Source organism: Micromonospora sp. NPDC047756 (assembly GCF_055587245.1).
Window position 1 is genome coordinate 282,827 of record NZ_JBVJGQ010000009.1, and the last position, 55,292, is coordinate 338,118.

The window sequence follows — 55,292 nt, forward strand, 5'->3', positions numbered from 1 at the left end:
CGCCAGCCGAAACCGGAGACGACCCAGAGCACGAAGAGCGAGAGCAACGCGGCAGCGTCCCAGACCAGGTAGAAACAGCCGATCCAGAGCAGTCGCAGTGGACGCAACCGGCCCGGGACCAGCGGCGACGCGGCTGCGGCCAGGAATGCCCAGATCGGCAGGGTGGTGACCACGAGGAAGGCGAGCAGCACGACGGCGGGCGCGAACAGCAGCCGACGCAGCCACCGGGGAGGTAACGGCATCAACGCTCCTGGTGGGTGGCGAGGTAGCGCCGGGAGGCGGTGTACGCGCGGCTGATCCGCCGTCCCACCGCCGCCATGTCCCGGTACGCCCACGGTGTGTCGTCGCGGGGGTTGAGCCCGCCGGTCGGCAGGACGTGCACCTCCACCCCCTCCGGCAGAGCCGCCAACTCCCGGAAGAAGCGGTGCCGGCGGGATATCTCGAACGCGACCTGCGCGATCTCCCACGGCCGGCGGGGCGGAGTCAGCTCCCGTTCGATCCGACCGACCTGGAGGACGTAGATCCGGCGAGCGCCGACGGCCACCGCCTCGCCGATGGGGATGGAGTTGACGATCCCGCCGTCCACGTAGTGCGCGCCGTCGATCTCCATCGGCGGAAGCAGGCCCGGCACCGAGGCCGACGCCATGACCGCCGGCACCACCGGACCACTGTCGAACCAGTGCTCCGCGGCCCGCTCGATGTGGGCGGCGCAGCACCGGAACGGCACCCGCAGGTCGGCGAAGGTGGTGTCCACCCCCAGCTCGGTCTCCAACAGGCGGCGCAGCGGCCGGGGCGAGTGCAGGTGGGTGCGGGCGGCGAAACGGCGCAGCTGCCGGGCGACCGAGTCGCCGTACACCTCACTCGCCTCCGGTGAGGCCCAGAGCCGGACCAGCCGGTCGGTCACCGCCTCGGACGGGTCGGCGGCGACCAACGCGCCGTTGACCGCGCCGATCGAGGTGCCCAGGACCAGGTCGGGTTGGATGCCGGCCCGGAACAGGGCACGCAACATGCCGACCTCGACCGCGCCGAGCACTCCCCCGCCGCCGAGCACGAACGCCACCGGTCCCGCCGCCATGCCTCTCATCCTGGCACGGGCCCGCCGCCGGCCGTCGGGCCGGCGGTCGGCGCACGGTAGGCACCGTCCACCGACGGTCGGCGGCGGCAGCGTTGACAGGCTGATCGCATTCGCGCAACCTGATACCGCTCCCACCCCTGAGGCAGGTGCGATCCGTGAAGGCAGCGCTGCATCCGGGCCGATTGCTGGCTCGCAGATACCGACTTCTGGACCAGATCGGCGCTGGTGGCATGTCGGTCATCTGGCGTGCCCGGGACGAGGTGCTCGACCGGGTGGTCGCACTCAAGGTGCTCGCCCCGTCACTCGCCGCGGACGCGCGGTTCCGGGGAATGGTGCGCGAGGAGGCACGGGCCGCCGCCCAGTTGGTGCACCCGCACCTGACCTCCGTGCACGACTACGGCGAGACGGTCGACCCGGACGGCTCGATCACCTCGTTCGTGGTGATGGAGCTGCTCAACGGCGAGGAGTTGAAGCTTCGGCTCACCGAGGGGCCGCTGCCGTGGACCGAGGCGGTCCAGGTGGGCGCGCAGGTGGCGGACGCGCTGGCGGCCGCGCACCGGCTCGGCATCGTGCACCGGGACATCACCCCGGCCAATGTGATGATGACCGCCACCGGCGTCAAGGTGCTCGACTTCGGCATCGCCACCCGCATCGGCGCGCCCGACGAGGACGAGGACGGCGAGACCTTCGGGACCCCGGCGTACGTCGCCCCGGAACGTCTCGACGGCGCGCCGGCCCAGCCGTCCACCGACGTGTACTCGCTCGGCGTGCTGCTGCACGAGGCGCTCACCGGCCGGGTCCCGTATCCGGCGGACACCTGGGAGCAGCTCAGCGCCGCGCTGGCCAGTGGCCCGCCGCCGACGCTGGCCGACCTACCGGACCTGCCCGCGCCGGTGGCCGAGATCTGCCTGCGCAGCCTCGCCCGGAACCCGGCCGACCGGCCGACCGCCCGGCAGGTCGCCACCGCGCTCCGCGACCACTCGCTGCCCGCCGAGCCCCCGACGGCGACCATCCGGGTGCCCACCCAGCCCCTGCCACCACAGTCGCCCGCCGTCGCGACGCCCAGCGTCGCGGCGGCGGCGCGACTGGGCGGAGCCGTCCCGGACGGTGAAGCCCCCTCCGGCGCGGGCGAGCCGCCGACCGGGTCGGGCTGGTCGCGGCGGCGACTGGTGCTGCTGCTGGTGCTGGCCGTCGGGCTGACAGCGGCCGGGGTGGCGCTGTTGCCCGAACAGCAGCCGACCCGCCGGGCGCAGCAGTCCGCCGGGCCGGTGACGACCCCGTCGACCGACCCGCCGGGCCCCGAGCCGTCCACGCCGATCACGTCCGCCCCGCCGACCCCGACGCCCTCGACGAAGCCGACCACCGGGGCGCCCACCTCGAACCCGGGCACCCTCACCGAGGTCGCGAACCGGGTCGACGGGTTGATCGGCACCGGGCTGAGCGCCGGTGAGATCCGCGACGACGTGGCCCTCGACCTGCGCAACGAGCTGCGCAACCTGACCGTCGCGGTCAGCTCCGGCCGCGAGGAGCTGGCACCGCCGGTGGCCCGGCTGCGCGCCAAGGTCGCCGTCCGTCTCGGTGAGGGCGGCATCAGCCCGGCGTACGCCTCCCGGCTGGACGCCGCCATCGCCGAGCTGGGCGCGACCGGGGCCTGACCCGGCGACACCGATGGGTCAGCGCACCGGCACCCGGGCCGGTTCACTGACGTCGTGCCGGCCGAGGGCGAAGCGCCGATAGACCTCGGCGTAGCCGCTCGCCATCCGTTCGACCGAGAAGTTCCCGGCCACGTGCGCCACGCAGTCCTCCGGGTCGAGTCGCTGCGCCGCCAGCAACGCCGCGGGTAGCTCCTCCGACCGCTCGACGACGAGCCCGGTCAGCCCCGGCCGCACCAGCTCCGGCACCGCACCCCGGTTGAGCGCCACCACCGGCGTGCCGGTGGCCATCGCCTCCAGCATCACCATGCCGAACGGCTCGTCCCACTGGATCGGCATGATCAGGCAGCGCGCGTCGACGAGCATCCGCAGCGTCGTCGCGCGGTCCGCGTTGAGCACCACTGTCACGTCCTCGTCGACCATCGGCTCGACGACCTGCTCGTAGTAGCGCCGCTCGGCCGGCTCGTTGCACTTGCCGGCCAACAGCAGGGGCAGTCCGGCCGCCCGGCACGCCCGGATGGCGGTGTCCGGGCCCTTGTCCGGGCTGAACCGGGCCAGCCACAGCACCGGCCCCGCGCCGGGCGTGTGCGTGCGCGGGAAACCGCTGATGTCGAGCGCGTTGTGCACGGTGCCGGCCCAGGGCAGGTTCGGGTTCAGCCGGCGCTGGGCGTGCGAGATGGCCACCAGCGACACGCCCGCGTCGATGTCGCTGAGCACGTCGCCGTACTCCCCCACGGGGTTGCCGTGCACCGTCGCGACCGTCGGCACGGCCCGCCGGCCGGCGACCAGCGGACCGATCGTGGTGTGGTCGTGGATCACGTCGAAGTCGGCCGGGCTGATCAGGCGATTCACCCGGGCCAGGTGTGCCAGCTCGGGCAGTGACTCGCCGAGCCGCTCGTACTGGATCTCGGCCACCGTGGAGACGAAACCGTCGGCCGCAGTGCCGTGGTCACCTCCGGCGCCGAACAGGGTGACCGAGTGCCCCTGCCCGCACAGCGCGTCCACCAGGGCGGCGACGACCTGCTCAAGGCCGCCGTAGCCGGGCGGCGGCACTGACAACCATGGCGGAACCACCATCGCGATCCGCAACGATCGCTCCTCGGGGCGGCCCGCAGGCGAGTGGTTCACGGCCACGAGTCCTCCCCGTTGCTCCCCGGTACGGCGGCACCGCCGGTCGGCGGCGGTTTCCCGGTGGCGTCCCCGCTAAACCGGACATGGCGGACGACGATCACCCGCCCACCAGGAGCTGGTCGTGGACCACCCGCACCCCGGGCGCGGACCACGCCACCCGCTCTACCTGGTCGCGTTCCCACCAGGAACGGACCACCCCGGCGAGGACCAGCGTGTCGCCGTCCACCTCGACGGTCACCCGCTCGCCGCCGAGCGTGCGCAGCAGCGCCCGCTGGACGTCCCGCCGCAGCCGCTCGGCGTCCGGTGGCGCCGCGGGGCGTACCTCGATCAGGTTGGTGATTCCCCGTACGCCGTCGAGCCGGCGCACCTCGCCCTCGGCGGCCCGCCGCTGCCACCCGAACTCGACCTCGCCGCGCAGCATCAGCCAGCCGTTGGCCACCGTCACGTCGAGCCGTTCGGCGGGCACGAAGCTGTCCCACTCCAGGGCGCGGGTGGCGGCGTCGGCGACCTCGGCGTCGGTACGCCCCGGGGTGCCCGGCAGCCGCACCTCCATCTCGTCGGCCACCGCCCGTACGCCCCGGACCCGCTGTGCGCACCGGGTCGCGGCCCAACCGCGCGCCGCACCGTCCACGAACCCGGTCAGGGTGACCACGCCCCGGTCGACGGTCACCCCGATCTCGTTCGGTTGCAGTTGGGGGTCCCAGGCCAGCTCGGCCAGGACGTCGCGTTGGATCCGCTGGTCCTCGCGGACATCCACCACCTCGGTCATGGCACGTCACCCCCGGTTCCGGTCGTCGCCCTGCGAACCTGCCGGGCGAACGGGTGACGGCGGTTCACCCGATCCGGGTGAACCGCCGTCCAGGCATGAAGAAGCGGCGGGTGACGGAGCCGACCCCCTCGGCCCCGCCACCCGCCGCTGGCGGGAGGAAGCAGGTTCAGTAACTGGTCAGGACGTCTCGGCGAGCGTCACGGTCGCCGACTTCTCGACACCGTTGCGCTTGAACTGCACCTCGACCCGGTCGCCGACCTTGCCGGCCTGCACCGCGCCGACCAGGTCGTCCGAGTCGTTGACGGGCTTGTCGCCGAACCGGGTGACGACGTCGCCGCGCTGGAGGCCGGCCTTCTCCGCCGGGCTGCCCGGGGTGACCGACGCGACGAGGGCGCCGCCGCCCTCGGCCGGGTTGACGCCGACCCCGAGCGACGGGTGGCTGACCTTCTCGCCACGCTGGAGCTTGCCCGCGACGTCCTTGGCCTTGTTGCTGGGGATGGCGAACCCGACACCGATGTTGCCGGTGCTCTGCCCGGAGGTCGCGATGGCGGTGTTGACGCCGATTACCTCGCCCCGGGTGTTGACCAGCGCGCCGCCGGAGTTGCCCGGGTTGATCGGGGCGTCCGTCTGGAGCAGGCCGGAGATCGAGCTGACCGGCTGGCCCTGCTGCTGGGTCGGGTCCTGCGGCTGACCCTCGCCGGCCCGGATGGTGCGGTCCCGGGCGCTGAGGATGCCCGAGGTCACCGAGCCCTGCAGACCGAGCGGGCTGCCCAGGGCGAGCACCTGGTCGCCGACCTGCATGGCGTCGCTGTCGCCGAACTTGGCCGGCTTGAGGTCGCTCACCCCGTTGGCCTTCACCACGGCCAGGTCGGTCTTCGGGTCGGTGCCGATGATCTTCGCGTCGGCGGTCTTGCCGTCGGCGAAGACCACCCGCACGGCGTCGCCGGCGGCGGACGCGACCACGTGGTTGTTGGTCAGCACGTACCCGTCGGCGCTGAGCACCACCCCGGAGCCCTCACCGCTGCCGGTGGAGATCGAGACGACGCTGTCCTGCACCGACGCGGCGATCTTCGGCAGGTCCGCGCCATTGATCACGGGGGCCGCGGAGTAGGTGCGGGTGATGCCGCCGCCGTCGCCGTCGAGGGCGAGCGCGAGCGCGCCACCGGCGACACCGGAACCGAGCATCAGGGCGAACACCGCGACGCCGGCACCGGCGAACTTGGCGATGCGACCCGGCCGGGGGCCGCTGCCGGGCGGCGCGACCTGCGGGCCCCACGGCGGGACCGGCTGGCCCGGGTGGTGCGGGTGCTGCTGGTGCTGGGCGTGCTGCCCGGGGTGCTGCTGGTGCTGGGCGTACGGCATACCCGGCTGGCCCCCGCCGGCCCAGCCGGACTGCTGGCCCTGGTACCAGGGGGCACCGGGGTAGTGACCGGCCGGCTGCGGGTAGCCGGGCTGGCCGGGCGCCGGGTGACCGGAGACCGGGTACGGCGGCGCGGACGGCGTGGCGGCCGGACGCTCGTAGCCGGTCGACGGCTCGTAGCCGGTCGACGGCTCGTAGCCGGTCGACTGGGCGGCGGCCGGCGGGCCGGCGGGCGCGGCGGAGCCGGGGTAACCGGCCGGGATGGCGGTGGTGGTCTCCGCGTCACCGGTGGTGGAGGCGACCGTCGGGTCGCCGCCGGTCGAGACGACCGGTACCGGAGTGGTCGGGGAGTCGGACTGCACGCGCTCGTCGCGCGGCAGCTCGGCGGTGGGGTGCGACGGCTCGGCGTCGGTGGGGGCCGGCCGGCGCTGCGGGTCGGACTCGAACTCGGTCATGGCACTACCTTCTCCCTCCGCACTGCAATCAACCTGGAACCGTCCTGGAAGTTGGCTGAAAGTCACTCCCCCGCGCCGTCGACCTGCGGCAGCAGCGGCAGCCGCACCCGGAAGGTGGCTCCGCCTCCGGGCGTCTGGGCCACCTCGACCGAGCCGTGGTGGGCGGCGACCAGCGCCGCCACGATGGCCAGGCCGAGACCGGTCCCGGTGTTGCCGTCGGCTCGTCGGGTACGGGCCGCGTCGGCCCGGTAGAACCGTTCGAAGACGCGTTCCGCCTGCTCGGTCGAGAGGCCCGGGCCGGTGTCGACGACCTCCACGACGGCGAAGCCCCCCGGTTCGGCGCGCAGCCGTACCCTGACCTCAGCCTCCGGTGGGGTGTGCGTGAGCGCGTTGGTGACCAGGTTGCCGATCACCTGCCGCAGCCGCGCGTCGTCGGCGGAGACGACGAGCGGGCCCGATTCGGGAGCGATCTCCAGCTCGATCCGCCGCTCCGGTGCCATCGCCCGCGCGGCCTGCACCGCGTCGGAGGCGAGCACCGGCAACTCCACCGGGGTCAGCGAGAGCGGTCGTTCCATGTCCAACCGGGCGAGCAGCAGCAGGTCCTCCACCAGCAGCCCCATCCGGGACGCCTCGTCCTCGATCCGGCGCAACAGGCCAGCGGTCTGTTCCGGTTCACGCGCAGCACCCTGCCGGTACAGCTCGGCGAAGCCGCGGATCGTGGTGAGCGGAGTTCGCAACTCGTGCGAGGCGTCGGCGACGAACTGCCGCATCCGCTCTTCGGAGCGGATGGCCCGCGCCTCGGACGCCTGAGCCGCGACGGCGGCATCCCGGGCGGCGCTCTCCGCCCACCGTGCGGAGGTCTCCGAGGCGGCTCGGGCGGTGAACGCCGCCTCGATCTGGGTGAGCATCGCGTTCAGCGCGCGCGACAGTCGGCCCAGTTCCGAGGTCGGCTCGGCCTGGCCCTCCTCCGGGTCGGGCACCCGGCGGGTCAGGTCACCGCCGGCGATCGCGGCGGCGGTCTGTTCGATCTCGACGAGGGGCTTGAGGCTGGTCCGGACGATCGCCGCGCCGACCGAGGCCAGCATGATCAGCACTGCGCCGCCGACCAGGAGGTCTATCCAGACGAGCTGCTTCACCGCCCGGTCCACCTCGGTCAGCGGCTGGCCCACGGCCAGCACCGAGCCGTCCGGCTGAGCGGCGTAGTAGACGCGCCACCGGGTGAGGCGATCGTGTGAGATGACGGTGCGCGGCTCGCCCTCCGCCGCCTCGAAGTCCCTGCGGGTGGCGGGGAACGTGGGCAGCTGTGCGGGATAGAAGTTGCGCTTGTCGTACTGGGGGTCGTACACCTGCCGCTCGTCGGCCACGATCACGACGTAGTCGCTGGGCAGCATCGCGCCGACCTCACCGCTGCGCAACTGCTGAAGCACCTTGCCGAGGCCCTGGGCGGTCGACCGGACCTGCCCGTCGACCTGACCCTCCAGGTAGTTGCGGAGGAAGTACGCGGTCAACGAGCTGATCACCAGTAGCGCGACGGCGACCAGCGCGAGCACCGAGGCGACCAGCTTCACCCGCAGCGGAACGCTTCGCACCCGCCCCTTCGCCTGCTGGACTGCGTTCACGCCGCCGGCTTGCGCAGGACGTACCCCACGCCGCGAAGAGTGTGGATCAGCCGGGGCTGGGTGGTGTCGACCTTGCGCCGCAGGTACGAGATGTAGGACTCGACGATGTTGTCGTCGCCACGGAAGTCGTAGTTCCAGACGTGGTCGAGGATCTGCGCCTTGGACAGCACCCGGTTGGCGTTGAGCATCAGGTAGCGCAGCAGCTTGAACTCGGTCGGCGAGAGCTGCACCCGCTGGCCGGCGCGGTGCACCTCGTGGGTCTCCTCGTCCAACTCCAGGTCGGCGAAGGTGAGCCGGGACGGGGCCTGCTCGCCGGTGGTGGTGCGGCGCAGCACGGCGCGGATCCGGGCGGTCAGCTCCTCCAGGCTGAACGGCTTCGTGACGTAGTCGTCGCCGCCCAAAGTCAGCCCACGGATCTTGTCGTCGGTGGCGTCCCGGGCGGTCAGGAACACCACCGGGGTACGCGTGCCGCCCTCGCGGAGCATCCGGATGACCTCGAAACCGTCGAGGTCGGGGAGCATCACGTCGAGTACCACCAGGTCGGGTCGGTGGTCCTTGGCGGCGTTGAGCGCCGCGCTTCCACTTGTCGCGGTGGCCACGTCGAAGCCCGCGAACCGCAGGCTCGCGGAGAGCAGTTCGAGGATGTTGGGGTCGTCCTCGACGACAAGCAGTCGCGCCTCGGTCTGGGTAGCGGGCATGCGCCCATCATCGGTGACGTCACTGCGCCAGCGCTGGACGCTTCCTGCAAAAAGGCTGTGAGTCGCCGGACCGTCCGGTGACGCCGGTCAGCGCAACAGGCGACGCAACCCGTCCAGGGCGCCGTCGAGCAGCCGGATCGCGGTGCGCAGCTGGGTGTCGCCGAACTGTCGGGCGCGAATCAGCCGGCCCACCTCGGCGGTGAACGCGGCCAGCCGCTGGTCGAGTTCGTCGAGCAGCTCGGCCTGCGGCCCGCCGGTCGACGCCGGCCTGGGGGGCGGTGCGGGCGCTTCCCACCGGGCCCGCCTGGTCTGCCGGGTGGCGTCGCTCAACTCCCGCTTGAGGTCGCGGGCCGATCCGCGTACCTCGCTGCGAATCTCGCCGGCCAGGCTGGAGAGGTCCGCCACGGAGGCCGCGATGTCCGTTTCCAACGCTGTCAGCTCACCGGCCCGCTGGCGCAGCTCCGCCCGGCCGGCGTCGGTGATGTCGTACGTCTTGCGGCCGCCGGCCGCCGTGTGGCTGACCAGACCCTCGACCTCCAGCCGTTGCAGGCGGGGGTAGATGGTGCCGGCGCTGGGGGCGTACAGCCCGAGGAAGCGGTCCTCCAGCAGGCGGATCAGCTCGTAGCCGTGCTTGGGGCCGTCGTCGAGGAGCTTGAGCAGGTAGAGCCGGAGCCGCCCGTGGCTGAACACGGCGGTCACGGCAGCTCCTCTCCATCGTCGTCGACGGCTCGGGCGAGCAGGGCGATGCTCCCCGAGGTCGCGGAAGCCCAGAGCTTACCGTCGCCGGCGCCGAGCACCCCCTCGCTGCTGGGCAGCGGGAACGTCGAGCTGCGCAGCTGCGGAAAGCCGCTGGTGATCCGGCCGGAGGCGGTGTTCAACTGGACGGCGAGGTCGCTGTCCGCGCGGACCCGGACGGTGATGCTGCCCGAGATGGTGGTCAACCGGATCTCGCTGCGCCGGGGGTTGTCCAGATCGCAGGTGATGGCACCGGAGACGGTCTGGGCCCGCACCCGGTCGGCGGCGCTGTCGGCGAGGATCACCTCCCCGGAGACCGTCTCCACCGTGAGGTCACCGCTGACACCGAGCGCCTCCACCGGGCCTGAGGTGAGCTTCGCCGAGGTGCTGCCGCGCAACCCCATCAGGGTGATCTGGCCGGCGACGACGTGGGCGGTGGTCTGCCGACGCAGGCCGGAGGCGACCAGCGACCCCGCGACCAGGCCCAGGTCGGCGAGGACGTCGGCGGGCACGGCGACGGAGACGTCCACCCGGGGGTAGCGGTGGATCATCCGGAAGAAGCGCAGGACGTCCGACCAGCCCCGACCACGCTCCTGGCGGATGCTGAGCCGACCGTCGGTGTGGTCGATCAGGACCGGCCGTCGGCCGACCTGGGTCACGTCGATCCGCGTCGGCCCGTCGGTGGCGACCACGTTGAGCCGCCCACTGACCAGTCGAACGTCCAGCCGGACGACCGGAGCGTCCACGGTGAGCCGTTGCGGGCTCTCGACCGTCCAACCGGCCATGGCGTCCCCCTCTCGACGACGCGCGGAAGGCACGCCGAACAGGAGGAGACTGTAACGCGATACATCGCGACATCACAAGACTGTCGCGACCCTCGCTCCGCCGCGCACCGGGCGCTCAGGCCGCCAGGTCCAGCTCCTGGTCGGTGTCCGGCCTCGGCACCGGGACGGTCGGGGTCACCGTCGGGACCGGCCGCAGCCGGGCCCGCGCCACGGCGCCCGCCGGGGGCACCAGGTGTACGGCCGACTCGGCGGCCCGGGCCAGCAACCGCCGGTCGGCGTTCCGGGCCGGGTGCAGCGCGGCGGCGATCGTCACCGAGACCACCAGGTTCCGCGTCGCGACGACCCGTGCCACCGAGCGCAGCAGGGTGTCCGCGCCGAGGAAGGCGGCTGCCGTGGTGGTCGACCCGGTGTCCGCACAGCGGTAGGTGAGCCGCAACGGGACCACCGGGCTGCCCGTGTCGATGGCCGCCTGGAACGTCGCGGGCCGGAACCCACCGCCGGGGCGGCAGTCGGTGGCGTCGTTCCCGGCGCACCACGTCGTACCCTCCGGGAAGACCGCCACCGACCGCCCGGCGCGCAGCGCGTCGGCGACCCGGGCCACGGTCCTGGGCAGCGCCAGCGGCCGGGCGCGGTCCACGAAGACCGTGCCCGCCGCCGCGGCCAGCAGACCAACCACCGGCCAGGAGCGGATCTCCCGTTTCGCCACCATCCGGGTGGGCGCGACCGCCAGCACTGCCAGGATGTCCAGCCAGGAGGCATGGTTCGCGACCAGCAGCGCGCGCCGCCGGGGCAACCGACCCCGGACCACGAGGCGGACGCCGAAGGCGCGCACCGTGCTCCGCGCCCAGCCACGGACCAGCGCCTGCCGTTCCGGGGTGGGGAGGACCGGCAGCAGCGCCACCACCGCGATCCCGGCCAGCAGCATGCCGAGCACGGCGACCAGCCGGAGCACCCGGCGGGCCAGCGGCACCGTGGGCACCTCGCCGGCCGCTGGCAGGCACTCGTCGTCGCAGCCCGAGGAGGGCCGCCACAGGTCGCGCGGCACGGCGCTCACCGCTGCTCACCGCCGAGGAAGTGCCGCAGGTAGCGCGGGTTCATCCGGTCCATGGAGAAGAGGACGTAGAAGTCCGCGCACCCGAAGTCGCTGTCGTAGGACGGCTCGCCGCAGATCCACGCGCCGAGCCGGAGGTAGCCCCGCAGCAGCGGCGGAACCGTCACCCGCCCGGCCGGGGCAGCGGCGACCGGGCCGGCGGCAGCCGCCCCGGTGAACCAGGGCCGCAACGGGCGGACCCGCAGCGGCGGTGGCGACAGGTGCCGGGTCTGGGCCTGGGTCCACACCTCGGCCACCATCCGCCCGCCGTCAGCCACCGGCACCGAGGCGCAGCCGCCGAGCCAGCGGGAGCCGCGCAGGTGCAGGTACCGGACGATGCCGGCCCACATCAGGTTGATCACCGCTCCGGAGCGGTGGTCCGGGTGCACGCAGGACCGGCCCGCCTCGACCAGGTCGTCGCGGAGCGGGTCGAGCGGGCTCAGGTCGAACTCGCCCTCGGCGTAGCGCCGGCTGGTGCGCCCCGGCGGCAGCAGCCGGTACGTGCCGACCACCTCGCCGGTGCTGTCCTCGCGGACGATCAGGTGGTCGCAGTACGCGTCGAAGGGGTCCACGTCCAACCCGGCCTCGCCGGGGAGGAGGGTGGCGCCGAGCTCGGTGGCGAACACCTCGTGGCGCAGGCGTTGCGCGGCCGCGACCTGGGTGGGGTCGTCGGCGATCAGCAGGGTGTATCCGCTGGTCTTCAGGGGTGCGCCAGCGGCATGCAGAACGGCCATGGGATCTGTGTAAGGGCCCGGGTTGCCATTCACGGGGACCACTGGTGTCGGCAGGATGAACGCCGGCCGGCAGATGGTTCTCACCGCGATCGTGCGAGGCTGCGGTACGGCCCGGCGACGACGCCGGCACGCCCCACCGGAGGCCGACAATGCGCATCGAAACCCGCTACAACGGGCCCGCCGGTTCCGGCAACGGCGGCTGGAGCGCGGGGATCTTCGCCGCCGAGGCGGGCGGCGGCGGGCCGGTCGAGGTGACGCTGCGTCGGCCACCACCGCTGGAGACCGAGCTGACGCTTGTCGACGGCGAGGTGCGCGACCCGGCCGGCGAGCTGGTGGCCGAGGTAAGCCCGGCCGGGATGATCGACGCCGTCGTACCCCCGGTCGACCTGGAGACGGCGGTCGCCGCGGCGGCCCGCTACCCCGGCCTGGTCGAGCATCCGTTCCCCACCTGTTACGTCTGCGGGCCGCAGCGCGCCGACGGACTGCGGATCTTCCCCGGCCGGCTGCCGGACGGGCGGACCGCGGCACCGTTCCGCGCGCCCGCGCGGGTCGGCGCGGCAACGGTCTGGGCCGCGCTGGACTGTCCCGGTGGTTGGGCGGTGCTCGCGCCGGGCCGCCCGTACCTGCTGGGCCGGATCGCCGCGGTGGTCGCGGCGCTGCCCGCGCCGGGCGACGAGTGTGTGGTGACCGGTGAGTTGCTGCGCGTCGATGGGCGCAAGGCGCTCGTGCACACCAGCCTGTACGGCCCGGACGGGTCGTTGCTCGGCGCGGCGCGGGCAACCTGGATCGCCCGCTGAACCCGGCCCATAGTCCGCAGGGATGAGTCGCCTCCGCCCCGCGACGGAGGCGAACGTACCGACCGCGCCTGATTGACCTTGTTGCCACGGGCCGTCACGCTGTGCCACGGCGTACCTCGACGCCACACACGGGAGGAGAACGATGACTGACGGGCAGCGAAGCCCCACCAACGACGGTCAGATCGTGGTGTCCGGTCTGACGAAGCAGTACAAGAACGTCCGGGCGGTGAACAACCTGTCCTTCACGGTGGCGCCGGGACGGGTGACCGGCTTCCTCGGCCCGAACGGCGCAGGCAAGACCACCACGCTGCGCATGCTGCTGAACCTGGTCACGCCGACCGCCGGCACGGCCACCATCAGCGGCCAGCGGTACACCGACCTCGCCACCCCGCTGCGGCAGGTCGGGGCGGTGCTGGAGGCGTCCAGCGCGCACAAGGGGCGCACCGGCATCAACCACCTGCGGGTGATCTGCGCGGCGGCCGGGCTGCCCAAGCAGCGGGCCGACGAGGCGTTGGCCCTGGTCGGGCTGACCCCGGCGGCGAAGCGAAAGTTCAAGGGTTACTCGCTGGGCATGAAGCAGCGGCTCGGCATCGCCGCCGCGATGCTCGGTGACCCCCGCGTGCTGATCCTCGACGAGCCGGCCAACGGGCTGGACCCGGAGGGCATCCGGTGGATGCGTGGGTTCCTCAAGAACCTCGCCCACGAGGGTCGTACGGTGCTGGTCTCCAGCCACCTGCTGTCGGAGATGCAGTTGCTGGCCGACGACGTGGTGATCATCGCGGCCGGGCAGTTGGTTCGGCAGGGTCCGGTCGACCAGGTGCTCGGGTCGATGGCCCAGGGCGCCCGGGTCCGGGTGCGCACTCCGCAGGCCGAGGTGTTGACCGCCGCCCTGAAGGCGCAGTCGGCGACCGTCGAGACCGACGAGCAGGGTGTGCTGCTGGTCGGCGGGGTGGACGCCCCGACGATCGGCCGGTCCGCTCTCGCGGCCGGGGTCGAGCTGCACGAACTGACCACCGAACGGCCCGATCTGGAACGGGTCTTCCTGGAGCTGACGGCCGGAAAGGCGGGCATCCGATGAACCTGGTCCGATCCGAGCTACTCAAGATCCGTACCACCAGCACCTGGTGGTGGTTGGCTATCGGCGCGCTTCTCTCGATCGCCCTGGCCTTCGCGGTCAACGCGTGGTTGGCCGTCACGGCGCTCGGCGGTGACGCCGAGAACATCGGCGTCAGCCCCGAGCAGGCGACCGCGCCGGCGCAGGCGGCGAACCTCTACACCTCGGGCCAGTACCTCGGGCTGATGTTCGTGATGCTCATCGGCATCCTGATGGTCACCAACGAGTTCTTCCACCAGACCGCGACCACGACGTTCCTGACGACCCCCCGGCGTACGTCGGTCATCGTCAGCAAGCTCGTCGCCGCCAGCCTGCTGGGCTTCATGTTCTGGCTGGCCACCACGCTGATCGACCTGGCCGCCGGCGCGATCTTCCTGTCCGCGAACGACTACGGCACTCAGCTCGGTGAGTGGCCGGTGCAGCGGGCGCTGCTGTTCAACCTGCTGGCCTACGCCATCTGGACGATCCTCGGGGTGGGCATCGGCACGCTGATCACCAACCAGCTCGGAGCGGTGATCACGGCGGCGGTGCTCTATCTGATCGGCACCCAGGTGGTGGGTCTGCTCTTCCTGCTCCTGTCGAACCTCCTCGACAGCGAGGCGGTGCTCAAGTGGCAGGTGATCTGGCCCGCTGTGGCATCCCAGGTCATGATCACGGAGGGCACCTCGGAGTTCACCCCGTCCTGGTGGGTCGGGGCCCTGGTGCTGATCGGCTACGCGCTGGTCAGTGGAGTCGTCGGAATCCTGCTCACCCGACGGCGCGACATCGCCTGACGGCGTCCGCGACCCCGGGGCGGCAACGAGCTGCCGTTCCGGGGTCGGGCGTCCGCTCGACGTCCGGGCCCTGGTGCTACCAGTTCGACACGGTGTGCGCAGGCGTTGCTGAACTTCTGGCATCTTCTGTGAAACCGGCCACGGGACCGAGGCGGAAATGCCTGCGGGATCGGTACGGCGTAGCCTGGGAGCCGTCTAGTCCGTGCTCCTCATCGGGCGCGACGGACCCACCGCGTGCCACACAACCCGCGTGAAAGAGGCGATTACCGGCCGTGTCGACCCAGCAGACTTCGCAGGAGAACCCACTGGCGGGTTTCGGCCCGAATGAGTGGATCGTCGAGGAGATGTACCAGCGTTACCTCGCCGACCCATCGAGCGTTGATTCGGCCTGGCACGACTTCTTCGCCGACTACCGACCGGCACCGGGAGCGGGCACCCCGCGCGGCGCCGAGTCGTCGGACAAGCCGGCCGCCGCCCCGGAGCCGGACGGTCAGCCGGAGGCAGCCGCCACCGTCGCCCAGCCGAGCGCCCCGGCCAAGCCGGCCACCGCGAGCAAGTCGGCCGCCGCCCAGCCGGCGCCGGCCAAGCCCGCCGCTCCCGCCACGCCGAAGGCCGCGCCGGAGAAGACGTCGGAGAAGGCCGCTGCGGCCAAGCCGGCCGCCAAGGCCGCCGCGCCGACCGCCGAAGGCCCGCAGACCACGCCGTTGCGGGGCGTCGCCGCGAAGATCGTCCAGAACATGGACGCCTCGCTGAGCGTGCCCACCGCGACCAGCGTTCGCGCGGTCCCGGCGAAGCTGCTGGTGGACAACCGCATCGTGATCAACAACCACCTCGCCCGTGGGCGGGGCGGCAAGGTCAGCTTCACCCACCTGGTCGGCTACGCGCTGGTCCGGGCGCTCGTCGCGCACCCGGAGATGAACAACTCCTTCGCCGAGGCGAACGGCAAGCCGGCGGTGGTCCGCCCGCCGCACGTCAACCTCGGCATCGCGATCGACCTGGCCAAGCCGGACGGCAGCCGCAACCTGGTGGTCCCCTCCATCAAGGGCTGCGAGCAGATGGACTTCCGGCAGTTCTGGCAGGCGTACGAGGACGTGGTCCGACGGGCGCGGCGCAACGAGCTGACCATGGAGGACTACTCCGGCACCACCATCTCGCTGACCAACCCGGGCGGCATCGGCACCGTGCACTCGATGCCGCGGCTCATGCAGGGGCAGAGCGCGATCATCGGCGTCGGGGCGATGGAGTACCCGGCCCCCTACCAGGGGATGTCCGAGGCCACCCTCGCCGAGCTGGCGGTCAGCAAGATCATCACGCTGACCAGCACGTACGACCACCGGATCATCCAGGGCGCGCAGTCCGGCGAGTTCCTCAAGGTGATGCACGAGCTGATCCTGGGCGAGCACGGCTTCTACGACCAGATCTTCACCGCGCTGCGCATCCCGTACGAGCCGGTGCGCTGGATGCGCGACGTCGCCGTCAACTCCGAGGGTCAGATCAACAAGACCGCCCGGGTGCACGAGCTGATCCACGCCTACCGGGTGCGCGGTCACCTGATGGCCGACACCGACCCGCTGGAATTCAAGATCCGCAAGCACCCCGACCTGGACGTCCTCCAGCACGGGCTCACCCTGTGGGACCTGGACCGCGAGTTCCCGGTCAACGGCTTCGCCGGCCGGCAGCGGATGAAGCTGCGCGAGATCCTCGGCGTGCTGCGCGACTCGTACTGCCGCCGCGTCGGCATCGAGTACATGCACATCCAGGACCCGGAGGAGCGGCGCTGGGTCCAGGAACGGATCGAGCGCAAGTACGAGAAGCCGTCCGCCGACGAGCAGAAGCACGTGCTCAACCGGCTCAACGCCGCCGAGGCGTTCGAGACCTTCCTGCAGACGAAGTACGTCGGCCAGAAGCGCTTCTCGCTGGAGGGCGGCGAGTCGCTGATCCCGCTGCTCGGCGAGGTGCTGGAATCCTCCGCCGAGAACGGGTTGGACGAGGTCGTCATCGGCATGGCCCACCGGGGTCGGCTCAACGTGCTGGCCAACATCGTCGGCAAGCCGTACGAGAAGATCTTCTCGGAGTTCGAGGGTCACCTGGACCCGCGCTCGACGCAGGGCTCCGGCGACGTGAAGTACCACCTGGGTCAGAACGGCAAGTTCACCACCCCGGACGGCGAGCACGCGGTCAAGGTGTCGGTGGTGGCCAACCCGTCGCACCTGGAGGCCGTCGACCCGGTGCTGGAGGGCATCGTCCGGGCCAAGCAGGACCGGATCGACCTCAAGCTGGAGGGCTACACCGTGCTGCCGCTGGCGGTGCACGGTGACGCCGCCTTCGCCGGGCAGGGCGTGGTCGCCGAGACGCTCAACCTGTCCCAGCTGCGCGGCTACCGCACCGGCGGCACCGTGCACGTGGTGGTGAACAACCAGGTCGGCTTCACCACCGCACCGGAGTACAGCCGGTCCAGCCTCTACAGCACCGACGTGGCCCGGATGATCCAGGCGCCGATCTTCCACGTCAACGGCGACGACCCGGAGGCCGTGGTCCGGGTCGCCCGGTTGGCCTTCGAATACCGGCAGACGTTCAACAAGGACGTCGTGATCGACATGGTCTGCTACCGCCGGCGCGGGCACAACGAGGGCGACGACCCGTCGATGTCCAACCCCCAGATGTACAAGATCATTGATTCGAAGCGCTCGGTCCGCAAGCTCTACACCGAGGAGCTCATCGGTCGCGGTGACATCACCGTGGAGGACGCGGAGGAGCTGCTGCGCGACTACCAGGCGCAGCTGGAGAAGGTCTTCAAGGCCACCCGGGACGCCGCCTCGGCCCCGCGCCAGCTCAACCGGCCGCGCCGCGAGGAGGAGCCGGAGCCGCAGGTCGACACCGCCACCGACGCGTCGGTGGTCAAGGCCATCGGTGAGGCGCACATCAACCTGCCCGAGGGCTTCACCCCGCACAAGCGGATCCAGCAGCTGCTCGACCGGCGGGCCAAGATGTCCGTCGAGGGCAACATCGACTGGGGCTACGGCGAGATCATCGCCTTCGGGTCGCTGCTGCACGACGGGGTCACCGTCCGGCTCGCCGGTCAGGACTCGCGTCGCGGCACCTTCGTCCAGCGGCACGCCTCCGTCGTCGACTCCCGCACCGGCGACGACTACCTGCCGCTGAAGTCGCTCACCGGCGACGGCGAGCGCTCCCGGTTCTTCGTGCACGACTCACTGCTCAGTGAGTACGCGGCGATGGGCTTCGAGTACGGCTACTCGGTGGAGAACATCAACGCCCTGGTCGCCTGGGAGGCCCAGTTCGGCGACTTCGTCAACGGCGCCCAGTCGGTGATCGACGAGTTCATCTCGTCCGGCGAGGTGAAGTGGGGCCAGCGCTCCGCCGTCACCCTGCTGCTGCCGCACGGCCACGAGGGTCAGGGCCCGGACCACACCTCCGGCCGGCCGGAGCGGTTCCTGCAGATGTGCGCCGAGGACAACATGCGGGTGGCCATCCCGACCACCCCGGCGAACTACTTCCACCTGCTGCGCCGCCAGGCCCTGTCGCCCAAGCGCAAGCCGCTCGTGGTGTTCACGCCGAAGTCGCTGCTGCGGCACAAGCTCTGCGTCTCGTCGGTGGAGGACTTCACCACCGGCACCTTCCAGCCGGTGCTGCGCGACACGGCCGCCCCGGCGCCGGAGGCGGTGAAGCGGGTGCTGCTCTGCTCCGGCAAGGTCTACTACGACCTGTTCCAGGCCCGGCAGGAGCGCGGCGTCACCGACACCGCGATCCTCCGACTGGAGCAGCTGTACCCGCTGCCGGTGGAGGAGATCCGGGCCGCCCTGGCGCAGTTCCCGAACGCGGAGGACTTCGCCTGGGTGCAGGAGGAGCCGGCCAACCAGGGTGCCTGGTCGTTCGTCGCGCTCAACCTGCTGGAGCACCTCACCGACGTTCGGCTGCGGCGGATCTCCCGCCCGGCCGCGGCCGCCCCGGCGGTCGGCTCGGCCAAGACCCACGAGGTCGAGCAGAACGCGCTGATCGAGGCGGCTCTCCCCCGCCCGTGACCTGACCCGCACCGCGCGAGCCGGGGCAGGGCCGTTTCCCACGGTCCTGCCCCGGCTCGCGTCGGTCCATCCGATCACCGACCCGCCCGGTTCGCGCCGGGCCGAGCACGAGGACGTACGCCGTGTACTTCACCGACCGTGGCATCGAGGAGCTGGTCGAGCGCCGGGGCGACGAGCAGGTGACCCTGGAGTGGCTCGGCGAGCGCCTGCGCGACTTCGTCGACCTCAACCCCGACTTCGAAACCCCCATCGAACGCCTAGCCACCTACCTCGCCCGCCTAGAAGACCCCGACGACGAAGACGCCTAACCCGCTCCCACCCCCACCCCACCCCACCCCACCCCCACCCCCCGCGCGTTGATCATGAAGTTAGCCGCGCGTGTCGTCGGCGTGTCGGGCCACAACTTCATGATCAACGGGGCGGTGGGGCCGGGCCCCGGGGTCGGAGGGGTTGGAGGGGCCGGGTGGGGGCCGTGGCGATCTTCTAGGGTGGGGTTGTGGCTCGGAGTGTTTACCTGACCAGCGTGGGGTCCGGCGGGGGCAAGTCGACGATCGCCCTCGGGTTGGCGGAGTTGCTGTCCCGCCAGGTCGGGCGGATCGGCGTGTTCCGGCCGTTGGTGGCCGACACCGGCCAGGACCCGATCCTCGCCCTGCTGAGCGAGCGTTACCGCGTCGAGGTGCCGCTGCCCGAACTGGCCGGGGCGAGCTACGCCGAGGCTTCGGCACTGGTCGCCGACGGCCGACGGGAGCAGCTCATCTCGGCCATCGTCGAGCGCTACCGGGCGGTGGAGCGGCAGTGCCCGGCGGTGGTCGTGGTGGGCAGCGACTTCGACGAGCCGGGCGACCCGGCCCATCCCCGGGAGCTGGCCTTCAACGCCCGGCTGGCCACCGAGTTCGGCAGCGTGGTGGTGCCGGTGGTGGACGGCTTCGGGCAGGAGCCGGCGGCTGTCGCGTCGGCGATGCGGGGGGCGTACCACGATCTGGCCGACCTCGGCGCGACGGTGCTCGCGGTGATCGCCAACCGGGTCACCGAGCCGATGACGCTGCCCGAGCTGCCGGTCCCCGCGTACGCCATCCCGGAGGTGCCGAGCGTGTCCGCGCCGACGGTGGCCGAGGTGGCGGCGGCGCTCGGCGCCACCCTGCTGGCCGGGGACGACGCCGCGCTCGGTCGCGACGTGCTGGACTTCGTGGTCGGCGCGGCACACGTGCCGACCCTGCTGGGCCACCTCACCGAGGGCGCGCTGGTGATCACCCCCGGGGACCGGGCCGACCTGCTCGTCGCCGCGAGCGCCGCGCACGTGGCCGGACAGGTCTCGGTGGCCGGACTGGTGCTCACCCTCGGCGAGCAGCCCGACCCGAGGGTCATGCGGCTGGTGGAGGGGCTCAACACCGGGTTGGCGGTGCTCTCCGTTCGCACCGACAGCTTTGACACGGTGGCCGCGTCCAGTCGCATCGAGGGCCGGCCCAGCGCGACCAATCCCCGAAAGGTGGAGGCGGCGCTCGGCGCGTTCGAGCGCTGTGTGGACACCGACGACCTGGCCCGTCGGCTGCGGGTCAGCCGGTCGGCGCGGGTCACCCCACTGATGTTCGAGAACGAGCTGATCGACCGTGCCCGCTCGAAGCCCCGGCACCTGGTGTTGCCGGAGGGCACCGACGAGCGGATCCTGCGGGCCGCGGAGATCCTGCTACGGCGTGGAGTGGCCGAGCTGACGGTGCTCGGCCGGCCGGACGACATCGCCCGACGCACCCGGGAGTTGGGCATCGACCTCGGCGACGTGCGGGTGGTCGACCCGGGGGCCAGCGAGTGGCGCGACGACTTCGCCGCCGAGTACGCCCGGTTGCGCGCCCACCGCGGCGTCACCGCCGAGTTGGCGCACGACATCGTCGCGCAGCCGAACTACTTCGGCACGCTGATGGTGGCCACCGGCCGAGCCGACGGCATGGTCTCCGGCGCCACCCACACCACCGCCGCGACCATCCGGCCGGCGTTCGAGATCATCCGTACGCTGCCGGACGTCTCGGTGGCCTCCAGCGTCTTCTTCATGCTGCTCGCCGACCGGGTGCTGGTCTACGGGGACTGCGCGGTCAACCGCGACCCGGACGCGGCCCAGCTCGCCGACATCGCGATCTCGTCGGCCGACACCGCCGCCCGGTTCGGCATCGAGCCCCGGGTGGCCATGCTGTCGTACTCGACCGGCAGCTCCGGCGCGGGCGCCGACGTGGAGAAGGTCGCCGCGGCCACCGCGCTGGTCCGGCAGCGCCGGCCCGACCTGCTGGTCGAGGGGCCCATCCAGTACGACGCCGCGATCGACCCGGCGGTGGCGGCCACGAAGCTGCCCGACAGCCCCGTCGCGGGGCACGCCACGGTCTTCATCTTTCCGGACCTGAACACCGGCAACAACACGTACAAGGCGGTGCAGCGCTCGGCCGGGGCGGTCGCCGTCGGCCCGGTCATGCAGGGCCTGCGGCGGCCGGTGAACGACCTGTCGCGGGGTGCCACGGTGCCGGACATCGTCAACACCGTGGCGATCACCGCCATCCAGGCCGCCACCGAGGAGGCGTCGTGAGTCGGGTGCTGGTGCTCAACTGCGGGTCGTCGTCGGTGAAGTGGCGCCGCTACGACGGAGACCGGGCCCTCGACCACGGCACCGTCGAGCGGATCGGTGAGCCCGGTGGCGGCCCGGCGGACCACGCCGAGGCGGTCCGGCAGATCCTCGACGGGCTGGACCTGACCGGGCTGACGGCGGTCGGACACCGGGTGGTGCACGGGGGCCGGACGTTCAGCGCGCCGGTGCTCGTCGACGACGCGGTGCTGGCCGCGATCAAGGATCTGGTGCCGCTCGCCCCGCTGCACAACCCGGCCAACCTGGCCGGCATCGAGGTGGCCCGCGCGGCGCTGCCGGACGTACCGCAGATCGCCGTCTTCGACACCGCGTTCCACCACACCCTGCCGGAGGCCGCCGCGACGTACGCGATCGACCGGGACACCGCCGAGCGGTACGACATCCGCCGGTACGGCTTCCACGGCACCTCACACGCGTACGTGTCCCGGCGCGCTGCCGACATGCTGGGCCGCCCGTACGAGCAGGTCAACATGATCACCCTGCACCTGGGCAACGGGGCCAGCGCCTGCGCGGTGGCGAACGGCCGGAGTGTCGCCACCTCGATGGGCATGTCCCCGTTGCAGGGGCTGGTGATGGGCACCCGCAGCGGCGACGTGGACCCGACCGTGATCTTCCATCTGCGCCGGGAGGGCGGGCTGTCGGTGGACGACATCGACGACCTGCTCAACCACCGCAGCGGCCTGCTCGGGCTGACCGGCGTCAACGACATGCGCGAGGTGCTCGAACGCCGGGCCGCCGGTGACCGGGCGGCGGCGCTGGCCTTCGACGTGTACTGCCGGCGCATCACCGAGTACGTCGGGGCGTACTACGCGCTGCTCGGCCGGGTCGACGCGATCGCCTTCACCGCCGGGGTCGGCGAGCACGCCGCGCCGGTGCGGGCCGCCGCGCTGGCCGGCCTGGGCCGGCTCGGCATCACAGTGGACGACGCCCGCAACGACGGCGAGGGCGACCGCTTCATCTCGCCGGACGGCGCCGAGGTGAGCGTCTGCGTCATCCGCACCGACGAGGAGCGGGAGATCGCCCGGCAGACCCGGGACGTGGTCGGGGCGGCCGGACACCACTGAGGCGCGCACCCCCGGGAGGCCCGAGGGTGCGCGCGAGTCGGTGAAGCCCATCCAGTGCCGGTCGCCAGCCAGGCGGCTCGGTCAGCCGGTCGCCAGCCAGGCGACGAGTGCCACCAGCACCACGACGACCACTGCCGCACCGACGATGAGCGGCAGGCGGGACGGCGCCTCCGTCGGCGTCGCCTCCGTCGTCTGGTTGAAGGCGCGGAACGCCTCGGTGTTGCCGCTGGGGTCCGTGTAGTTCTCAGGCATGTCGGTGACCCTAGCGAAGCTGGTCACGCGGCACCGTCCCCGGCCCGCCGCGTCCCAGGGGTGGACCCGGCCGGCGGAGGAGACCCGACCGGGTGGCGGGTGCAGCCGAGCCGGACGGCGGGGACGCTACGCCCGCCCCGGCACCTACCGTGGAACGATGGGGGCGGGCCGGCTGATGGCCGTACTGGTGACAGCGCTGCTGGCCGGTTGCGCGCCGGCCACCGCCGTGGCTGGCGGGGCCACCGGGCCGGCGTCGGCGCGCCGGGCGCCCGAGGGGTCGTACGCCGTCGGCGTGCATACGCTCACCCTCGATCCGCGCTCGGCGCGCCCGCTGCCGGTGACGATCTGGTACCCGACGTCGACCGGTCAGGTGGCGGCCGGACGGTTCCCGGTGGTGATCTACAGCCACGGGCTGGGCAGCCGACCGGAGCTGCACGCCGGCCTGACCACCCGATGGGCGGCAGCCGGTTTCGTGGTGGCCGCACCCGCGTATCCGCACACCCGACAGGGTGCCCCCCACCTCACCCGGGCCGACGTACGTCACCAGCCGGCCGACGCCTGGCGACTGATCCGGCATCTGGGCGACCTCGACCGGAGCCCCGCCGATCCCCTCGCCGGGCACCTCGACCTGACCTCGGTCGCCGCCGCCGGGCACTCAGCGGGCGGCTTCACCACCTCCGGCATGTTCAGCGCGGGCCACCCGGCCCGGCTACGCGCCGGGATCGTGATCGCCGGTGGTGGGCTGCCGGGCAGCTTCGCCGGGCCGGCCGCGCCGGTGCTCTTCGTGCACGGCACCGCGGACCCGGTGGTGCCGGTGACCGTCGGCCGGGCCGCGTACGCGCGCACCCGCGGGCCGACCGCGTTCCTCAGCCTGCTCGGCCAGGACCATGGCGCGTACCTCGCGCCGGGCCACCCGGGCTTCGCCCCGGTCCTCGCCACCACCACCGACTTCCTCCGCTGGACCCTCTACGGCGACCGGGCCGCCGGTGCCCGCCTCCCCGCCGACGGCCACTCCCCCGCCCTGACGCGTTACGAGTCCCGCCCGCCCCACTGACCCGATCGACACCGGTACGGTCCTGTGGTGGACGAGCTCGCGCGCCGGCAGTTGGCGAGCATCGCCGAGGTCGTCGAGGTGACCAGGGCGGACGGCATTCCGGTCTGGCTGCGCGGCGGCTGGGCGATGGACTTCCAGCTCGGCGCGGTGACCCGCCGGCACGTCGACGTCGACTGGTACTGCTGGCGCGGCGACGCCGACCGGCTGGCCAGCCTGCTACTGGCCCGGGGTTGGCTCTCCGACCCGCGGATGCCGGTGGAGTCACAGCTCGACCTGTTCGCCGCCGACGTGGAGGTCAGCTTCGCGTACCTGGGTCGCGACGCCGCCGGCCGACCGATGGTGGGTGCCGGGTCCTGGGCGGGCACCCCGCTGCCAGCCGGGATGCTGGACGCCCCACCCGGCCGGATCGGCCCGCTCCGCGCGCCGACCATCTCGGTGGCGGCCCAGATCGAGTTCAAGCAGATGTACCCGGTCTGGATGCCGGAACGTCCCCGTCGCCCGAAGGACGCCGACGACCTGGCCCGGCTGCGTGGTCTCACCTCGGCTCCGTGACGTCCGCCCGGAGACGGCGGGTGAGTCGACGAGCACACCGCGTCGAACTCCGCCGGGCACGTCGGCGGGGCAGGGCACAATCGGATTCATGCCACGTCGCGTCACCCCCGCCCTGCTGGCCAGCGCCGTGCTCATGGCCGGCCTGGTCGGCTGCTCGGCGGACGCCAGGAAGACCGAGGGCCAGCAGGCCCCCGTCGAACCACCGCCCGCCGCCACACCGACACCACAGGTCCCCGCCGGCAAGGCTCCGCAGCGCGCCTTCGCGGTCGGCGTACGCCAGCTCAAGCTGAACCGGGACGGCCGTGCGCTGCCGACGACGCTCTGGTACCCGGCGGCCGGGCAGTCCGGCAGCGCGGCCAAGCGGTCGGCGACGGCGGCGGAGGGCCGGTTCCCGGTGGTGATGTTCAGTCACGGCCTGGGTGGGCGACCGGACGACTACACCACACTGCTGACCCGCTGGGCGGCGGCGGGTTTCGTGGTGGCCGCGCCGACCTTCCCGCACACCTCGCGGGGCGCGGACAACAACGTCCTCGACGTGCTCAACCAACCCGCCGACGTGTCGTACGCGTTGGACCAGGTGCTGGCGCTGGACGGCAAGGCCGGCGACGCCTTGCGCGGCCGGTTGGACGGCGAGCGGGTGGCCGCGGCCGGGCACTCGGCGGGCGGCGTGACCACCATCGGCCTGTTCACCGCGAGCCGGGACAAGCGGCTGGACGCGGGTGTGGTGTTCGCGGGCACGGCGCTCGGCGTGGGCACCGCGTTCGCCGGTGCGGCGGCACCGCAGCTGTTCGTGCACGGCGAGTTGGACGAGGTGGTCGAGTACGCGGCGGGCCGGGCCGCGTACGACAAGGTGCCCTGGCCGAAGGCGATGCTGAGCCTGCCCAAGGGCGACCACGGGCGGGCGCTGCTCAGCGACGGCGCGACGCTGCGGGTCGTCTCGGACACGTCGGTCGAGTTCCTGCGCTGGTCGCTCTACGGCGACCCGGAGGCCAAGAAGCGCATCTCCACCGATGCCACGCGCGGCGACATCGCCACCTTCGACGACCACCTCTGACCGCGCGCCTCGCGCCCATGATCTGCGCAACATCGGGGATGTTGCTGCCTCGGGACACCCGGGAGGCATCAGTTTTCCCGATGTTGCGCGGATCTTGATGGGAAGGCCGCAGGGCGGTGCGTCAGGCGGTGTGGTCGATGACGACCTTGCCGAAGGCATCACCGGAGTGCAGTCGGGCGAAGGCGTCCTCGACCCGGCTGAACGGGATGACGCTGTCCACCACCGGGCGCACCTCGTTGTCGGAGCAGAACGCCAGCAGCTCGTACAGCTCGCCGGGCGTACCCATCGAGGTACCCAGGATCTCCAGCTGCATGGCGAAGACCCGGCGCAGGTTGACCGACGGTTCGTGCCCGGCTGTCGCGCCGGAGACCACGATCCGGGCCATCGGCGCGGCCGACTTCAGCGAATGGTCGAAGGTGGCCGCGCCGACCGTCTCGATCACCACGTCGACCCGCTCCGGCAGCCGGGCACCCGGCTCGAAGGCGGTGGCGCCGAGGGCCGAGATCCGGTCCCGCTTGGCGGCGTCGCGGCTGGTCGCGTACACCCGCTTGCCCATCGCCACGGCGAGTGCGACGGCCGCGGTGGCCACGCCGCCGCCCGCGCCCTGGACCAGCACGCTGTCGGCGTCCGCGACGCGTCCCTTGGTGGTCAGCATCCGCCACGCGGTCAGCCAGGCCGTGGGCAGGCACGCCGCGTCGGTCGCCGCCATGCCGTCGGGCAACGGGATCAGATTCGACCGGGGTACGACCACCCGCTCGGCGAGCGTTCCGGCAAAGTGCTCGGAGAGGATGGAGACCCCGCGCGGGTCACCCGGCGTGACGACCACCGGGTACACGACCACCGGGCGTCCCTCCGGGTCCAGCCCGACCGCGTCGCAGCCCAGGATCATCGGCAGCTGGGCCTCGGTGAGACCGACCCCGCGCAGCGACCAGAGGTCGTGGTGGTTGAGCGAGGTGGCCCGCAACCGCACGGTCACCCAGTCGTCGGCCGGCGGGGTCGGCTCGGGCCGCTCGCCGACGGTGAGCGCGGCGAGCGGATCGGCGTCGTCGAAACGGGAGGCAAAGGCAGCACGCATGATCGGCACGGTAACAAGCTGAGCGCTCGTTAAGAAGCCGTGCGCGTAGGCCAGCGGCGCATGCTGCGCCGGAGCGCCCCGGGCCCACGCGTGCACGTAGACCGGCGGCGCATGCTGCGCCGGAGCGCCCCTGGCCCACGCGTGCACGTAGACCGGCGGCGCATGCTGCGCCGGAGCGCCCCTGGCCCACGCGTGCACGCGGACCGGTGCCCCCGACCCACGCGTGCGCGCAGACCGGCGGCACCAGGTGCCCTGGCTTACGCGTGCGGTTACCGGCGGGCGACGCCGTCGCGGCGGGCGGCTTCGGCGACCGCCGCGGCCACCGCCGGCGCGACGCGCGGGTCGAGCGGGGACGGAACGATCGCGTCGGCGGTCAGGGACTCCGCCACCACACCGGCGATGGCGTCCGCGGCGGCGACCTTCATGGCCTCGGTGATCCGGGTGGCACCGGCATCCAGCGCGCCGCGGAACACCCCGGGGAACGCCAGCACGTTGTTGATCTGGTTGGGGTAGTCGCTGCGCCCGGTGGCGACCACCGCGACGTGCCGGGCGGCCACCTCGGGGTGCACCTCGGGAGTCGGGTTCGCCAGCGCGAACACGATCCCACCGGGTGCCATCTGAGCCACCGCGGCCTCGGGGATCTGCCCGCCGGAGACCCCGACCAGCACGTCCGCGCCGCGCAGCGCCTCGGTGATGTCGCCGTGGCGGCCGTCGGCGTTCGTGCTCGCCGCCAGCTCGGCCTTGGTGCCGGTCAGCTCGGTGCGGTGCCGGCCGATGATCCCCTTGGAGTCGCAGACCACCACCTGGTCGGGGTCGACGCCCCCGGCGATCAGCATCTTCGTCACGGCCACGCCGGCCGCGCCCGCGCCGCTCACCGCCACCCGCAGGTCACCGAGCTTGCGGTCGAGCAGCATCGCGGCGTTGCGCAACGCGGCCAGCACCACGATGGCGGTGCCGTGCTGGTCGTCGTGGAAGACCGGGATGTCCAGCGCGTCGTCGAGCCGACGCTCGATCTCGAAGCAGCGCGGCGCGCTGATGTCCTCCAGATTGATCCCACCGAACGAGGGCGCCAGCGCCCGCACCACCGCGACGATCTCGTCCACGTCCTGGGTGTCCAGGCACACCGGCACCGCGTCCACCCCGGCGAACTGCTTGAACAGCACCGCCTTGCCCTCCATCACCGGCAGCGCGGCCCGGGGACCGATGTTGCCCAGCCCGAGCACCGCCGAGCCGTCGGTGACCACCGCGACCGTGTGCGACACCCAGGTGTAGTCGTCCACCAGGGCGGGGTCGGCGGCGATCGCCTCACACACCCGAGCCACCCCCGGGGTGTACGCCAGGGAGAGGTCCTCCCGGCTGGTGAGCGGCACGGTCGAGGTGACGGCCATCTTGCCGCCCCGGTGCAGTAGGAAGACGGGATCAGCGGGGTCCACGGTGGACGAAGACATGGTGGTGACTCCAGGATCTGTCGAGCAGATGTGAGGCGGCCTGCCTCGCCGCGAGGTGGGCGGCGAGCGGTGGCACGCGGTGCGGGGGGTCACCCGGGCACTTTCCGAGCATAGTGTCGGCACCACCCCCCGGATGTGAGCAGGGTCATAACTGGCGACGAGGCACCCGTCCGGGGCGCGGCCAGTAGCGGGCCACCACCCGTCCGCGTACGTCGGCCACCCCGTACGACCGGGAGTCGTCGGTGATCAGGTCGTTGTCGCCGCGTAGCCACCAGCCGCCGTCCTGCGGCCGGACCGCGCGCTTCACCACCAGCAGGTCGGGCCGGGTCCGGAAGACCGCGACCACCACGTCGCCGGCTCGGATCGGGCGGCCACCGGGACGAACCAGCACCGCGTCACCGTGGCGCAGGGTCGGGGCCATGGACGGGCCGGTCACCAGAACGGCGGTCAGCGGCCTGCGCAACCGGGGCACCTCAGCCGGGTGATCGGCGACCACTGGTTTCACCTCCACCCGGTTCGGGGAGCATCCCCAGGAGTAATGTCGCCTTTGATCATCGCAAACTTCCCATGGAGGATCCTGATGCGACTTTCGCGCATCCTTGCGCCTCGCGTCACCGCGAGCGCTCACTGCGACCTGCCGTGCGGTGTCTACGACCCGGCACAGGCCCGGATCGAGGCCGAGTCGGTCAAAATGATCTGCGAGAAGTACCAGTCGAACACCGACCCGGAGTTCCGCACCCGCGCCGTCATCATCAAGGAGCAGCGCGCCGAGCTGGTCAAGCACCACCTCTGGGTGCTGTGGACCGACTACTTCAAGCCGCCGCACTTCGAGAAGTACCCGAACCTGCACAACCTGTTCAACGAGGCCACCAAGCTCGCCGGCGCCAGCGGCGTCAAGGGCAGCCTCGACCCGGCCACCGCCGACAAGCTGCTCGCGAAGATCGACGAGATCTCGAAGATCTTCTGGGAGACCAAGAAGGCGTGACCTCCCCGGTCATTCCGACGATCCGGCCGGTACGTCCCGAGGACGTGCCGGCCGTCGTCGCCATGGTGCACGAGCTGGCCGAGTACGAGCGCGCCCCGGAGCAGTGCCACCTCACCGACGAGCAGCTGACCTCGGCGCTCTTCACGGGTGCCGCAGACAGCGGCGTGGCGTCGGACGCGCCGAGCCGGGGCGGTGGTCCGTCCGCCGCGGCGCTCTTCGGTCACGTCGCGGTCGACGAGCACGACGAGCCGATCGGCTTCGCGCTGTGGTTTCTCAACTTCTCCACCTGGGCCGGTGTGCACGGCATCCACCTGGAGGATCTTTACGTCCGGCCGTCCGCCCGGGGCACCGGAGCGGGTCGACTGCTGCTCGCCGCGCTGGCCGACATCTGCGTACGACGCGGCTACCAGCGGCTGGAGTGGCAGATGATCGACTGGAATCCGGCTGCCGGCTTCTACGCCTCGATCGGCGCCGAACAGATGAGCGAGTGGGTTGCGTACCGGCTCAGCGGCGCCGCGCTCCGCGAGCTGGCCGAGCAAGCACCACCGCCGGCAGGCGTAATGGGCGACTGACCGGGTAGAGTCCCCGACCGGGGGGATGAGGCGTGACTCAACTGACTGGCCAGCCAGCGACCGACGACGACGTGGTGCACCTCACGGTGCCTGCCGACGGCGGTTACCTCGGCGTGCTCCGCACCGCCACCGCAGGTCTCGCGGCCCGGTTGCAGTTCGCGCTCGACGAGATCGAGGATCTGCGGATCGCTGTCGACGAGGCGTGCGCCATGCTGCTCGCCATCGCCACCCGTGACGCCGAGTTGGAGTGCCGCTTCGCGGTCACCGACGACGCGTTGACCGTCGAGGTGACGGTGCCGACGGTGCGCGGCGCCACCCTGCCCGCCGAGTCGTCCTTCGCCTGGAAGGTGCTCACCGCGCTGACCACCTCGGCGTCCGCCACCTCCGCCGACGATCGAGCCACGATCGCGCTGCTCACCCGCCGTTCCGGCGGCTACTGACCGGTCCGAGGCACCGGCGCGGTCACTCGACGCCGAGGGCGCGGGTCGTCGGTGGGCAGATCAGCAGCCAGGCTACGCCCAGGCCGAACACCATCAGCGGCACACCCAGCCAACCCAGGCCGGCCTGGATCATGAACCACCCGATCGGCAGCAGCATCAGCTGAAGCACGATCGCGGGGGCTCGTGCGCCCGCCTGACGTCGCAGCAGCGCGCGACCCAGGGCCCAGAGCGCGACGGCCGCCCCGACGGCGAACACGGTCACCAGCAATGCCGCCAGCAGATCGGTGCGGGTGGCGGTGAGGTCGGCCCAGACCAGCCAGACGGCGATCAGCCCGACGACGGCCGCCTCTACCCACAGCAGCCGGACCGCCCAGCGGAGCGTGACGGGGATCGGGTCCGAGTCGATGGTCACGCGCGCCACGATACTCGGGCTGCCGGAAGGTACAGTGCCGCCCATGCGGGCCGTCCTGGTGGTCAATCCGAAGGCCACCACCACCAGCGAACGCAGCCGGGACGTGCTCGTCCGGGCGCTGCGCAGCGAGGTCGATCTCAGCGTGCGCTACACCCGTCGGCGGGGGCACGCCGTGGCGCTGGCCCGGGAGGCAGCCGCTGAGGGCGTCGACCTGGTCGTCACCCTGGGTGGCGACGGCACTGTGAACGAGGTGGTGAACGGCCTGATGACGGCCGAACCGCCGATTCGCGCCGGCGACGCGCCGATGGCCGAGCGACTGCCCGCGCTGGCGACCGTCCCCGGTGGCTCGACGAACGTGTTCGCCCGCGCGGTGGGTCTGCCTCGGGAGTGGCCGGAGGCGACCAGCATGATCCTCGAAGGGCTGCGGCTGGGCCGGAGCCGGACGGTGGGGCTGGGTCTCGCCGACGACCGCTACTTCACCTTCTGCGCCGGCTTCGGCCTGGACGCCGCGGTGATCCACCGGGTGGAGCAGTCCCGGCGGAAGGGGCGGGTCTCCACGCCGTCGCTCTATCTGCGTTCGATCATGAGTCAGTACTTCTTCGCCTCGGACCGTCGGCACCCGGCGATCGTCCTGGAGCGTCCGGGCGAGCCGGCGGAGGCCGAGCTGGCCACCGTCATCATCCAGAACACGGCACCGTGGACGTACCTGGGCGACCGGGAGGTCAACCCGAACCCGGCGGCGTCGTTCGATCTCGGGCTGGATGTGCTGGCGTTGCGTCAGCTCCGGGTGGCTAGCACAACACGGACGGTGACGCAGTTCCTGTCCCGGCAACCGGATCCACGCGGTCGGCAGGTGTTACGACTCCATGACACAGCGGAGTTCACGCTGGTCTCCAGCCGTCCGCAGGCGTTCCAGCTGGACGGGGACTATCTCGGCGAGCGGGAGAAAGTCAGATTCACCTCCGTTCCCGCCGCACTGAGAGTAATCTGCTAGGTCTCGGGTACTGCCCTTGGTCGACACGGTGGCCACAGCCGATCGACTTGGTCGCCGCCACACCGAGGGGCAGGTGCCGGAAATGTCAGCAATGTCACGCGGACTGTACTATATTGATCCTCGACTGTGGCACGGCGGGTAACCAGGAAAGCACTGGAATCCGGACAAATGGGTTGTGGGCTTGCTCACCGCCCGGAGTTTTTCCGAGCGTCACCCTTGACATCGCGACCGTTCGTGAAAGTATTCACAAGCGAACTTGAAGTACCGGGACATTGCCTGGATATGCTCGTCAGGTTGAGCTGTTCCAGCAGGTCCCCGGCGCTGAACGCCTGCTCACGCACTGCCGAATGGACGGACGCTAACTGTCACCATCGGCACTGCGGATGCATATAGGAAAAGCACGACAAGCAATTGTTCGCCACCCACCCAGAATGAGGAGTGTTGCCGCCATGGACTGGCGTCACCATAGTGTCTGCCGCGACGAGGACCCAGAGCTGTTCTTCCCGATCGGGACGTCCGGACCGGCTCTCCTGCAGGTCGAGCAGGCCAAGGCCGTCTGCAGGCGCTGCTCCGTGACCGACCAGTGCCTTCAGTGGGCACTCGAGTCTGGTCAGGACGCCGGCGTCTGGGGCGGAATGAGCGAGGAAGAGCGGCGCGCCGTCAAGCGGCGCGGTGGTCTCCGGGTGCTGCGCGCTCACTCCGCCTGATCCCCAACGACACAGCCGCACGCCCCGGTGGGTTCGCCCGCCGGGGCGTTCTGCCGTCCGGCACCGGATCACCCAGCGCGGCACCGTGAATCACAGTGCCGACACGGGTCAGCCCGTGGACGCCAGCACGGGCCGGTCGTCGACCCGACGCAGCACCAACTCGACCAACTCCGGCGCGTCGGTCAACGGCGCGGCGACCGCCACCGCACCCGCCGCCTCCGCCGCCTCGGTCACCGCGTCGTGGAACAGCCCCGGTGCCAGGAAGTACGCGGACACCGCGACCCGACGCGCGCCGGACGCCCGCAACCGGGACACCGCCACACCGGCCGCCGGTGGAGCCGCCGAGGCGTACGCCACCCGGCAGGGCACCCCGAACTCGACGCCCAGCGCATCGGCGACCCGGCCCACCGACCGTCGCGCCCGCGCGTCCCGGGTGCCCGCCGCAGCCAGCACCAACGCATCGAAGCGGCCCTCACGCGTCTCGCCCAGCCGTCGACACAGGCCGGCCAGCAGCCCCGGATCGGGCGTGTCGTCCGCCGGCCCGAGCACATCGGTGACCCGTACCGACAGCGGTGGCCCGGACCGCGCCGCCGCGGCGACCGCCGCCGGAATGTCCACCCGATGGTGGTACGCGGCGGTCAACAGCAGCGGCACCAGCACCGCCCGGCGGTGACCGGCCACGGCCAGGTCGCGCAGCACCTCGGTCGGCCTTGGCTCGGTGTGGTCCAGCCAACTCGCCCACACCGGTGTGCCCGGCCGAGCCGCCGACACCGCCCGAGCCAGCGCCCGGGTGGCATCGGCCGCCCGTGGGTCACGACTGCCGTGCGCGACCAGCACGACCGGATCCGCCCCGCCGGCCACCGGTGGGCCGGTCGGGGTCGTCGCCGGGGAGGTCAGACGTGCAGCCCGCACTCGGTCTTCTCGAACATGGCCCACCGGCCGGCCCGCGCGTCCTCGCCGGCCTTCGTACGGCGGGTGCACGGCCAGCAGCCGATCGACCCGTAACCCTGCTTGAACAGCTCGTTGACCGGGACGTTGAAACGGGCGATGTAGGAGTCCACATCCTGCTGCGACCAGGCCGCGATCGGGTTGACCTTGACCTTGCCCCGACGCGCGTCGAAGGTCACCACCGGTGTGTTGGCCCGGCTCGGCGACTCGTCCCGGCGCAGCCCGGCGGCCCAGGCGTCGTACCCGGTCAGCGCCCGTTCCAGCGGCTCCACCTTGCGCAACTGGCAGCAGTCGTCCGGCGACTTGTTGAACAGCCGGGGGCCGTACTGGCCGTCCTGCTGGCCGACGGTGAGCCGGGGCCGGATCGACCGGACGTTCACCGGTAGCGTCCGGGCGACCTCGTCGCGGACCCGCAGCGTCTCGGGGAAGTGCAGGCCGGTGTCGAGGAAGACCACGTCCACCCCGGGGGCCACCCGGGAGACCAGGTGGGCCAGCACCGCGTCGGCCATCGAGCTGGTCACGCAGAACCGCTCACCGAAGGTCTGCGCCGCCCAGCGGGCGATCTCCAGTGCCGGGGCGCCCTCCAGGTCCCGAGCGGCCTGCTCGGCCAGGGCCCGCAGCTCGTCCGGGTCGCGCCCGGCCGGGTCGGCCAGCGTCGAGCCGCCCGGACCCACCAGGCGCAGGTTCGCGGCCGAGACGAGACTCATGAGGCCACCGCCCGGCTCAGCAGCCCGGTGAACTTCACCGAGAAGACCCGGGTGCAGGCGTGGCACTCCCAGGCGCCGTGACCCGCCTCGTGCGGCCGCAGGTCCTCCTCGCCGCAGTACGGGCAGTACAGGGGTGCCGCTCGGTTCTCGCTGCTCACCGCAGTTCCTCCTCGTCGACTCTGATCACCCAGTTGGCGAACGTCTCGCCCTCGCTCCGACCGGCCAGGTAGCGAAGGGCCAGCCGTTCCACGTACTCCGGAAGTTCGGCGGCGGTGGTCTTCAGGCCGCGGAGCTTGCGGCCGAAACCGGCGGTCTGCCCCTGGGCCATGCCCAGCCCGCCGCCCAGGTGCACCTGGAAGCCCTCCACCTGTCGGCCGTCCGGGCCGACCACCAGTTGACCCTTGAGCCCGATGTCGGCCACCTGGGTCCGTGCGCAGGCGTTCGGGCAGCCGTTGATGTGGATCGAGATGTCCGCGTCGAAGTCGCGCAGCCGCTGCTCCAGCCGGGCCACCAACTCCTCGCCCCGGGCCTTCGTCTCGACGATGGCGAGCTTGCAGTACTCGATGCCGGTGCACGCCATCGTGCCGCGCCGCCAGGCCGACGGCCGGGCCTCCAGGCCGATCGCGCGCAGCCCGTCGATCAGCGACTCCGTCCGCTCCGACGGCACGTCGAGCACCAGCAGTTTCTGGTACGGGGTGAGCCGCACCCGGTCGCTGCCGTGCGCCTCGACCACGTCGGCCAGTTGGCTGAGCTGCGCCCCGGAGACCCGCCCGACCACCGGAGCCGCGCCCACGTAGTGCCGCCCGTCGGCCTGCTCGTGCACGCCCACGTGGTCGACCGGCTTGGAGGGCAGGGTCGGTGCCGGGCCGTCGAGCAGCGTACGACCCAGGTAGTCCTTCTCCAGGACCTCGCGGAAGCGCTCCACGCCCCAGTCGGCCACCAGGAACTTCAACCGGGCCCGGTTGCGCAGCCGGCGGTAGCCGTAGTCGCGGAAGATTCCGACCACGCCGGCCCACACGTCCGGCACCTCGGCCAGCGGCACCCAGACGCCGAGGCGCTTGGCGAGCATCGGGTTGGTGGAGAGGCCCCCGCCGACCCAGACGTCGAACCCGGGCCCGTGCTCCGGGTGGTCGACGCCGAGGAAGGCGATGTCGTTCGACTCGTACGGGGTGTCCACCAGCCAGGAGATCGAGGTCTTGAACTTGCGGGGCAGGTTGGAGAACTGCTTGTCGCCGACGTACCGGGAGACGATCTCGTCGATCGCCGGGGTCGGGTCGAGCAGCTCGTCGCGGGCCACCCCGGCGACCGGGCTGCCCAGCACGATGCGCGGGCAGTCGCCGCACGCCTCGGTGGTCTGCAGACCGACCGATTCCAGCCGACGCCAGATCTCCGGCATGTCCTCGACCCGGATCCAGTGGTACTGGATGTTCTGCCGGTCGGTGATGTCGGCGGTGTCCCGCGCGAACTCCCGGGAGATGTCCGCGATCACCCGCAGCTGGGCCAGGCTGAGCTGCCCACCGTCGATGCGGACCCGGAGCATGAAGAACTCGTCCTCCAGCTCGTGCGGCTCCAGCACGGCGGTACGCCCACCGTCGATGCCCGCCTTGCGCTGGGTGTAGAGGCCCCACCAGCGGAACCGGCCCCGCAGGTCCTGCGGGTCGATGGAGGCGAAGCCCCGGTGCGCGTAGATGGTCTCGATGCGGGCCCGGACGTTGAGCGGGTCGTCGTCCTTCTTGATCCGCTCGTTGGGGTTGAGCGGCTCGCGGTGGCCGAGCGCCCACTGACCCTCACCCCGTGGCCGGCGCGGCGCTCGGGCCGGGCGAGCCGTCGGGTCCTCGGAACGGGCCGGGATGCTGCTGACCGCCATCGCGGCGTCCTCCGTTGTCTGCTGTGCCTCGGGATACGCGGGGCGCGGCGGCCGGCCCGGCGAAGCGGGCGGGACAACGGTGTCTTCAGACAGCCGGCGCGGAGCGCGCCCGAGACGGATTGGTCGGGCGTCGTCAGTAGGCCGGACAGATCGCGCTGCGCACGCGGCCGTAATCGACGTGGCGACGTGCCACGAAGCGGCGGACGACTGCGGCGGTCATGGGCCCATGCTGCCACACCCCATGGGGGCCGGCCAATGTCCGCGTGCTGGATCCCACATCACGGGCCGAGTTCTCGGGCCGGTCGTGGCAGGCTCGCACCGTGGGGCAATTGTCCGAGAGGTCGGCCGGGGCGGCGTGGGAGCACCTGCGCCGCCTGCCGGTCTGGCTCGCCCCGGCGCTGCTGACCCTGGCGGTGACGGTGACCGGGCTGGGCTCCGCCCAACTCTGGCGCGACGAGCTGGCGACGTGGAGCGCGGCCACCCGGTCGCCCGGCGACCTGGCCCGACTGGCCGGCACCATCGACGCCGCCACCGGGCCGTACTACCTGCTGATGCACCTGTGGACGGGAGTCTTCGGCGACTCCACCATCGCCCTGCGCGTACCGGCGGTGTTGGCGATGACGGTGGCCGCCGGGCTGCTCGCCGGGCTCGGCGCGCGCCTCGTCGACCGGCGCGGCGGCCTCTTCGCCGGGCTGCTGTTCGCGGTGCTCCCCGGCACGTCCCGCTACGGGCAGGAGGCCCGCCCGTACGCGCTGGCCACCATGCTCGCCGTGCTCGCCACGCTGCTGCTGGTGGTCGCGCTGCGCCGACCGGGCTGGGCCCGTTGGGCCGGTTACGCGGCCGCCGTCGTCGCTCTCGGGCTCATCCACCTGATCGCGCTCACCCTGCTGGCCGCCCATGCGCTGGTCGTCCTCGTCGCCTGGTGGCGCGGCCCGACCACGGCCGGCATCGCCACCCCGGCCGGCATCGCCACCCCGGCCCAGCCCGACGCCGGGCCGGACCGGCGGGTGTGGCGGTGGCTGGTCGCCGTGCTGCCGGTCGCCCTGCTCGCCGGCCCGCTGCTGGTCAAGGCCCGGACCCAGCAGTCCCGGCAGTTGAACTGGGTCCACCTGGCCCGGCTGGACGACCTGACCGCACTGCCCGGCGGCGTGGCCCAGAGCAGCGTCGTCGGTGGCCTGCTGCTCGGGGTCGCCGCGCTGGGCGCGGCACGGCTCGGGCGGCGCGCCCTGCTGCCGGTCGGCGCGGTGCTGCTGCCCGTACTGCTGCTCTTCGCCGCCGGCACCGTCGTACCGCTGTGGGTGCCCCGGTATCTGGTCTTCGTGGTGCCCTTCGCGTGCCTGCTGGCGGGCGCGGCGCTGGCCGCCGTGACCGCTCCGGCGGTGCTCGTCGTGGTGGTCCTGGCCGGGCTGCTCGGCCTGCCCGATCAGGCCGCGCTACGACGGACCCACGAGTGGCCGCGCAGCGCGCCGGTGGACTACGCGGGGGCGGCCCGGGTGATCGCCGACGGTCAACGCCCCGGTGACGCGGTGGTCTACTCGCCCCGGCACAGCTGGCTCTTTCTCGATCTCGGCATCGAGTACCACCTCAGCGACCCACCACGCGACGTGCTGGTCACCGAGGACGAGGTCCGCCGCGGCGATCTGTGGGCCGCCGAGTGCCCCCAGCCGGCACCGTGCCTGGCCGGTACGGCACGGGTGTGGCTCGTCGTCTCCGGCCGGCACGCCGAGCCGCTGACCGCCGTGCCCGACGCCAAGGGCGATGCGCTCCGGAGGGACTTCACCGTCGCCCAGGTCTGGCAGCGCCCCGGCCTCACCGTCGCCCTGCTGACCAGCCGCTCCGACCGCTGACCCCGGGTCGCCGGCCCGCCCACCTCGATGCGTCTGATGTCTCCCAGTCATCAGGATGACTGGGAGACATCACGCCCGTCCTGACATCCGACCCCGCCACGGAACCCGCCCCGCCGGAGGTGGCACGGAGGGTCAGGCCTGCGAGCGGCCGTCGTTGGTGGTGCGGGCCAGCGGGACGACCAGCACGGCCTCGGTGCCGCCGTTGGCGCCGGCGCGCAGTTCGATGGTCCCGCGCAGTTCCCCGGTGATCAGGGCTCGGACGATCTGGAGGCCGAGCCGGCTCCCGCGTTCGGCGTCGAAGTCCGGGGGCAGGCCGCGCCCGTTGTCGGTCACCGAGACGTGCAGCATCTTGCGGAACCGGTGCGCGGAGACCACCACCTCGGGCCGCAGCGACGGGTCCACCTCGGGAGCGGCGACCGGCACCATGCCGGAGGCGGAGGCCACCGGGCTCTCCTCCCCCTCGTCGGCCGGCGGGAAACCGTGCTCGACGGCGTTGAGCAGCAACTCGTTGAGGACCATCACCAGCGAGGTGGCGATCTCCGCCGGCAGCACCCCGAAGCTGCCCCGCCGACGCATGCCGACGCTCACCTCGGTCGCCGCGACCTCGGTCGCCGCGCTGGCCACCCGGTCGACGATGCCGTCGAACTCCACCGCCTCGTCGCTGGACATCGAGAGCGTCTCGTGCACCAGGGCGATCGAGGCGACCCGACGGACCGACTCCTCCAGCGCGACCCGCGCCTCCGGCATGGCCACCCGGCGGGCCTGCAACCGCAGCAACGCGGCCACCGTCTGGAGGTTGTTCTTCACCCGGTGGTGGATCTCCCGGATGGTGGCGTCCTTGGTGATGAGCGCGCGGTCCCGGCGGCGGACCTCGGTGATGTCCCGGACCAGCACCAACGCTCCGATCGGCACCCCGGCCGGCATCAGCGGCAGCGCCCGGGTGAGCATCGTGGCACCTCGTGCGTCGATCTCCCGACGGGGCGGCGCCTCACCACGCAGCGCGGCCAGGATGCCGTTCGACGCCTCGGTGCCGTCCAGCGGGTCGCCGGCCAGGCGGCGGTGCAACGCGGCCAGGTCCTCCCCCACCAGGTGCGAGGCGTAGCCCAGCCGGCGGTACGCGGACTGCGCGTTCGGGCTGGCGTAGGTGACCTTGCCGCCGGCGTCGAGCCGGACCAGGCCGTCGCCGACCCGGGGCGCCGAGGTGGTCTCGCCCGGATGCCGCGGCGGCGGGAAGGTGCCGTCCGCGATCATCTGCGCCAGGTCGTCGGCGGTGGTGAGGTAGTTGAGCTCCAGCTGGCTGGGCGTACGCGCGGTGGAGAGGTTGGTGTCCCGCCCCACCACGGCGATCACCTCGCCGGCCTCCCCCTCGGCGGTACGCAGCCGGACCGGGATCGCCTCGTGCCGGGCCGGCACGTCGCCGTACCAGACCGGGTCGCCCTCACGCCAGATCCGACCCTGGGAGTACGCCACCCCCAGGTGGGCCACCTCCGGCCCGCCGACGATCCGGCCCACCTGGTCGTCCTGGTAGGCGGTCGGCGCGGTGGTCGGGCGCACCTGGGCGACGCAGAGGAACGTGCCGTCGGCGTCGACCGGCACCCAGAGCAGCAGGTCAGCGAAGGACAGATCGGAGAGCAGCTGCCAGTCGCCGGCGATCCGGTGCAGGTGGTCGATGTCGGCCGGACGGAGATGGGTGTGCTCCTCGGCGAGGTCGCGCAGCGTGGACACGGTGACCAGGGTGCCACGCCGCGCCTCACATCGTCGCGGTGACCTTCTTCAACCCGCGCGGCGCGTCCGGGTCCTCGCCCCGGGTGAGCGCCAGGGCCAGCGCCAACCGCTGCATCGGCAGGATGTCCAGCAGCGGGGCGTAGCGCTCGTCGACCTCGGGGACGGCCAGCCGGGTGGCGCCCGGCACGTCGGCGGAGCCGACCACCACGACGTCGGCGCGGCGTTCGCCGAGGCGGGGCAGCACCTCGCCCATCGACCGGCCGCCGGGACCGGAGCCGACCACGGCGAGCACCGGAACCTCCGGGTCGGTCATGGCGAGCGGGCCGTGCAGCAGGTCGGCGCCGGAGAAGGCGAGCGCCGGCAGGTACGAGGTCTCCATCAGCTTCAGCGCGGCCTCCCGGGCGGTGGGGTACGCGTACCCCCGGCCGGTGGTGACCAGCTGACGGGCGAACCGGTAGCGCGGGGCGAGCTGGGCCGGGGTGCCGTCGGCGAGGGTGCGGGCGGCCAGCTCGGGCAGTGCGTCGAGCGCCTCCCGTTCGGCGTTGGGGAGCACGCCGTCGCCGGCCCGGATCCCCTCCACCAGCATCAGCAGGGCGAGCAGCTCCGCGGTGTACGTCTTGGTGGCGGCGACCGCCCGCTCGTGCCCGGCGGCGATGTCGACGCTCAGCTCGGCCACGTCGACCAGCGGCGAGTCGGGGGCGTTCGTCACCGCGAGGGTCAGCGCACCGGACGCTCTGGCGGCACGCAGCACCTCGGCCAGGTCGGGCGAGCCGCCGCTCTGGCTGACCCCGACGACCAGCGCGTCGGAGAGGTCGGGGCGGGCGCCGAAGAGGGTGACGACGCTGGGCGAGGCCAACCCGGCGGGCAGGCCGAGCCGGATCTCGGTCAGGTAGGCCCCGTAGAGCGCCGCGTGGTCGGAGGTGCCCCGCGCGGTGAAGACCACGTGGCGTGGCCGGCGTTCGGCGATGACCGCCGCCACCCGGGCGATCTCGGCGGCGTTGGCGGCGGAGAGCAGGCGCGCGTAGCCGGCCGGTTGCTCGTCGATGTCGGCGGCCATTCCAGCCCCTGCACGTGTCACGGAAACCCCACTCCCTGCGCGGTTGCCGCGCGATTCTTGCTCAGTCTTGCACTTTTGAGCGTATCTCGGCAATCGAACGAGCAGGACTGCGCAGCTGATCACCAGTTGATCTCAATATCAACTACGCTTTACCCGTTGCGCCCGGTCTAACTGCCACGAGAGGACGACGTGCCCGAGGGAACGGACGATCCCGCGCTCTCCGCGACGGAGGAGCTGGCGCTGGCCCGGCTGGCACTCGACGAGGGCGACCTGCACCACGCTGCCGGCCACGTCGCCGGCGCGTTGGCACGGGCCCCCACCCTGCCGGAGGTGCACGAAACCCTCGCCCGGCTGGCCGTGTCGAGCGGCGGCGGCCTCGACCTCTTTCCGATCAACCACCACACCTTCGTCGGTGCGGTGGTCGCCCGCGCCCACCTCCTCGCCACCGCCGGGCGTCCCGCCGAAGGGCTGGAGCTGCTGGCCGCGGCGACGTCGTACGCGCCCGGCACCGAGTGGGCCGGCGTGCCCTGGGTCACCGCGCCCGAGCTGGCCGAACGACTGGAACCGGAGCACATCGCCCGCGTCCTCATGCAGGTCTGCGCCGCACTGCCCGACCCGGTGCCGCGGATCGGCCGGGCCCCGCTGACCCCGTACCTCACGCTCGCCCGCAACGCGGCGACGGTGCACCCCGAACACGGCCTGCTGCTGGGCGCGGCGTCCGCGCTGGCCCGACGCCTCGGCGAGGTCGAGCTGGCGGTCCGCTGGGCCACCCGGGGAGTACGCGCACAGCCCTCGAAGATGGGCGAGGTGTGGCTCGGCTACGCGTACCGCAGCTCGGGCCGGACCCGCGACGGCCTCGCGGCCCTCGGTCGCGCCGTCGAGCTGGACCCCGACGACCTGGCGATCTACGCGGACATCGCCGGCACGCTGGCCGAGATCGGCCGGCTGGACGAGGCGTTGGAGTGGACCGAGCGGGCGCTGGCGCGCGATCCGTCGTTCGACTGTGCGGTGCACACCGCTCACCGCCTGCGGCACCTGCGCGACGGTGACCTCGCCCACCTGGTCGCGCTCGCCGACTTCGTCCGGGACCACCCGGACGACAGCCACGAGCACGGCGACCTGGCCCAGTGCTGCCGCGGCCGGCCCTGGCTCGGCCAACTCACCCCGGCCGGCGGGCCCCTGGTCGACGCGATGCGCCAGGCGGTGGCCGACGACGACAACGGTCTCGGCGGCTCCGTACGCCTCTCCGCCGCCGCCCCGCCGAGCGCGGTCGGGACGGCGATCTCCACGGCCCCCGGGCTGCGGATCGAGGTCGTCGGCGCGCCGGAACCCGACCCGCGCGAGCCCCGGCGGGAGTCCGCTCAGCGGTTGTGGCACTACGCGGACGCGGTTCCCACTCCCGCGTTGGCGGCGCCCTCGGCGACGGCTGTCGAACGGATCGGGCAGATCGCCCACCCGGCGTGGGCACACCCGCCGGCGGCGTACGACGCGGCGGTGGGTCTGGCCGGCCTCGACGTCGACGACCTGCTCGGCCTGTTGGTGCACCCGCCGGCGGCACCGGCGAACGCGGTGGGTCGGCTGCTGGCGGCCCACGACCCGTCGGTCTGGGTGCGTGGAGTCCAGGTGTGGGCCTGTCTGGGGCTGCTGCACCACCGCACCGACGAGCCGTGGGAGGGCTCGACCCGACGCCGGGTGCTGCTCGATCTGATCTGGGGCGTCGAGGACTGGGTCACCGAGGCGGCGCTGTTCGCCCTGGTGACCGCCGCCTGGGTGGATCCTTCGGTGCGGCCGGACGTGGCCCGGGTGGTGGCCGAGCGGCTGGCCGACGCGGCTGCCGTGGCGCGCAGCCGACCGGTACCGATCGCCGCCTCGCTGGCGCACCTGGCACTCGCCGCCCCGCAGTTGGATCCGGCAACGGCAGCACTGGCCACCGAGCTACTCAGAGCCAACGCCCCCCGACTTCCCCGCCCCCGCAACCCCCTGCGCCGCCTCTGGCAACGCCTGCTCCGCCGCTGACTTCCCCCCGCAACCCCGCGATCTTGCACTTACTGTCGCCGTCTTGTCGGAAACAGTGCTTATGTACCCACACAAAGTGCAAGATCGCGGGGGCTGGGGGTTACGCGACGGGGGCGGCCTTGCCGAGGGCGACCTCGGCGTCCTCCTCCGGGGTGGCCTGCGGCGGCGCCTCGTTCGCGGTGCGCAGCGGGATCTCCTTGATGAACCAGGCGAGCACCGGGATCACGATGGTGAACAGCACCGCCCAGAGGAAGACGTGCGAGATGGCGTCGGAGAGACCACCGAGCACCGCTTCGCGCGCCTGGGCGGGCAGTTCCTTGAGCTTCTCCAGGTCCATCCCCGCGCCGCCGGACTCACCGCCGAAGGCCCGACCGCCCTCGGAGCTGGCCAGCCGGTTGGCGAAGATCGCGCCGAACAGCGAGATGCCGAACGAACCGCCGATCGACCGGAAGAAGGTGGCCGCGCCGCTGGCCGCGCCGAGGTCCTTCTGCTCCACGCTGTTCTGCGCGATCAGCATCGACGTCTGCATGAGGAAGCCCATGCCGACGCCCAGCACGACCATGTAGAGCGACGACATCAGCTTGCTGGTGTCGGTGTCGAGCATGGACAGCAGCGCCATGCCCGCGGTCATCACCACGCCACCGATGATCGGGTACGCCCGGTACTTGCCGTTGCGGGTGATCGCCCGGCCGATGACCAGCGAGACGACCAGCATGCCGAACATCAGGGGCAGCAGCAGCAGACCACTGTTGGTGGCCGAGGCCCCCTGCACGGTCTGCTGGTAGAGCGGCAGGAAGTTCATCGCGCCGAACATCGCGAAGCCGAGCAGGAAGCCGATCACCGAGATCAGCGCGAAGTTGCGGTTGGCGAAGAGCGCCAGCGGCAGGATCGGCTCCTGGACCCGGCGTTCCACCACGGCGAACACCGCCAGCGCGACGAGGGCCAGCAGGGCCAGACCGATGATCGGCAGTGACACCCAGTCGTACTCGTTGCCACCCCAGGTGGTGATGAGCACGATCGCGGTGATGCCGACCGAGAGCAGCCCCGCGCCGAGCCAGTCGATCCGGTGCTCGGTGCGGTACTTCGGCAGGTGCATGGTGCTGATCAGCACGAGCAGCGCGATACCGCCCAGCGGCAGGTTCACGTAGAACGCCCAGCGCCAGGAGAGGTGGTCGGTGATGAATCCGCCGGCCAACGGGCCGGCGACCATGGCGATGGCCATGATGCCGGCGATCATGCCCTGGTAGCGCCCGCGCTCGCGGGGCGGGACCAGGTCACCGATGATCGCCATCACGCCGACCATGAGGCCGCCGGCGCCGAGACCCTGCACGGCCCGGAAGGCGATGAGCTGGACCATGCCGTCCTCTGGACCGCCCAACATCCCGGAGCCGGCCATGCCACAGAGGGCGGAGCCGACCAGGAAGACGACGACCGAGGTCAGGAAGACCGACTTGCGGCCGTAGAGGTCACCGAGCTTGCCCCAGATCGGGGTGGAGACGGTGGTGCCCAGGACGTAAGCGGTAACCACCCAGGTGAAGTGGTTGAGCCCGCCGAACTCGCCGACGATCCGCGGTAACGCGGTGCTGACGATCATGTTGTCGAGCATCGCGAGCATCATCGCGATCATCAGCCCGAACAGCACGACCCGGATGTTGTTGGGTCGCGTGCCGGCCTGGGTTGCCTGAGTCATAGGTAAGCTCCCCCCGAGGATTGCCGTACTTACTTGCCGCCCGGCTAGTCACCTTACTAGCCGCACGGTAAGTTGGGTATCAGCAACGGTCAAGCCATTTGGGGGGCGTGCGTGAGCGAGAGCACAGGCGGGACGCGGGAACGGATCAAGGCCGTCGCGCTCGAGCTCTTCACCGAGCAGGGGTACGAGAAGACCTCGCTCCGGGAGATCGCCGAGCGCCTCAACGTCACCAAGGCCGCGCTCTACTACCACTTCAAGAGCAAGGACGACATCGTCGCCAGCTTCGTCGAGGACCGACTGGAGCAGATCGACGCGCTGACCGCCTGGGCCGAGTCGCAGCCCGCGACCCTGGAAACCCGGCGCGAGCTCGTCGCCCGCTACGCCGAGACGATGTTCGGCGGCGAGATGCCGTCGGTGATGCGCTTCTTCGAGCAGAACCAGACGGTGCTGAAGAGTCTCACCGCCGGCCAGCAGATGCGCGGCCGGATGATGACCCTCGCCGACGCGCTCTGCCGGGGCGACGACTCCCCCCGAGCCCAACTGCGCGCCACCCTGTCCCTGTTCGCGGTGCACGGCAGCTGGTTCGCGTTGCGCGCACCGCACATCAGCGACGACGAACGCCGCAAGATCGCCCTGGAGGTGGCCGACGAGTTGCTGGCCGCCATCGGCACGGACGCCTGACCATCTCGTGATCGATGCGGCCGGTCCGGCCTGTCGGTGACCCGCCGGCCGGCCGGCCGAGCCGCGTCCGCCGATCGCCGGCTCAGCCGCGCGTCAGCTCCAGCCGGAGGCCGAGCAGGTCCACACCCGGCAATGGTGACCAGTCCTTCTCCGGCGAACGGACGAAACCACGCCGCGAGTAGAGCCGGTGCGCCGAATCGGCCATCCCCGCCCGTACGCAGATCGCCACCGCCGTGCAACCCAACCCGGTCGCCCGGTCGACACACGCCTCGACCAGTGCGGCACCCACACCCCGCCCCTGAGCGCCCGGATCGACGGCGAGCATCCGGAACTCGGCCTCGCCCGGCCCGGCCAGCTCGGCGAACGGGCTGCCCGGCAGCACGAACGTGACCGAGCCGAGCACCGCCCCGGTCACCTCGTCGACAGCGACCAGCACCTCGCCGCTGGCCGCCCGGGTCGACACGTCGGCCAGCACCTCGCCGTACCCGTGTTCGCCCTTGAGCTGGCCGTCCGCCTCGTACGCGGCCACTGTCAGCCGGGCCACCGCGGGGAAGTCGACCGACTCGGCCGAACGGACCCGCAGCCCGGTCAAGCGATCACGGCGATCAGGTCACCGTCCTGCACGACGTCGCCCTCGTTGACGGCGAGCTGCTGGAGCACTCCGTCGGACTCGGCGACGACCGGGATCTCCATCTTCATCGACTCGAGGATCACCAGGGTGTCGCCCTCGGTCACCGTGTCACCCGCCGTGGCGACGACCTTCCAGACGTTGGCCACCATCTCGGCGCGGATCTCCTCGGCCATGTCCAGGCCCTCCCTCTTCGCGACGTGCCTGCCGATGTATCCAATCATGCGCCGACCGGCGGTGGGCGGGCAGCGACGCAGCCGGGATGACAGGCCCGCCCTGGGGAAGGCGGCGGGTGTCGACCGCACTACCATCAGCGGGTCGGACCCGACGCCGGACCGCCGGTGGCCGCATCCGCGCCGAGGTCGTGCGCAGGACGGATCCGACCCATCACGAGGAGGTCAGCATGGCGAAGAAGTCCCGGAAGAAGAAGGCTCGTAAGAAGAGCGCCGCGAACCACGGCAAGCGTCCCAACTCCTGAACAGGTCGGCGGGCCAACTGCCCGTCGCCGCTCAGCCGGCCGAGGCCGGGTACACCGGTGGCCCGGGTCGACATCGACCCGGGCCACCGGTCTTGCCATTTGGTGCCGACGCACAGTCGGCCGGCGCAAACGATCAGTCGGCCAGCTCACGGGAGTCGCTGGTCTCGAAGACCACCAGCTCGGTGAGCTTGACCCGCAGCCGCTCACGCAGCTGATCCGGCGCGGTCTCGTTGCCACAGCAACGCGCCACCAGCGCCCGCACCTCCTGCTCCAGCCCGTACTCGCGCAGGCAGGGCCCGCACTCGTCCAGGTGGTGCCGGATCAGCGAGCGACGCTCGTCGGCGCACTCCAGATCCAGGTAGAGATACACCTCTGCGAGCACTTCGCGGCAGTCCGTCTCGTGCGGCTCCCCACAGCTCACGTCACACCTCCCGGCCGGCAGCGGCGGTCGAGCCCTTCGCCGAGCGGGCGGCGCTGAAGCCCCGCTCGCCCGCGTAACGCTCAAGCAGCTTGCGCAGATTACGACGGCCCCGGTGCAGACGCGACATCACGGTGCCGATCGGCGTGCCCATGATGTCCGCGACCTCCTTGTAGGAGAAGCCCTCGACGTCGGTGAGGTAGACGGCCAGGCGGAACTCCTCCGGCAACTGCTGGAGGGCCTCCTTCACGTCACTGTCCGGCAGCCGGTCCAGTGCCTCGGTCTCGGCCGAGCGCAACCCGCTGGAGGTGTGCGACTCAGCCTCGGCCAACTGCCAGTCGGTGATCTCCTCGGTGGGCGCCTGGATCGGCTGGCGCTGCCGCTTGCGGTAGGAGTTGATGTAGGTGTTGGTCAGGATCCGGTAGAGCCAGGCCTTGAGGTTCGTGCCCTGCTCGAACTGGTGGAAGGCCGCGTACGCCTTCAGGTACGTCTCCTGGACCAGGTCCTCGGCATCCGCCGGGTTGCGTGTCATCCGCAGCCCAGCAGCGTAGAGCTGATCGACGAATGGCATCGCGTCCCGCTCGAATCGGGCCCTGCGCTCGTCCGTCTTCTCGGTGGTCAACCGCACATCCCCTCGCGTCGGATGCTTTCCCGCCGAGGATACGCGCACGGACCTGCCCGCAGATTCACTTCCGGCCGGTGTGCCCGTGCTCACCGCACCCACCCCGCCCGGTCCCGCCGTCGCGGGCCACTCCGGGCCGTCCAGCAGCCGCTTCAGCTGCCGGGCGTCCCGCTCGTCCCGTTCCAGGCTTCGTGTCTCGGTTGGCACCGGTCACCCCCCTCGCAGAAAAGTCGTCCGGGGGTTGTAACGCGAGATGACCACTGGGGCATTCCGGCCGTCTCCTCCCCGTTCCTGGTCCCGGCCCCGACGGCGGCCGGCGCTGGGACCAGGAAGGGCCTGGGAGGACTGGTGTCACCGGCCCTGCTCGGGCCGGCGGCACCAACGGATGCAACGAACCGTGCCCGCGCCGGAAACGGTCCACCCGGCGAGCCGGGCGCGACGGGTCAGCTGTCCGCCCAGCCCTGGGCGGACAGCCAGTCGCGCACGGCGGCGGCGGTGCCGGCCGGATCGCGACGCAGGTCGTGCGTCTCACCGGGACGACTCACCACCTGCACGGCCGGCCCCGGCTCCGGCGTCCCGAACGGATCGCGGTCGCCGTTGACGACCAACGTCGGCAGGCCGGTGCCCAGTTCGGCGGCGCGGGAGCGTTCCGGTCGGCCGGGCGGGTGCAGTGGAAAGGCCAGTGCGACAACGCCCACCGCACCCACCGCACGGGCCGTCCGACAGGCCACCCGTGCGCCGCTGGAACGCCCACCGACCACCACCGTCGGCACGTCGGCGTGCCGGGCGCGCAGCTCGGCGAGCACCGCCGTCCAGGCCTCGTCGAGGTGACCCGCCGGTGCCGGCGCACGCCGACCGGCGACCCGGTAGGGCTGCGTCACCCGGACCACGGCCAGGCCGGCCGCCACCGACGCGTCCCGGACCGCGAGCAGGTCGGGTGCGTCGACGCTGCCGCCCGCGCCGTGCCCGAGGACGAGCAGGGCGCTGGCCGGGCGGCCCGGCAGGTCGGTGTCGATCCACGCCGGGCCGCGCGGGGTGTCGATCTCGTTGCTGGCTGGCACCGGCCTATTCTGCGCCGCCGGACGGGTGTCGGGTGCGAACCGGGCCGCCGATCAGCTCAGCGGGACCAGGGCGAGCAGTCGGTCTCGCACCGGTGGACCGGCGTCGTCGATGGCGTCCGGATCGGGTTCGACCTCGCCGCGCCAGGCGACCAGCATCGCCCGCCGTTCCCGTGGCGTGGTGCCGCCCCACACGCCGTGGCAGTCACCGACGTCGAGGGCCCACGCGAGGCAGGACCCCTGCACGTCACAACTGCGACACAACGCGACGGCGGCGTCCGCCGGCTCGTTCGGTGCCGGAAAGAATGTCTCCGGATCGACGCTCTGGCACGTTCCTCTGGTGCGCCACGCGTCGTCCTGTCGCCGTTCTCGCACGGCCCGCAGCAACCGCGGATCTCGCCGCGCCGCTGCCACCTCGTGCGGGCGCGGCATACGTGCCCGTGTCATCCACCCACCTCCCCCGTGGGACCGGCAAAAGCTGTGGACGTCGTCCGCCCCGTGCGGACCGACAGCCACTACCGGCGCTGTGTTCTATCGCACTTCGCAACCTCGGGACAAGGGTCTGCCGGGAACATGACTGAACAGTCAGGAGACGAATCGCGCGTAACCCTGGCAAATCGGTGACCGACTATGCGCCGCGCCGTCAGAACAGCGTCAGCTCCTGCGGTGACACCATCGGCGCCACCGGCACCCGCGCGGTCAGCTGTGGCCCGTCGTTACGAACGTCCCCCACCGCCGCACCCACCGGCCGGATCTCCAAGCCCGCCAACTGCTCCGCCGACGCCGCGGCGAGCAGCCGCCCCGGCTCGTCGGTCGGCGCGAGCCACGACGACCACCGCTGCGGTGGCAGCAGCACCGGCATCCGGTCGTGCACCTCGGCCAGGTCGCCGAGTGCGGTGGTGGTCAGCACGCTGAAGGTGAGCCGGGTCTCGGCGTCGGACTCCCAGACCGACCAGATGCCGGCCAGCGCGAGCACCGAACCGTCCCGGGGCGTCATGAAGTACGCCTGTCGCCCGCCGTCGGGCAGCCGGACCCACTCGTACCAGCCGTCGGCCGGGACCAGGCAACGGCGGCGGGAGAAGGAACCGGCGTACGCCCGGCTGGTGGCCACCGTCTCCGCCCGCGCGTTGATCATCCGGGCGGCTCCCGACGCGGACCGGGACCAGTGCGGCAGCAGGCCCCAGCGGCCGACGCAGAGGCTGCGATGCCCCTGCGGGCTGACCCGGACCAGCGGCACCGGGTCGGTCGGCGCGACGTTGTGGTCCGGCCGAACCAGGCCGTCGGAGTCGTCGGACGACTCGAACAGCGCGCTCAGCTCACCGGAGCTCCGGGTCGTCGCGTACCTGCCGCACATGGGGCACACGCTAACGCGTCGGAGGCCCTGTCGGCTGTCCCGCCAACCGGGAGTACGAAAGCCGGGTGCCGCCGCCCGCCCGCCGACACGGCAGAATGTAACGGTGGGCAACCTGACCGCGACCCGGCCGCCGCAGCCGTGGACCGCACCGACCGCATCCGACCCGGTGGCGGCGACGCTGCGCCTGCCCGGTTCCAAATCGATGACCGCCCGGGCCCTGGTGCTCAGCGCGCTGGCCGCCGGCCCGTCGACGCTGGCCCGGCCACTGCGCGCCCGCGACACCGAGTTGATGGCCGCCGGCCTGCGGGCGATGGGCGCGCACGTCTCGATCAGCGACGACGAGCGCTGGCTGGTCCGACCGCACCCGCTGGCCGGTCCCGCCCACGTCGACGTCGGGCTGGCCGGCACCGTGATGCGGTTCGTGCCACCGGTGGCGGGCCTGGCCGACGGGCAGGTCACCCTCGACGGTGACCCGTACGTGCGCACCCGCCCCCTCGGCCCGCTGGTCGACGCGCTGCGCTCGCTGGGCGTCCGGATCGACGTCACCGGCACCGGCAGCCTGCCGCTGACCGTGCTCGGCACCGGCCGGGTCACCGGCGGCGAGGTCGTGATCGACGCGTCCGCATCCAGCCAACTCGTCTCCGGGCTGTTGCTGGCCGCCCCGCGCTTCGACCGGGGCGTCGTGGTCCGCCACGTCGGGCCGCCGGTGCCCTCCGCGCCGCATCTCCGGATGACGGTGCAGATGCTGCGGGCCGCCGGTGCGGCGGTCGACGACAGCACCCCCGACGTCTGGGCCGTCGAGCCCGGCCCACTCACCGGGCGCGGCTGGGACATCGAACCGGACCTCTCCGGCGCCGTGCCGTTCTTCGCCGCCGCACTGGTCACCGGCGGCGAGGTCACCCTTCAGGGCTGGCCGCACAGCAGCGGGCAGCCGATCGAGAAACTCCGCTCGCTGCTGCAGCGGATGGGCGGCGAGGTCGCCCTCTCCACCAACGGGCTGACCGTCCGTGGCACCGGCGTCGTGCACGGCCTGACCGCCGACCTCTCCGACGTGGGCGAGCTGACCCTCGTGCTGACCGCGCTGGCCATGCTGGCCGACTCGCCGTCGGTCTTCACCGGCGTCGGGCACATCCGCGGCCACGAGACCGACCGGCTCGCCGCGCTCGCGCGCGAGTTCGGCGGGCTCGGAGCGGACATCACCGAAACGCCTGACGGGTTGGAGATCCGGCCCCGACCGCTGCGCGGCGGCGTCTTCCGCACCTACCACGACCACCGCATGGCGCACGCCGCCGCGGTGGCCGGGCTCGCCGTGCCGGGCATCGAGGTGGACGACGTGGGGTGTACCTCCAAGACCATGCCCGAGTTCCCGGCACTATGGTCAGCGATGGTGACCGGCAAGTGAGCGTCCGGACGCTCAGTAAGAGCTGACGCGAGAAGAGGACAGGTCCTGGCGACCAAACGGCGGGAGTACGACGAGGACGACGTGCGGGTGCGGCCCGGAAAGTCGTCGCGCCCACGTACGCGCACCCGCCCGCAGCACGCCGACGCGGTCGACGGGTTCGTCATCGCCGTCGACCGGGGGCGCTACACCTGCGTGCTCTCCGGGGCCGAACGCGGCGTGGTCGGCGCCGAGCTGCCCACTGTCACCGCCATGCGGGCCCGCGAGTTGGGCCGCAAGTCGGTGGTCGTCGGTGACCGGGTCAGTCTGGTCGGCGACACCTCCGGGGCGGAGGGCGCGCTCGCCCGCATCGTCCGGATCGCCGAACGCCGCTCGGTGCTGCGCCGCACCGCCGACGACGACGAGAGCACCGCCGAGGGTCGGCTGGAACGGGTCGTGGTGGCCAACGCGGACCAGTTGGTGATCGTGAGCGCCTTGGCCGACCCACCGCCGCGCACCGGGTTCATCGACCGCTGCCTGGTGGCCGCGTACGACGCGGACGTCGAGCCGTTGCTCTGCCTCACCAAGGCCGACCTGGCCGGGCCGGAGGAGGTGCTCGGCTACTACACCGAGCTGGAGCTGCCGTACGTGCTCAACCGCCCCGACTCCGACCTCGACGCGCTCCGCGCGCTGCTCAGCGGCAAGGTGTCGGTGCTGGTCGGGCACTCCGGCGTGGGCAAGTCGACGCTGGTCAACCGCCTCGTTCCGGACGCGCTGCGCGCGGTCGGCGTGGTCAGCGCGATCGGCCGGGGCCGGCACACCTCGACCAGCGCGGTGGCGCTGCGGCTGCCACCGGTGCCCGGGGTCGACACCGACCCGGGTTGGATCATCGACACCCCCGGGATCCGCAGCTTCGGGTTGGCGCACGTGTCGGCCGACAGCCTGCTGCACGGCTTTCCGGACCTGGTCGAGGGCACCGTCGACTGCCCACCGAACTGTCCCCACACGGCCGACGAGGCCGAGTGCGGGCTGGACGCCTGGGTGGCCGCCGGCAAGGCCGACCCGCGCCGGTTGGCCTCGTACCGTCGGTTGCTGGCCTCCCGGGCCGGCGAGGGTGACTCGCGCGGCGACAGCGACCAGCGCGGCCCCGGCGAGGGTGACCGGCGCGGCCCGGACGAGTGACCCGACGAGCGTGGGCTAGGTTGCCGGCATGACCGGGTACGCCGACGACCTCGCCCTCGCCCACCTGCTCGCCGACCGGGCCGACGCCATCGCCACGGCCCGGTTCCGCGCGCTCGACCTGCGCGTCGAGGCGAAGCCCGACCTGACCCCGGTCTCGGACGCGGACACCGCGGTGGAGCGGGAGATCCGCGCCCTGTTGGCCGAGCGACGACCGGCCGACGGGCTGCTCGGTGAGGAGTTCGGCGCGCAGCCGTCCGCCGACCCGAACGGCCGCCGGTGGATCATCGACCCGATCGACGGCACCAAGAACTTCGTCCGTGGCGTGCCGATCTGGGCCACCCTGATCGCGCTCTACGACGGCGACCGGCCGGCGGTCGGCGTGGTGTCCGCACCGGCGCTCGGACGACGCTGGTGGGCCAGCGCGGGCGCGGGCGCGTACGCCGGGCCGGGTCCCACGGCCGGTGAGCGGATCGGCGTGTCCGCGGTGCGCGGGGTGGCGGATGCCAGCTTCTGCTACTCGTCGCTGAACGGGTGGGAGGAGACCGGGCGGCTCGACGCGGTGCTCGACCTGATGCGGGACAGCTGGCGCAGCCGGGCGTACGGCGACTTCTACGGCTACATGCTGTTGGCCGAGGGGGCACTGGACGTGATGGTCGAGCCGGAGTTGTCGGTGTGGGACGTGGCGGCGTTGGTGCCGATCGTCACGGAGGCGGGTGGCACCGTCACGGATCTGGGCGGACAACCGGCTCCCGCCGGCGCTCCGGGCACCGACAGCAGCGTGGTCGCCACCAACGGTGTGCTGCACGCCGACATCCTCGTGCGGCTCAACCGACCAACCGAGCGCTGACCCCCGGCAACCTCTATCCTCGCCAGGTGGTCTCCTCCGGTTGGTGTTTCCTCGCGGCGATGATCGTCGCCTACGGCTTCGCCAACCTGCTCCAGTCGGTGGCGGCGGCCCGCACCACCGTCCACCACACCTTCGATCCGGGCCTGCTGCTGCGCCTCGCCGGGCACCGGACGTACCTGGTCGGTCTCGGCTGTCAGATCGCCGGTTTCGTGCTCGCCTTTTTGGCCCGGCGGGACCTGCCGCTGTTCCTCGTGCAGGCCAGCGTGGCCGCCGGGCTCGGGGTGACCGCCATCCTCGGGGTGCTGGTGTTGAAGTGGCGGCTGCCGGCGGCGGAGGTGGTGCTGCTGGCGCTGCTCTTCGCGGGGATCACCGCGCTGGTGCTGTCCGCCCGACCGGCGCCGTCGAAGCAGCTCGGCACCGCCGGCTCGATCGCCCTGCTGGTGGCGCTGGGCGTGATCGCGGTGCTCGGCTTCTTCGCCGTCCGGCTGCACGGGGCGCCGGGTTCGGTGGCCCTCGGCTCACTGGCCGGGCTGGCGTTCAGCTCGGCCGCTGTCGCCGCCCGGCCACTGGCATCCGCGCCGTCCGCCGAGGCGTTCCTCGCCGACCCGCTGTTCTACCTGCTGATCGCCCACTCGATCGTGGGTCAACTGCTGCTCGGTCTGGCCATGCAGCGCGGTTCGACGACCGCCGCGGTCGCCGCGATGGACGCCGCCGGCGCGGTGCCGGCCGCGATCGTCGGCCTGCTGCTGCTCAACGACAAGATCTGGCCGGGCCGGGAGTGGCTGGCCGCGGTCGGCTTCCTGGTGACCCTGGCCGCGGTGATCGGCCTGACCCGGTACGCCGAACCGCAGCAGCACCGGTCGGTGACCCGCCGTCGGGACCCCGCCATGGTCGGTGCCGGCCAGCCGGGCTGACCGTCCGGCACCACACCATGGTCGAGGTGCCGCGGCACCGCCGACTCACGCCTCGACGGGCTTGCGGCGGCTCACCACCCGTTCGTAGAGGCGCTCCAGCGCACCGGCGGTCCGTTCCCAGGTGTAGCTGCTGCGCACCCGGTCCACCGCGGCGTGCCCGTACGCGAACCGACCGGCGTTGTCGGCCAGCAGCCGGCGCAGCGACACTCCGAGCGCCCGCACGTCACCGGGGGGCACCAGGCGGCCGGTGACCTCGTCGACGACGGCGTCCGCCAGGCCGCCCATCGCGTAGCCGATCACCGGCACACCGCAGGCCATCGCCTCCAGCGAGACCCGTCCGGCCGAGGAGTAGTGCGGCGTGCAGGCGACCACGTCCGCCGACCGGTACCAGGTGGCCATCTGGTCGTGCGGCACCGCCCCGACGAGCCGTACCTGGTCGACGACGCCGAGCTGTTCGGCCAACTCGCGCAGCCGTCGCGCCTCGGCGTGGTTGACCAACTGGTCGGCCGGCGGCCCGCCGGCGATCACCAGCTCGGCGTCACCGACCAGCCGCATCGCCCGGATCAGGTCCTCCTGGCCGTGCCCGGCGGCCAGCGAGCCCACCGAGAGGATCCGGGACCGCTGTTCGCGCGGTGCCGCCTCGCCGTCGGGATGGAACAGGTCGATGTCGACGCCGGCCGGCACCAACGCGACCGAGCTGCGTTGCAGACCCATCCGGGTCAGCTCGTCGACCTCGTCGTTGGACTGGGCCACGGCGATGTCGACGGCCCGGGTCAGCGCGCGCTCCAGCGTGATCCGCTGGCCCGGCCCGTCGTAGTGACCACCCAGATGACGCAGCTGCTCGATGCCGAGCGAGTGGAACGTCTGCACCACCGGGATGTCGGTCTCCCGGACGGCGTGCGCGGCGGCCAGGCCACCGACCCAGTAGTGCCCGTGCACCACCTCGGGCCGCCAGGAACCCGACCACTCGTCGGCCAGCCACCGGCCGACCTCCGTCACGTACGGGATCAGCTCGACGGTGGGCAGTGGGGTGGGCGGGCCGGCGGGCACCTGGTGCACCTGGTAACCGTCGACGGTCATCGTCGCCGGCAGCGCCGGGTTGTCCCGGCGCACGTAGAGCCGAACGTCATGGCCTCGCTCGGCCAGCTCGGCGGCGACCCTCGCGGTGTGCTGTCGGGTGCCTACCGGCGGGCCGTCGGCGTGGCGGTAGGAACTGGCGTGCGCGCAGACGAGGCCGACGCGCATGGGTCACCTCCCTGCGATCTTTCCTCGGCGGTGGTCCTCCCGGTCAGAGCGTCCCATTAACCCCGCGACGCTGAGCCGAAACCTGGCAGATCAGGAAGAGTCCCCGCGAGTGCCACCGACACTTGCGCCACGACAAGCACACGCGACACGCGACAGCACGCTTCGACGATGATCGACAAGCCGTCGCCGGTGTGACCAGGCCCGGCCGGGGGTACCGCTCAGAAATGCCGCTGACCCGCAGTCTCGACGATTCGACAGTGGTGATCACCGGTGCGTCCAGCGGGATCGGCACGGCGACCGCGTACGCGCTGGCCCGCCGTGGTGCCGCCGTCGTGCTGGCCGCCCGCAGCGAGCCGGCCCTGCTGCACGTCGCGCAGCGCTGCCAGGCGTTGGGCGGTCGGGCGCTGGTCGTACCGACCGACGTCACCGAGTTGGAGTCGGTGCGGCGGCTGGCCGACCAGGCGGCGGCCGAGTTCGGCCGGATCGACGCCTGGGTGAACAACGCCGCGGTCAGCGCGGTGGGGCTGTTCGACGAGATCCCGGTCGCCGAGTTCCGCCGGGTGCTGGAGGT

At 72.3% G+C, this 55,292-nt stretch carries 55 protein-coding genes and 1 pseudogene (2 of these 56 running past the window's edge); 25 read left to right on the plus strand and 31 right to left on the minus strand.

Annotated elements, in window-relative coordinates:
* Both ACZ6NZ_RS28940 and ACZ6NZ_RS28945 read right to left on the minus strand, forming a co-directional pair.
* On the minus strand, nucleotides 1–242 hold the 5' portion of the coding sequence (locus ACZ6NZ_RS28940; protein WP_465861074.1) for a 1-acyl-sn-glycerol-3-phosphate acyltransferase. The gene continues 763 nt to the left of window position 1, outside the view; only the first 242 of its 1,005 coding nucleotides appear in the window; the start codon lies at nucleotides 240–242; its stop codon lies beyond the left edge, outside the window.
* Nucleotides 242–1,075: a patatin-like phospholipase family protein gene (locus tag ACZ6NZ_RS28945; RefSeq protein WP_465861075.1), complete on the minus strand. Its 834-nt coding sequence runs from the start codon at nucleotides 1,073–1,075 to the stop codon at nucleotides 242–244. The genes ACZ6NZ_RS28940 and ACZ6NZ_RS28945 overlap by 1 nt, the downstream gene beginning before the upstream one ends.
* Before the next feature lie 155 nt (nucleotides 1,076–1,230).
* Here ACZ6NZ_RS28945 and ACZ6NZ_RS28950 point away from each other — a divergent pair, with 155 nt between their 5' ends.
* Nucleotides 1,231–2,730: a serine/threonine-protein kinase gene (locus ACZ6NZ_RS28950; RefSeq protein WP_465861076.1), complete on the plus strand. Its 1,500-nt coding sequence runs from the start codon at nucleotides 1,231–1,233 to the stop codon at nucleotides 2,728–2,730.
* An 18-nt stretch (nucleotides 2,731–2,748) separates the two neighbouring features.
* Here the strand turns inward: ACZ6NZ_RS28950 and ACZ6NZ_RS28955 are convergent, their stop codons facing one another.
* From ACZ6NZ_RS28955 to ACZ6NZ_RS28995, 9 genes are all read right to left on the minus strand, one after another.
* Complete coding sequence (locus tag ACZ6NZ_RS28955; protein WP_465861138.1) at nucleotides 2,749–3,804, minus strand: glycosyltransferase family 4 protein; 1,056 nt, start codon at nucleotides 3,802–3,804, stop codon at nucleotides 2,749–2,751.
* Nucleotides 3,805–3,955: 151 nt separating this feature from the next.
* Complete coding sequence (locus tag ACZ6NZ_RS28960) at nucleotides 3,956–4,627, minus strand: BON domain-containing protein (RefSeq protein ID WP_465861077.1); 672 nt, start codon at nucleotides 4,625–4,627, stop codon at nucleotides 3,956–3,958.
* 177 nt (nucleotides 4,628–4,804) lie between these two features.
* A complete protein-coding gene (locus ACZ6NZ_RS28965; RefSeq protein WP_465861078.1) occupies nucleotides 4,805–6,442 on the minus strand; it encodes a S1C family serine protease in 1,638 nt (545 codons plus the stop codon).
* Nucleotides 6,443–6,504: 62 nt separating this feature from the next.
* A complete protein-coding gene (locus ACZ6NZ_RS28970) occupies nucleotides 6,505–8,061 on the minus strand; it encodes a sensor histidine kinase (RefSeq protein WP_465861079.1) in 1,557 nt (518 codons plus the stop codon).
* On the minus strand, nucleotides 8,058–8,759 hold the full coding sequence (locus ACZ6NZ_RS28975; RefSeq protein ID WP_030336721.1) for a response regulator transcription factor: 702 nt from the start codon (nucleotides 8,757–8,759) through the stop codon (nucleotides 8,058–8,060). The genes ACZ6NZ_RS28970 and ACZ6NZ_RS28975 overlap by 4 nt, the downstream gene beginning before the upstream one ends.
* Nucleotides 8,760–8,846: 87 nt before the next feature.
* Nucleotides 8,847–9,458, minus strand: coding sequence for a PadR family transcriptional regulator (locus ACZ6NZ_RS28980; protein WP_465861080.1), 612 nt, complete (start codon nucleotides 9,456–9,458; stop codon nucleotides 8,847–8,849).
* Nucleotides 9,455–10,279, minus strand: coding sequence for a DUF4097 family beta strand repeat-containing protein (locus ACZ6NZ_RS28985; RefSeq protein ID WP_465861081.1), 825 nt, complete (start codon nucleotides 10,277–10,279; stop codon nucleotides 9,455–9,457). The genes ACZ6NZ_RS28980 and ACZ6NZ_RS28985 overlap by 4 nt, the downstream gene beginning before the upstream one ends.
* A gap of 115 nt (nucleotides 10,280–10,394) precedes the next feature.
* Complete coding sequence (locus tag ACZ6NZ_RS28990) at nucleotides 10,395–11,333, minus strand: lysophospholipid acyltransferase family protein (RefSeq protein ID WP_465861082.1); 939 nt, start codon at nucleotides 11,331–11,333, stop codon at nucleotides 10,395–10,397.
* On the minus strand, nucleotides 11,330–12,103 hold the full coding sequence (locus ACZ6NZ_RS28995; protein WP_465861083.1) for a GNAT family N-acetyltransferase: 774 nt from the start codon (nucleotides 12,101–12,103) through the stop codon (nucleotides 11,330–11,332). The genes ACZ6NZ_RS28990 and ACZ6NZ_RS28995 overlap by 4 nt, the downstream gene beginning before the upstream one ends.
* A 149-nt stretch (nucleotides 12,104–12,252) precedes the next feature.
* On the opposite strand from ACZ6NZ_RS28995, the gene ACZ6NZ_RS29000 reads away from it, so the two are divergent.
* From ACZ6NZ_RS29000 to ACZ6NZ_RS29030, 7 genes are all read left to right on the plus strand, one after another.
* Entirely contained in the window at nucleotides 12,253–12,900 is a 648-nt protein-coding gene (locus tag ACZ6NZ_RS29000; RefSeq protein WP_465861084.1) for a hypothetical protein, read from the plus strand.
* Nucleotides 12,901–13,042: 142 nt separating this feature from the next.
* Nucleotides 13,043–13,978, plus strand: a complete 936-nt coding sequence (locus ACZ6NZ_RS29005) for an ABC transporter ATP-binding protein (RefSeq protein ID WP_366607947.1) — start codon at nucleotides 13,043–13,045, stop codon at nucleotides 13,976–13,978.
* Nucleotides 13,975–14,787, plus strand: coding sequence for an ABC transporter permease (locus ACZ6NZ_RS29010; protein WP_366607946.1), 813 nt, complete (start codon nucleotides 13,975–13,977; stop codon nucleotides 14,785–14,787). The genes ACZ6NZ_RS29005 and ACZ6NZ_RS29010 overlap by 4 nt, the downstream gene beginning before the upstream one ends.
* A gap of 272 nt (nucleotides 14,788–15,059) precedes the next feature.
* Nucleotides 15,060–18,827: a multifunctional oxoglutarate decarboxylase/oxoglutarate dehydrogenase thiamine pyrophosphate-binding subunit/dihydrolipoyllysine-residue succinyltransferase subunit gene (locus ACZ6NZ_RS29015; RefSeq protein WP_465861085.1), complete on the plus strand. Its 3,768-nt coding sequence runs from the start codon at nucleotides 15,060–15,062 to the stop codon at nucleotides 18,825–18,827.
* Nucleotides 18,828–18,949: 122 nt separating this feature from the next.
* A complete protein-coding gene (locus ACZ6NZ_RS29020; protein ID WP_465861086.1) occupies nucleotides 18,950–19,135 on the plus strand; it encodes a DUF6104 family protein in 186 nt (61 codons plus the stop codon).
* Between the two features lie 188 nt (nucleotides 19,136–19,323).
* Nucleotides 19,324–21,393, plus strand: a complete 2,070-nt coding sequence (gene pta, locus ACZ6NZ_RS29025) for a phosphate acetyltransferase (protein ID WP_465861087.1) — start codon at nucleotides 19,324–19,326, stop codon at nucleotides 21,391–21,393.
* The gene (locus ACZ6NZ_RS29030; RefSeq protein WP_465861088.1) at nucleotides 21,390–22,514 is read left to right on the plus strand and encodes an acetate/propionate family kinase; all 1,125 of its coding nucleotides are present in this window, start codon (nucleotides 21,390–21,392) and stop codon (nucleotides 22,512–22,514) included. The genes pta and ACZ6NZ_RS29030 overlap by 4 nt, the downstream gene beginning before the upstream one ends.
* 81 nt (nucleotides 22,515–22,595) lie before the next feature.
* Here the strand turns inward: ACZ6NZ_RS29030 and ACZ6NZ_RS29035 are convergent, their stop codons facing one another.
* Nucleotides 22,596–22,766, minus strand: coding sequence for a hypothetical protein (locus ACZ6NZ_RS29035; RefSeq protein WP_465861089.1), 171 nt, complete (start codon nucleotides 22,764–22,766; stop codon nucleotides 22,596–22,598).
* A gap of 157 nt (nucleotides 22,767–22,923) precedes the next feature.
* Between ACZ6NZ_RS29035 and ACZ6NZ_RS29040 the strand changes: the two genes are divergently transcribed.
* From ACZ6NZ_RS29040 to ACZ6NZ_RS29050, 3 genes are all read left to right on the plus strand, one after another.
* Nucleotides 22,924–23,820: an alpha/beta hydrolase family protein gene (locus ACZ6NZ_RS29040; RefSeq protein WP_465861090.1), complete on the plus strand. Its 897-nt coding sequence runs from the start codon at nucleotides 22,924–22,926 to the stop codon at nucleotides 23,818–23,820.
* Between the two features lie 27 nt (nucleotides 23,821–23,847).
* Nucleotides 23,848–24,372, plus strand: a complete 525-nt coding sequence (locus ACZ6NZ_RS29045; RefSeq protein ID WP_465861091.1) for a nucleotidyltransferase domain-containing protein — start codon at nucleotides 23,848–23,850, stop codon at nucleotides 24,370–24,372.
* Nucleotides 24,373–24,460: 88 nt separating this feature from the next.
* Entirely contained in the window at nucleotides 24,461–25,426 is a 966-nt protein-coding gene (locus tag ACZ6NZ_RS29050; protein ID WP_465861092.1) for an alpha/beta hydrolase family protein, read from the plus strand.
* A gap of 121 nt (nucleotides 25,427–25,547) precedes the next feature.
* On the opposite strand, the gene ACZ6NZ_RS29055 is transcribed toward ACZ6NZ_RS29050, so the two are convergent.
* The 3 genes from ACZ6NZ_RS29055 to ACZ6NZ_RS29065 all read right to left on the minus strand — a co-directional run bounded on the left by ACZ6NZ_RS29055 (nucleotide 25,548) and on the right by ACZ6NZ_RS29065 (nucleotide 28,445).
* Nucleotides 25,548–26,510, minus strand: coding sequence for a zinc-binding dehydrogenase (locus ACZ6NZ_RS29055; protein WP_465861093.1), 963 nt, complete (start codon nucleotides 26,508–26,510; stop codon nucleotides 25,548–25,550).
* A 260-nt stretch (nucleotides 26,511–26,770) separates the two neighbouring features.
* Nucleotides 26,771–27,949: an NAD(P)-dependent malic enzyme gene (locus ACZ6NZ_RS29060; protein ID WP_465861094.1), complete on the minus strand. Its 1,179-nt coding sequence runs from the start codon at nucleotides 27,947–27,949 to the stop codon at nucleotides 26,771–26,773.
* Between the two features lie 145 nt (nucleotides 27,950–28,094).
* Entirely contained in the window at nucleotides 28,095–28,445 is a 351-nt protein-coding gene (locus ACZ6NZ_RS29065) for a S24/S26 family peptidase (protein WP_366607926.1), read from the minus strand.
* Nucleotides 28,446–28,529: 84 nt separating this feature from the next.
* On the opposite strand from ACZ6NZ_RS29065, the gene sodN reads away from it, so the two are divergent.
* The 3 genes from sodN to ACZ6NZ_RS29080 are packed head-to-tail and all read left to right on the plus strand — an operon-like array spanning nucleotide 28,530 to nucleotide 29,946.
* Nucleotides 28,530–28,934 (plus strand): superoxide dismutase, Ni, encoded by a 405-nt coding sequence (sodN, locus tag ACZ6NZ_RS29070; RefSeq protein ID WP_366607924.1) that lies wholly within the window; start codon nucleotides 28,530–28,532, stop codon nucleotides 28,932–28,934.
* A complete protein-coding gene (locus tag ACZ6NZ_RS29075; RefSeq protein ID WP_366607922.1) occupies nucleotides 28,931–29,506 on the plus strand; it encodes a GNAT family N-acetyltransferase in 576 nt (191 codons plus the stop codon). Before sodN ends, ACZ6NZ_RS29075 begins: the two co-directional genes overlap by 4 nt.
* A 32-nt stretch (nucleotides 29,507–29,538) precedes the next feature.
* Nucleotides 29,539–29,946 carry an ATP-binding protein gene (locus ACZ6NZ_RS29080; RefSeq protein WP_465861095.1) on the plus strand — a complete coding sequence of 136 codons (408 nt, stop codon included), beginning with the start codon at nucleotides 29,539–29,541 and terminating at the stop codon, nucleotides 29,944–29,946.
* A gap of 22 nt (nucleotides 29,947–29,968) precedes the next feature.
* Here ACZ6NZ_RS29080 and ACZ6NZ_RS29085 read toward each other — a convergent pair whose 3' ends face one another.
* Nucleotides 29,969–30,358: a hypothetical protein gene (locus ACZ6NZ_RS29085; protein WP_366607918.1), complete on the minus strand. Its 390-nt coding sequence runs from the start codon at nucleotides 30,356–30,358 to the stop codon at nucleotides 29,969–29,971.
* 43 nt (nucleotides 30,359–30,401) lie between these two features.
* Between ACZ6NZ_RS29085 and ACZ6NZ_RS29090 the strand changes: the two genes are divergently transcribed.
* Both ACZ6NZ_RS29090 and ACZ6NZ_RS29095 read left to right on the plus strand, forming a co-directional pair.
* The gene (locus ACZ6NZ_RS29090) at nucleotides 30,402–31,352 is read left to right on the plus strand and encodes a diacylglycerol/lipid kinase family protein (RefSeq protein WP_465861096.1); all 951 of its coding nucleotides are present in this window, start codon (nucleotides 30,402–30,404) and stop codon (nucleotides 31,350–31,352) included.
* Nucleotides 31,353–31,801: 449 nt separating this feature from the next.
* Complete coding sequence (locus ACZ6NZ_RS29095) at nucleotides 31,802–32,059, plus strand: WhiB family transcriptional regulator (protein WP_088950012.1); 258 nt, start codon at nucleotides 31,802–31,804, stop codon at nucleotides 32,057–32,059.
* 108 nt (nucleotides 32,060–32,167) lie between these two features.
* Here the strand turns inward: ACZ6NZ_RS29095 and ACZ6NZ_RS29100 are convergent, their stop codons facing one another.
* Genes ACZ6NZ_RS29100 through ACZ6NZ_RS29115 form a run of 4 tightly spaced genes read right to left on the minus strand, consistent with a single transcriptional unit; the run spans nucleotide 32,168 to nucleotide 35,581 of the window.
* Entirely contained in the window at nucleotides 32,168–32,971 is an 804-nt protein-coding gene (locus tag ACZ6NZ_RS29100) for a sirohydrochlorin chelatase (RefSeq protein ID WP_465861097.1), read from the minus strand.
* Nucleotides 32,953–33,714 (minus strand): phosphoadenylyl-sulfate reductase, encoded by a 762-nt coding sequence (locus ACZ6NZ_RS29105; protein WP_465861098.1) that lies wholly within the window; start codon nucleotides 33,712–33,714, stop codon nucleotides 32,953–32,955. Before ACZ6NZ_RS29105 ends, ACZ6NZ_RS29100 begins: the two co-directional genes overlap by 19 nt.
* Entirely contained in the window at nucleotides 33,711–33,872 is a 162-nt protein-coding gene (locus tag ACZ6NZ_RS29110) for a hypothetical protein (protein WP_366607912.1), read from the minus strand. Before ACZ6NZ_RS29110 ends, ACZ6NZ_RS29105 begins: the two co-directional genes overlap by 4 nt.
* Nucleotides 33,869–35,581: a nitrite/sulfite reductase gene (locus ACZ6NZ_RS29115; RefSeq protein ID WP_465861099.1), complete on the minus strand. Its 1,713-nt coding sequence runs from the start codon at nucleotides 35,579–35,581 to the stop codon at nucleotides 33,869–33,871. The genes ACZ6NZ_RS29110 and ACZ6NZ_RS29115 overlap by 4 nt, the downstream gene beginning before the upstream one ends.
* Before the next feature lie 320 nt (nucleotides 35,582–35,901).
* Here ACZ6NZ_RS29115 and ACZ6NZ_RS29120 point away from each other — a divergent pair, with 320 nt between their 5' ends.
* Nucleotides 35,902–37,428, plus strand: a complete 1,527-nt coding sequence (locus ACZ6NZ_RS29120) for a glycosyltransferase family 39 protein (protein WP_465861100.1) — start codon at nucleotides 35,902–35,904, stop codon at nucleotides 37,426–37,428.
* A 132-nt stretch (nucleotides 37,429–37,560) separates the two neighbouring features.
* Here the strand turns inward: ACZ6NZ_RS29120 and ACZ6NZ_RS29125 are convergent, their stop codons facing one another.
* On the minus strand, nucleotides 37,561–39,153 hold the full coding sequence (locus ACZ6NZ_RS29125; RefSeq protein WP_366607902.1) for a histidine kinase N-terminal domain-containing protein: 1,593 nt from the start codon (nucleotides 39,151–39,153) through the stop codon (nucleotides 37,561–37,563).
* A 25-nt stretch (nucleotides 39,154–39,178) separates the two neighbouring features.
* Nucleotides 39,179–40,210, minus strand: a complete 1,032-nt coding sequence (locus tag ACZ6NZ_RS29130) for an SIS domain-containing protein (protein ID WP_357202824.1) — start codon at nucleotides 40,208–40,210, stop codon at nucleotides 39,179–39,181.
* 189 nt (nucleotides 40,211–40,399) lie between these two features.
* Here ACZ6NZ_RS29130 and ACZ6NZ_RS29135 point away from each other — a divergent pair, with 189 nt between their 5' ends.
* A complete protein-coding gene (locus ACZ6NZ_RS29135; protein WP_465861101.1) occupies nucleotides 40,400–42,226 on the plus strand; it encodes a tetratricopeptide repeat protein in 1,827 nt (608 codons plus the stop codon).
* A 100-nt stretch (nucleotides 42,227–42,326) separates the two neighbouring features.
* Here ACZ6NZ_RS29135 and ACZ6NZ_RS29140 read toward each other — a convergent pair whose 3' ends face one another.
* A complete protein-coding gene (locus tag ACZ6NZ_RS29140; protein WP_366607898.1) occupies nucleotides 42,327–43,916 on the minus strand; it encodes an MDR family MFS transporter in 1,590 nt (529 codons plus the stop codon).
* A gap of 111 nt (nucleotides 43,917–44,027) precedes the next feature.
* Here ACZ6NZ_RS29140 and ACZ6NZ_RS29145 point away from each other — a divergent pair, with 111 nt between their 5' ends.
* Complete coding sequence (locus ACZ6NZ_RS29145; RefSeq protein WP_366607897.1) at nucleotides 44,028–44,597, plus strand: TetR/AcrR family transcriptional regulator; 570 nt, start codon at nucleotides 44,028–44,030, stop codon at nucleotides 44,595–44,597.
* 82 nt (nucleotides 44,598–44,679) lie between these two features.
* Here the strand turns inward: ACZ6NZ_RS29145 and ACZ6NZ_RS29150 are convergent, their stop codons facing one another.
* Together ACZ6NZ_RS29150 and ACZ6NZ_RS29155 are read right to left on the minus strand one after the other, a co-directional pair.
* Nucleotides 44,680–45,189: a GNAT family N-acetyltransferase gene (locus ACZ6NZ_RS29150; protein ID WP_465861102.1), complete on the minus strand. Its 510-nt coding sequence runs from the start codon at nucleotides 45,187–45,189 to the stop codon at nucleotides 44,680–44,682.
* Nucleotides 45,186–45,407 (minus strand): biotin/lipoyl-binding carrier protein, encoded by a 222-nt coding sequence (locus ACZ6NZ_RS29155; RefSeq protein WP_366608131.1) that lies wholly within the window; start codon nucleotides 45,405–45,407, stop codon nucleotides 45,186–45,188. Before ACZ6NZ_RS29155 ends, ACZ6NZ_RS29150 begins: the two co-directional genes overlap by 4 nt.
* A 221-nt stretch (nucleotides 45,408–45,628) precedes the next feature.
* On the opposite strand from ACZ6NZ_RS29155, the gene ACZ6NZ_RS29160 reads away from it, so the two are divergent.
* Nucleotides 45,629–45,703 carry a 50S ribosomal protein bL37 gene (locus ACZ6NZ_RS29160; RefSeq protein ID WP_369814844.1) on the plus strand — a complete coding sequence of 25 codons (75 nt, stop codon included), beginning with the start codon at nucleotides 45,629–45,631 and terminating at the stop codon, nucleotides 45,701–45,703.
* A 133-nt stretch (nucleotides 45,704–45,836) separates the two neighbouring features.
* On the opposite strand, the gene rsrA is transcribed toward ACZ6NZ_RS29160, so the two are convergent.
* From rsrA to ACZ6NZ_RS29185, 5 genes are all read right to left on the minus strand, one after another.
* Nucleotides 45,837–46,124, minus strand: coding sequence for a mycothiol system anti-sigma-R factor (gene rsrA / locus ACZ6NZ_RS29165; RefSeq protein ID WP_030490399.1), 288 nt, complete (start codon nucleotides 46,122–46,124; stop codon nucleotides 45,837–45,839).
* A gap of 1 nt (nucleotide 46,125) precedes the next feature.
* Complete coding sequence (locus ACZ6NZ_RS29170; RefSeq protein ID WP_112583674.1) at nucleotides 46,126–46,950, minus strand: sigma-70 family RNA polymerase sigma factor; 825 nt, start codon at nucleotides 46,948–46,950, stop codon at nucleotides 46,126–46,128.
* A gap of 236 nt (nucleotides 46,951–47,186) precedes the next feature.
* Nucleotides 47,187–47,804 (minus strand): alpha/beta hydrolase family protein, encoded by a 618-nt coding sequence (locus ACZ6NZ_RS29175; RefSeq protein WP_366607890.1) that lies wholly within the window; start codon nucleotides 47,802–47,804, stop codon nucleotides 47,187–47,189.
* A gap of 51 nt (nucleotides 47,805–47,855) precedes the next feature.
* Nucleotides 47,856–48,248: a WhiB family transcriptional regulator gene (locus ACZ6NZ_RS29180; RefSeq protein WP_091406097.1), complete on the minus strand. Its 393-nt coding sequence runs from the start codon at nucleotides 48,246–48,248 to the stop codon at nucleotides 47,856–47,858.
* A 196-nt stretch (nucleotides 48,249–48,444) separates the two neighbouring features.
* Nucleotides 48,445–49,155, minus strand: a complete 711-nt coding sequence (locus tag ACZ6NZ_RS29185) for an SOS response-associated peptidase (RefSeq protein ID WP_465861103.1) — start codon at nucleotides 49,153–49,155, stop codon at nucleotides 48,445–48,447.
* A gap of 103 nt (nucleotides 49,156–49,258) precedes the next feature.
* Between ACZ6NZ_RS29185 and aroA the strand changes: the two genes are divergently transcribed.
* From aroA to ACZ6NZ_RS29205, 4 genes and pseudogenes are all read left to right on the plus strand, one after another.
* A complete protein-coding gene (aroA, locus tag ACZ6NZ_RS29190) occupies nucleotides 49,259–50,557 on the plus strand; it encodes a 3-phosphoshikimate 1-carboxyvinyltransferase (protein ID WP_366607886.1) in 1,299 nt (432 codons plus the stop codon).
* 87 nt (nucleotides 50,558–50,644) lie between these two features.
* Nucleotides 50,645–51,715 (plus strand): ribosome small subunit-dependent GTPase A, encoded by a 1,071-nt coding sequence (rsgA, locus tag ACZ6NZ_RS29195; RefSeq protein ID WP_465861139.1) that lies wholly within the window; start codon nucleotides 50,645–50,647, stop codon nucleotides 51,713–51,715.
* A gap of 28 nt (nucleotides 51,716–51,743) precedes the next feature.
* Complete coding sequence (gene hisN, locus ACZ6NZ_RS29200; RefSeq protein ID WP_465861104.1) at nucleotides 51,744–52,562, plus strand: histidinol-phosphatase; 819 nt, start codon at nucleotides 51,744–51,746, stop codon at nucleotides 52,560–52,562.
* A 59-nt stretch (nucleotides 52,563–52,621) separates the two neighbouring features.
* Nucleotides 52,622–53,564 (plus strand): annotated as a pseudogene (locus ACZ6NZ_RS29205) (hypothetical protein).
* Here the strand turns inward: ACZ6NZ_RS29205 and ACZ6NZ_RS29210 are convergent.
* Nucleotides 53,522–54,721 (minus strand): glycosyltransferase, encoded by a 1,200-nt coding sequence (locus tag ACZ6NZ_RS29210; RefSeq protein WP_465861105.1) that lies wholly within the window; start codon nucleotides 54,719–54,721, stop codon nucleotides 53,522–53,524. The pseudogene ACZ6NZ_RS29205 and the gene ACZ6NZ_RS29210 sit on opposite strands and share 43 nt — an antisense overlap.
* A gap of 224 nt (nucleotides 54,722–54,945) precedes the next feature.
* On the opposite strand from ACZ6NZ_RS29210, the gene ACZ6NZ_RS29215 reads away from it, so the two are divergent.
* A protein-coding gene (locus ACZ6NZ_RS29215; protein ID WP_465861106.1) for an SDR family oxidoreductase crosses the window boundary here: on the plus strand, nucleotides 54,946–55,292 show its start. It continues 652 nt past the right edge of the window; 347 of the gene's 999 nt are visible here — the first part of the coding sequence; the start codon lies at nucleotides 54,946–54,948; its stop codon lies off the right edge, out of view.

Bases quoted from the DNA above. Each gene is read 5' to 3' on its own strand.
- ACZ6NZ_RS28955 (WP_465861138.1), bottom strand. From the start codon at position 3,804: ATGGTGGTTCCGCCATGGTTGTCAGTGCCGCCGCCCGGCTACGGCGGC.
- hisN (WP_465861104.1), top strand. From the start codon at position 51,744: ATGACCGGGTACGCCGACGACCTCGCCCTCGCCCACCTGCTCGCCGAC.
- ACZ6NZ_RS29210 (WP_465861105.1), bottom strand. From the start codon at position 54,721: ATGCGCGTCGGCCTCGTCTGCGCGCACGCCAGTTCCTACCGCCACGCC.
- ACZ6NZ_RS29185 (WP_465861103.1), bottom strand. From the start codon at position 49,155: ATGTGCGGCAGGTACGCGACGACCCGGAGCTCCGGTGAGCTGAGCGCG.
- sodN (WP_366607924.1), top strand. From the start codon at position 28,530: ATGCGACTTTCGCGCATCCTTGCGCCTCGCGTCACCGCGAGCGCTCAC.
- ACZ6NZ_RS29050 (WP_465861092.1), top strand. From the start codon at position 24,461: ATGCCACGTCGCGTCACCCCCGCCCTGCTGGCCAGCGCCGTGCTCATG.
- ACZ6NZ_RS28985 (WP_465861081.1), bottom strand. From the start codon at position 10,279: ATGGCCGGTTGGACGGTCGAGAGCCCGCAACGGCTCACCGTGGACGCT.
- ACZ6NZ_RS28995 (WP_465861083.1), bottom strand. From the start codon at position 12,103: ATGGCCGTTCTGCATGCCGCTGGCGCACCCCTGAAGACCAGCGGATAC.
- ACZ6NZ_RS29000 (WP_465861084.1), top strand. From the start codon at position 12,253: ATGCGCATCGAAACCCGCTACAACGGGCCCGCCGGTTCCGGCAACGGC.
- ACZ6NZ_RS29040 (WP_465861090.1), top strand. From the start codon at position 22,924: ATGGGGGCGGGCCGGCTGATGGCCGTACTGGTGACAGCGCTGCTGGCC.
- ACZ6NZ_RS28965 (WP_465861078.1), bottom strand. From the start codon at position 6,442: ATGACCGAGTTCGAGTCCGACCCGCAGCGCCGGCCGGCCCCCACCGAC.
- ACZ6NZ_RS28975 (WP_030336721.1), bottom strand. From the start codon at position 8,759: ATGCCCGCTACCCAGACCGAGGCGCGACTGCTTGTCGTCGAGGACGAC.
- ACZ6NZ_RS29095 (WP_088950012.1), top strand. From the start codon at position 31,802: ATGGACTGGCGTCACCATAGTGTCTGCCGCGACGAGGACCCAGAGCTG.
- ACZ6NZ_RS29130 (WP_357202824.1), bottom strand. From the start codon at position 40,210: ATGGCCGCCGACATCGACGAGCAACCGGCCGGCTACGCGCGCCTGCTC.
- ACZ6NZ_RS29090 (WP_465861096.1), top strand. From the start codon at position 30,402: ATGCGGGCCGTCCTGGTGGTCAATCCGAAGGCCACCACCACCAGCGAA.
- ACZ6NZ_RS29115 (WP_465861099.1), bottom strand. From the start codon at position 35,581: ATGGCGGTCAGCAGCATCCCGGCCCGTTCCGAGGACCCGACGGCTCGC.
- ACZ6NZ_RS28945 (WP_465861075.1), bottom strand. From the start codon at position 1,075: ATGGCGGCGGGACCGGTGGCGTTCGTGCTCGGCGGCGGGGGAGTGCTC.
- ACZ6NZ_RS29060 (WP_465861094.1), bottom strand. From the start codon at position 27,949: ATGTCTTCGTCCACCGTGGACCCCGCTGATCCCGTCTTCCTACTGCAC.
- ACZ6NZ_RS29010 (WP_366607946.1), top strand. From the start codon at position 13,975: ATGAACCTGGTCCGATCCGAGCTACTCAAGATCCGTACCACCAGCACC.
- ACZ6NZ_RS29180 (WP_091406097.1), bottom strand. From the start codon at position 48,248: ATGACACGGGCACGTATGCCGCGCCCGCACGAGGTGGCAGCGGCGCGG.
- ACZ6NZ_RS28960 (WP_465861077.1), bottom strand. From the start codon at position 4,627: ATGACCGAGGTGGTGGATGTCCGCGAGGACCAGCGGATCCAACGCGAC.
- ACZ6NZ_RS29140 (WP_366607898.1), bottom strand. From the start codon at position 43,916: ATGACTCAGGCAACCCAGGCCGGCACGCGACCCAACAACATCCGGGTC.
- ACZ6NZ_RS29105 (WP_465861098.1), bottom strand. From the start codon at position 33,714: ATGAGTCTCGTCTCGGCCGCGAACCTGCGCCTGGTGGGTCCGGGCGGC.
- ACZ6NZ_RS29005 (WP_366607947.1), top strand. From the start codon at position 13,043: ATGACTGACGGGCAGCGAAGCCCCACCAACGACGGTCAGATCGTGGTG.
- ACZ6NZ_RS29035 (WP_465861089.1), bottom strand. From the start codon at position 22,766: ATGCCTGAGAACTACACGGACCCCAGCGGCAACACCGAGGCGTTCCGC.